49 protein-coding genes and 4 tRNA genes (2 of these 53 running past the window's edge) are annotated in these 57671 nt (G+C 65.2%); 38 read left to right on the top strand and 15 right to left on the bottom strand.

Translation table 11 applies throughout. The features are described from left to right. Positions 1-189, top strand: the final stretch of a protein-coding gene (locus ACOZ9V_RS10540) for a YibE/F family protein (protein WP_434589786.1). Its footprint begins 1125 nt before the window's first position; 189 of the gene's 1314 nt are visible here — the last part of the coding sequence; the start codon falls outside the window, past its left edge; the stop codon is at positions 187-189. A gap of 79 nt (positions 190-268) precedes the next feature. On the opposite strand, the gene ACOZ9V_RS10535 is transcribed toward ACOZ9V_RS10540, so the two are convergent. Both ACOZ9V_RS10535 and ACOZ9V_RS10530 read right to left on the bottom strand, forming a co-directional pair. Beyond that, positions 269-1660: an aspartate aminotransferase family protein gene (locus ACOZ9V_RS10535; protein ID WP_169252425.1), complete on the bottom strand. Its 1392-nt coding sequence runs from the start codon at positions 1658-1660 to the stop codon at positions 269-271. Beyond that, a complete protein-coding gene (locus ACOZ9V_RS10530) occupies positions 1657-2142 on the bottom strand; it encodes an Lrp/AsnC family transcriptional regulator (RefSeq protein ID WP_101547408.1) in 486 nt (161 codons plus the stop codon). Before ACOZ9V_RS10530 ends, ACOZ9V_RS10535 begins: the two co-directional genes overlap by 4 nt. Positions 2143-2283: 141 nt before the next feature. Between ACOZ9V_RS10530 and ACOZ9V_RS10525 the strand changes: the two genes are divergently transcribed. After that, the gene (locus tag ACOZ9V_RS10525; RefSeq protein ID WP_181270585.1) at positions 2284-2559 is read left to right on the top strand and encodes a hypothetical protein; all 276 of its coding nucleotides are present in this window, start codon (positions 2284-2286) and stop codon (positions 2557-2559) included. 32 nt (positions 2560-2591) lie between these two features. Next, positions 2592-3920, top strand: coding sequence for a M24 family metallopeptidase (locus ACOZ9V_RS10520; RefSeq protein ID WP_434589781.1), 1329 nt, complete (start codon positions 2592-2594; stop codon positions 3918-3920). An 81-nt stretch (positions 3921-4001) separates the two neighbouring features. Here the strand turns inward: ACOZ9V_RS10520 and ACOZ9V_RS10515 are convergent, their stop codons facing one another. After that, complete coding sequence (locus ACOZ9V_RS10515; protein ID WP_434589778.1) at positions 4002-5390, bottom strand: L-lactate permease; 1389 nt, start codon at positions 5388-5390, stop codon at positions 4002-4004. 61 nt (positions 5391-5451) lie between these two features. Between ACOZ9V_RS10515 and ACOZ9V_RS10510 the strand changes: the two genes are divergently transcribed. The 9 genes from ACOZ9V_RS10510 (at position 5452) to ACOZ9V_RS10470 (ending at position 16598) form a co-directional block, all read left to right on the top strand. Then, positions 5452-6000, top strand: coding sequence for a helix-turn-helix domain-containing protein (locus tag ACOZ9V_RS10510; protein ID WP_172169819.1), 549 nt, complete (start codon positions 5452-5454; stop codon positions 5998-6000). Positions 6001-6234: 234 nt separating this feature from the next. Beyond that, a complete protein-coding gene (locus ACOZ9V_RS10505; RefSeq protein WP_434589775.1) occupies positions 6235-7911 on the top strand; it encodes an ATP-binding cassette domain-containing protein in 1677 nt (558 codons plus the stop codon). 91 nt (positions 7912-8002) lie between these two features. Next, positions 8003-9190, top strand: coding sequence for a tRNA dihydrouridine synthase DusB (gene dusB, locus ACOZ9V_RS10500; protein WP_181270581.1), 1188 nt, complete (start codon positions 8003-8005; stop codon positions 9188-9190). 2 nt (positions 9191-9192) lie between these two features. Further along, a complete protein-coding gene (locus ACOZ9V_RS10495; protein ID WP_181270580.1) occupies positions 9193-10500 on the top strand; it encodes a deoxyguanosinetriphosphate triphosphohydrolase in 1308 nt (435 codons plus the stop codon). Between the two features lie 3 nt (positions 10501-10503). After that, positions 10504-12576 (top strand): DNA primase, encoded by a 2073-nt coding sequence (gene dnaG, locus ACOZ9V_RS10490; protein ID WP_181270579.1) that lies wholly within the window; start codon positions 10504-10506, stop codon positions 12574-12576. Positions 12577-12654: 78 nt separating this feature from the next. Further along, positions 12655-13299, top strand: a complete 645-nt coding sequence (locus tag ACOZ9V_RS10485) for a TetR/AcrR family transcriptional regulator (RefSeq protein WP_139467391.1) — start codon at positions 12655-12657, stop codon at positions 13297-13299. 11 nt (positions 13300-13310) lie between these two features. Further along, positions 13311-15107, top strand: a complete 1797-nt coding sequence (locus ACOZ9V_RS10480) for an MDR family MFS transporter (protein ID WP_181270578.1) — start codon at positions 13311-13313, stop codon at positions 15105-15107. After that, positions 15049-16014, top strand: coding sequence for a D-2-hydroxyacid dehydrogenase (locus ACOZ9V_RS10475; protein ID WP_434589768.1), 966 nt, complete (start codon positions 15049-15051; stop codon positions 16012-16014). The genes ACOZ9V_RS10480 and ACOZ9V_RS10475 overlap by 59 nt, the downstream gene beginning before the upstream one ends. Beyond that, entirely contained in the window at positions 16011-16598 is a 588-nt protein-coding gene (locus tag ACOZ9V_RS10470) for a hypothetical protein (RefSeq protein ID WP_181270576.1), read from the top strand. The genes ACOZ9V_RS10475 and ACOZ9V_RS10470 overlap by 4 nt, the downstream gene beginning before the upstream one ends. Before the next feature lie 259 nt (positions 16599-16857). Here the strand turns inward: ACOZ9V_RS10470 and ACOZ9V_RS10465 are convergent, their stop codons facing one another. Beyond that, positions 16858-18285, bottom strand: a complete 1428-nt coding sequence (locus ACOZ9V_RS10465) for a glyceraldehyde-3-phosphate dehydrogenase (RefSeq protein ID WP_139467387.1) — start codon at positions 18283-18285, stop codon at positions 16858-16860. 55 nt (positions 18286-18340) lie between these two features. Next, complete coding sequence (locus ACOZ9V_RS10460) at positions 18341-19378, bottom strand: YhjD/YihY/BrkB family envelope integrity protein (protein WP_139467386.1); 1038 nt, start codon at positions 19376-19378, stop codon at positions 18341-18343. Positions 19379-19666: 288 nt separating this feature from the next. Here ACOZ9V_RS10460 and ACOZ9V_RS10455 point away from each other — a divergent pair, with 288 nt between their 5' ends. After that, on the top strand, positions 19667-20302 hold the full coding sequence (locus tag ACOZ9V_RS10455; protein ID WP_434595387.1) for a DedA family protein: 636 nt from the start codon (positions 19667-19669) through the stop codon (positions 20300-20302). A 14-nt stretch (positions 20303-20316) separates the two neighbouring features. Here ACOZ9V_RS10455 and ACOZ9V_RS10450 read toward each other — a convergent pair whose 3' ends face one another. Continuing rightward, positions 20317-21360 carry a glutathione S-transferase family protein gene (locus ACOZ9V_RS10450; RefSeq protein ID WP_434589763.1) on the bottom strand — a complete coding sequence of 348 codons (1044 nt, stop codon included), beginning with the start codon at positions 21358-21360 and terminating at the stop codon, positions 20317-20319. A 240-nt stretch (positions 21361-21600) separates the two neighbouring features. Continuing rightward, positions 21601-23409 (bottom strand): AMP-dependent synthetase/ligase, encoded by a 1809-nt coding sequence (locus tag ACOZ9V_RS10445; RefSeq protein ID WP_139467384.1) that lies wholly within the window; start codon positions 23407-23409, stop codon positions 21601-21603. 189 nt (positions 23410-23598) lie between these two features. Here ACOZ9V_RS10445 and leuS point away from each other — a divergent pair, with 189 nt between their 5' ends. Beyond that, positions 23599-26514: a leucine--tRNA ligase gene (gene leuS, locus ACOZ9V_RS10440; RefSeq protein WP_139467383.1), complete on the top strand. Its 2916-nt coding sequence runs from the start codon at positions 23599-23601 to the stop codon at positions 26512-26514. Positions 26515-26613: 99 nt separating this feature from the next. Then, complete coding sequence (gene nadE / locus ACOZ9V_RS10435; protein WP_139467382.1) at positions 26614-27447, top strand: ammonia-dependent NAD(+) synthetase; 834 nt, start codon at positions 26614-26616, stop codon at positions 27445-27447. A gap of 86 nt (positions 27448-27533) precedes the next feature. Here nadE and ACOZ9V_RS10430 read toward each other — a convergent pair whose 3' ends face one another. Further along, positions 27534-28250 carry a hypothetical protein gene (locus ACOZ9V_RS10430; RefSeq protein ID WP_139467381.1) on the bottom strand — a complete coding sequence of 239 codons (717 nt, stop codon included), beginning with the start codon at positions 28248-28250 and terminating at the stop codon, positions 27534-27536. A 95-nt stretch (positions 28251-28345) separates the two neighbouring features. On the opposite strand from ACOZ9V_RS10430, the gene ACOZ9V_RS10425 reads away from it, so the two are divergent. The 5 genes from ACOZ9V_RS10425 (at position 28346) to holA (ending at position 34952) form a co-directional block, all read left to right on the top strand. Further along, a complete protein-coding gene (locus tag ACOZ9V_RS10425; protein ID WP_139467380.1) occupies positions 28346-29653 on the top strand; it encodes a UDP-glucose dehydrogenase family protein in 1308 nt (435 codons plus the stop codon). Next, positions 29650-30525, top strand: a complete 876-nt coding sequence (locus ACOZ9V_RS10420; RefSeq protein WP_139467379.1) for a DegV family protein — start codon at positions 29650-29652, stop codon at positions 30523-30525. The genes ACOZ9V_RS10425 and ACOZ9V_RS10420 overlap by 4 nt, the downstream gene beginning before the upstream one ends. A gap of 127 nt (positions 30526-30652) precedes the next feature. After that, positions 30653-31585 carry a helix-hairpin-helix domain-containing protein gene (locus ACOZ9V_RS10415; RefSeq protein ID WP_434589756.1) on the top strand — a complete coding sequence of 311 codons (933 nt, stop codon included), beginning with the start codon at positions 30653-30655 and terminating at the stop codon, positions 31583-31585. Beyond that, positions 31569-33896 (top strand): ComEC/Rec2 family competence protein, encoded by a 2328-nt coding sequence (locus ACOZ9V_RS10410; protein ID WP_434589753.1) that lies wholly within the window; start codon positions 31569-31571, stop codon positions 33894-33896. The genes ACOZ9V_RS10415 and ACOZ9V_RS10410 overlap by 17 nt, the downstream gene beginning before the upstream one ends. A gap of 72 nt (positions 33897-33968) precedes the next feature. Continuing rightward, positions 33969-34952 carry a DNA polymerase III subunit delta gene (gene holA, locus ACOZ9V_RS10405; protein ID WP_172169784.1) on the top strand — a complete coding sequence of 328 codons (984 nt, stop codon included), beginning with the start codon at positions 33969-33971 and terminating at the stop codon, positions 34950-34952. Between the two features lie 130 nt (positions 34953-35082). Here the strand turns inward: holA and rpsT are convergent, their stop codons facing one another. From rpsT to ACOZ9V_RS10390, 3 genes are all read right to left on the bottom strand, one after another. Next, complete coding sequence (gene rpsT, locus ACOZ9V_RS10400) at positions 35083-35343, bottom strand: 30S ribosomal protein S20 (protein WP_139467376.1); 261 nt, start codon at positions 35341-35343, stop codon at positions 35083-35085. A gap of 245 nt (positions 35344-35588) precedes the next feature. Beyond that, the gene (locus ACOZ9V_RS10395) at positions 35589-36203 is read right to left on the bottom strand and encodes a type II toxin-antitoxin system PemK/MazF family toxin (protein ID WP_181270567.1); all 615 of its coding nucleotides are present in this window, start codon (positions 36201-36203) and stop codon (positions 35589-35591) included. A gap of 146 nt (positions 36204-36349) precedes the next feature. Continuing rightward, positions 36350-37114 (bottom strand): endonuclease/exonuclease/phosphatase family protein, encoded by a 765-nt coding sequence (locus ACOZ9V_RS10390; protein ID WP_434589748.1) that lies wholly within the window; start codon positions 37112-37114, stop codon positions 36350-36352. 162 nt (positions 37115-37276) lie between these two features. Between ACOZ9V_RS10390 and lepA the strand changes: the two genes are divergently transcribed. Together lepA and hemW are read left to right on the top strand one after the other, a co-directional pair. Further along, complete coding sequence (lepA, locus tag ACOZ9V_RS10385; protein WP_101547210.1) at positions 37277-39145, top strand: translation elongation factor 4; 1869 nt, start codon at positions 37277-37279, stop codon at positions 39143-39145. Further along, complete coding sequence (gene hemW, locus ACOZ9V_RS10380) at positions 39146-40375, top strand: radical SAM family heme chaperone HemW (protein WP_434589744.1); 1230 nt, start codon at positions 39146-39148, stop codon at positions 40373-40375. A gap of 87 nt (positions 40376-40462) precedes the next feature. On the opposite strand, the gene ACOZ9V_RS10375 is transcribed toward hemW, so the two are convergent. The 3 genes from ACOZ9V_RS10375 to ACOZ9V_RS10365 all read right to left on the bottom strand — a co-directional run bounded on the left by ACOZ9V_RS10375 (position 40463) and on the right by ACOZ9V_RS10365 (position 43077). After that, a complete protein-coding gene (locus ACOZ9V_RS10375; protein ID WP_434589741.1) occupies positions 40463-41302 on the bottom strand; it encodes a DUF4870 domain-containing protein in 840 nt (279 codons plus the stop codon). A gap of 85 nt (positions 41303-41387) precedes the next feature. Then, the gene (locus ACOZ9V_RS10370; protein WP_181270563.1) at positions 41388-42062 is read right to left on the bottom strand and encodes a DUF4870 domain-containing protein; all 675 of its coding nucleotides are present in this window, start codon (positions 42060-42062) and stop codon (positions 41388-41390) included. A gap of 151 nt (positions 42063-42213) precedes the next feature. Further along, positions 42214-43077 carry a DUF3097 family protein gene (locus tag ACOZ9V_RS10365; RefSeq protein ID WP_139908139.1) on the bottom strand — a complete coding sequence of 288 codons (864 nt, stop codon included), beginning with the start codon at positions 43075-43077 and terminating at the stop codon, positions 42214-42216. A 160-nt stretch (positions 43078-43237) separates the two neighbouring features. Between ACOZ9V_RS10365 and hrcA the strand changes: the two genes are divergently transcribed. From hrcA to zapE, 8 genes are all read left to right on the top strand, one after another. Continuing rightward, positions 43238-44278, top strand: coding sequence for a heat-inducible transcriptional repressor HrcA (hrcA, locus tag ACOZ9V_RS10360; protein WP_434589736.1), 1041 nt, complete (start codon positions 43238-43240; stop codon positions 44276-44278). A 122-nt stretch (positions 44279-44400) separates the two neighbouring features. Continuing rightward, on the top strand, positions 44401-45516 hold the full coding sequence (gene dnaJ / locus ACOZ9V_RS10355) for a molecular chaperone DnaJ (RefSeq protein ID WP_181270561.1): 1116 nt from the start codon (positions 44401-44403) through the stop codon (positions 45514-45516). Beyond that, complete coding sequence (locus ACOZ9V_RS10350; RefSeq protein ID WP_434589733.1) at positions 45513-46274, top strand: 16S rRNA (uracil(1498)-N(3))-methyltransferase; 762 nt, start codon at positions 45513-45515, stop codon at positions 46272-46274. The genes dnaJ and ACOZ9V_RS10350 overlap by 4 nt, the downstream gene beginning before the upstream one ends. Before the next feature lie 100 nt (positions 46275-46374). Continuing rightward, positions 46375-47409, top strand: coding sequence for a PhoH family protein (locus tag ACOZ9V_RS10345; protein WP_434589730.1), 1035 nt, complete (start codon positions 46375-46377; stop codon positions 47407-47409). Beyond that, positions 47406-47894 (top strand): rRNA maturation RNase YbeY, encoded by a 489-nt coding sequence (gene ybeY / locus ACOZ9V_RS10340; RefSeq protein ID WP_172169763.1) that lies wholly within the window; start codon positions 47406-47408, stop codon positions 47892-47894. The genes ACOZ9V_RS10345 and ybeY overlap by 4 nt, the downstream gene beginning before the upstream one ends. An 8-nt stretch (positions 47895-47902) precedes the next feature. Beyond that, on the top strand, positions 47903-49210 hold the full coding sequence (locus ACOZ9V_RS10335; protein ID WP_248283853.1) for a hemolysin family protein: 1308 nt from the start codon (positions 47903-47905) through the stop codon (positions 49208-49210). 1 nt (position 49211) lies between these two features. Next, the gene (era, locus tag ACOZ9V_RS10330; RefSeq protein ID WP_139467362.1) at positions 49212-50150 is read left to right on the top strand and encodes a GTPase Era; all 939 of its coding nucleotides are present in this window, start codon (positions 49212-49214) and stop codon (positions 50148-50150) included. Positions 50151-50313: 163 nt separating this feature from the next. Further along, the gene (gene zapE / locus ACOZ9V_RS10325) at positions 50314-51321 is read left to right on the top strand and encodes a cell division protein ZapE (RefSeq protein WP_434589725.1); all 1008 of its coding nucleotides are present in this window, start codon (positions 50314-50316) and stop codon (positions 51319-51321) included. 62 nt (positions 51322-51383) lie between these two features. Here zapE and ACOZ9V_RS10320 read toward each other — a convergent pair whose 3' ends face one another. After that, on the bottom strand, positions 51384-51860 hold the full coding sequence (locus tag ACOZ9V_RS10320; RefSeq protein WP_434589722.1) for a TIGR02611 family protein: 477 nt from the start codon (positions 51858-51860) through the stop codon (positions 51384-51386). A 136-nt stretch (positions 51861-51996) separates the two neighbouring features. On the opposite strand from ACOZ9V_RS10320, the gene ACOZ9V_RS10315 reads away from it, so the two are divergent. The 8 genes from ACOZ9V_RS10315 to ACOZ9V_RS10280 form a co-directional block, all read left to right on the top strand. Next, positions 51997-52069, top strand: a tRNA-Gly gene (locus ACOZ9V_RS10315). Between the two features lie 26 nt (positions 52070-52095). Next, positions 52096-52166: transfer RNA gene (locus tag ACOZ9V_RS10310), tRNA-Cys, on the top strand. Between the two features lie 30 nt (positions 52167-52196). After that, a tRNA-Val gene (locus ACOZ9V_RS10305) sits at positions 52197-52268 on the top strand. A 37-nt stretch (positions 52269-52305) separates the two neighbouring features. Beyond that, positions 52306-52377: transfer RNA gene (locus tag ACOZ9V_RS10300), tRNA-Val, on the top strand. 255 nt (positions 52378-52632) lie between these two features. Then, positions 52633-53946, top strand: coding sequence for a DUF4352 domain-containing protein (locus ACOZ9V_RS10295; RefSeq protein WP_434589719.1), 1314 nt, complete (start codon positions 52633-52635; stop codon positions 53944-53946). A gap of 196 nt (positions 53947-54142) precedes the next feature. Further along, entirely contained in the window at positions 54143-56149 is a 2007-nt protein-coding gene (thrS, locus tag ACOZ9V_RS10290; RefSeq protein WP_434589717.1) for a threonine--tRNA ligase, read from the top strand. Further along, complete coding sequence (locus tag ACOZ9V_RS10285) at positions 56146-56751, top strand: HIT family protein (RefSeq protein WP_434589714.1); 606 nt, start codon at positions 56146-56148, stop codon at positions 56749-56751. The genes thrS and ACOZ9V_RS10285 overlap by 4 nt, the downstream gene beginning before the upstream one ends. After that, on the top strand, positions 56748-57671 hold the start of the coding sequence (locus ACOZ9V_RS10280) for an alpha/beta hydrolase family protein (RefSeq protein WP_434589711.1). Its footprint extends 1119 nt past the window's final position; only the first 924 of its 2043 coding nucleotides appear in the window; its start codon is at positions 56748-56750; the stop codon falls past the right edge of the window. The genes ACOZ9V_RS10285 and ACOZ9V_RS10280 overlap by 4 nt, the downstream gene beginning before the upstream one ends.

The following is a 57671-nucleotide window of genomic DNA, read 5'->3' as shown; positions in this document are numbered from 1 at the left end:
CTGACGACCGGACTCGGTGTCCTCGTGGTGAAATCGGGAGTGCGACCGCCGAGGCGGACCACCGGATCCGCTGCTGCGCCCGGCACGATCACGGCTGCGGACCCAGGCACGATCACGGCGGCGGACCCCGCCGAGGAGCGGCCGCCGATGACCCGTCGCGAGGCCCGTGAACGCGACCAGAACCGCTGAACTTAGCCCCGGAACTACCTGACGGCGGCCCAGCAACCTCGCGCGAGGTTGCTGGGCCGCCGTCAGGTAGCAATTGGGGTCAGAACATTGTCCAGGCTTCCTGCAGGACGCCGCGGATGATCTGCTCCATCTCGTCGAACTCGTTCTGACCGACGGTCAGCGGAGGCGAGAGTTGGATGACCGGGTCGCCGCGGTCGTCGGCGCGGCAGTACAGACCGCTGTCGTACATCTTCGCCGACACGAAGTTCTTGAGGATCCGCTCGGACTCCTCTTCGGTGAACGATTCCTTCGTGTCCTTGTCCTTGACGAGTTCGATTCCGTAGAAGAATCCCTCACCGCGGACGTCGCCGACGATCGGCAGGTCCTTGAGCTTCTCGAGCGTGAACTTGAACGCCGCAGCATTCTCGTGCACGTGGTCGTTGAGCTTCTCCTCTTCGAAGACGTCGAAGTTCGCCATCGCCGCGGCACAGGCGACGGGGTGACCGCCGAAGGTGTAGCCGTGGTAGAAGGTCTCGTCTCCGCCGGGGCCGAAGGGCTCGAAGAGCCGATCGGAGGCGATCATCGCACCCAGCGGTGCATAGCCGGAGGTGATGCCCTTGGCCGAGGTGATGATGTCGGGAACATAGCCGAAGTCGTTGCAGGCGAACATGTCGCCGATGCGGCCGTAGGCGCAGATCGTTTCGTCCGAGACCAGCAGCACATCGTACTCGTCGCAGATCTCGCGGACCCGCTCGAAGTATCCGGGAGGCGGCGGGAAGCAGCCGCCGGAGTTCTGCACGGGCTCGAGGAAGACGGCGGCCACGGAGTCGGCACCTTCGAACTCGATGGCCTCACCGATGCGATCGGCGGCCCAGCGGCCGAAGGCCTTCTCATCGTGGGCGAGGTGCTCAGGTGCCCGGTAGAAGTTCGTGTTCGGCACCTTGTGCGCACCGGGGACCAGCGGAGCGAACTGCTCCCGCAGACCCGGCAGCGAGGTCACCGACAGCGCACCGTGCGGCGTGCCGTGGTAGGCGGTCGCCCGCGAGATGATCTTGTGCTTGCCGGGTTTGCCGACGAGTTTGAAGTAGTTCTTCGCCAGCTTCATCGCCGACTCGACCGAGTCGCCGCCGCCGGATGTGAGGAAGACCCGGTTGAGATCGCCCGGCGCATAGCTGGCCAGACGTTCCGAGACCTCGATCGCCTGCGGGTGGGCGTACGACCACAGCGGCATGAACGGCAGCTTGAGCGTCTGGTCATACATCGCCTTCGCGATCTGCTCACGACCGTGCCCCACCTGAACGGTGAACAGGCCGGCGAGGCCGTCGAGGTACTTCTTGCCCTTGTCGTCGAAGATGTGGTGGCCCTCGCCGCGTACGATGACCGGCGCCTCACCACCGTTGAACAGTGCTTGGTGTGGTGACATGTGCATCCACACGTTGTTGCGGATGGCATCCTGATAAGGAGTGCCGGCCCTGGTGACATTGTCTGTCATCGCGTCCCCCAGTTGTATTTCTGCTTTTCGAGTGAGAGGTACATGAAGAGCTCCGTATCCACGACGGCATCGATCGAGCGGAGCTCCTCATTGACGAACTCGATCAGATGCCGATCCGATTCACACACGATCTCGACCAGGAGGTCGAACGAACCGGCGGTGACGACGAGGTAGTCGATCTCGTCGTAGTCGTGCAGCTTCTCGGCGACCGCGGAGATGTCCCCGCGGACCTTGAGCCCCACCATCGCCTGCCGCGCGAATCCCAGACTCAGCGGGTCGGTCACGGCGACGATCTCCATGACACCCGAATCGATGAGCCGCGACACCCGCTGGCGCACGGCGGCCTCGGACAGGCCGACGGACTTGCCGATGGCCGAATAGGATTTCCTTCCGTCGTGTTGCAGCTCGACGATGATCGCCTTAGATTTCTCGTCGAGATTCCCCAGTCGGGAACCGCTGCCGTTCGGCAGAAGCGGGTCCATTCTTCACCTCCGTGATGTGCGTCTCAGAACAATCTATCACCGAATCTGCTGAAATGCGCTGTTGTGTATGCGAATTCAGTCGAAACTGAAAATGTTTGGTTCTGGATTCGTCAATATCGCCGAGGTGGCCGACGGGTATCCATGCCGAGCACCGTTGCCGCGACGCCCGGATACGCCGCCGTCGTCCACCTGTACCCGCAGTTTGCCGACCGTGTGATACTGCAACTCGCCGACCACCCGAATCGGTCGTTCGCCGACCGCCCGAAATCGTCGTTCGCGGATCACTGGGGCGGCCGCTCGGCGGTCGCCCGGATCCCTGTTGTGAAGGACTGTGAACCGCCGTTGCGAAGGCCCGCCGATCCCCGCGGGTGCGCGGATCGGCAGACCGTCGACAACACGCGCATCGACAGTGATTGACAGTATGTGAGCGAGATCACCACACTGGGATTATGAATGAGGGTGAGCTGTTCTACGGCGGCGATGACAATCGCCCGGATGTGCACGGGATGCGTCCCGGAGCCGAGCAGGGGCAGGCCGGCAAAGAGGTCAAGGCGCGCCCGCAGCCGGTTCCCGGCGAAGTCGATACGATCGGCGCGAACGAACTGTCGTTCAGCGCCGAGGAGTACCTCGGGCGGATCGCCTCGGTGCGCAACCGCATGCTCGACCAGGGCCTGGCCGCGCTCGTCGTCACCGACCCGGCCAACATCTACTACCTCACCGGCTACAACGCGTGGTCCTTCTACACCCCGCAGCTGCTCTTCGTGCCGTCGTCGGGACCGATGACGCTGTTCATGCGCGATATGGACGCACGGGGAGCCTCGCATACCTCCTGGCTGCCGCCCGAGGACATCGTCGGCTATCCCGAACGCTATGTGCAGCGTCCGCATATCCACCCCTTCGACTGGGTCGCCTTCGCCCTGCGCCAGCGGTGGGAGGTCGCCCGTGCCTCGACTTCTCCGGTCGGGGTGGAGATGGATTCGCACTTCTTCTCCCCGCGAGCCTTCCGGGCCCTGGTCAACGGCGTGCCCGAATGGCGCCTCGTCGACTCTTTCGAACTCGTCAACTGGATCCGCGCGGTCAAGTCTCCGGCGGAGATCGCGCTCATGCGCAAGGCCGCAAAGGTGACCACCGCCGCCATGGACGCGGCACTGGGCACGATCGGCGTCGGCGTCGGCCAGAACGAAGTGGCGGCCGCGATCTCTGAAGCCCAGACCCGAGGAGGCGACGGAGTCTGGGGCGACTATCCCTCGATCGTCCCGCTCATGCCCACCGGAGAAAGCGCGGACACCCCGCATCTGAGCTGGACCGATCGGAAGTTCGAACGCGACGAATCGGTGAGCATTGAACTCGCCGGAGTCCACCGCCGCTACCATGTTCCGCTGGCCCGCACCGCGGTGACCGGGCGACCGAAGCAGGAGCTCGTCCGTCTCGAAGGCGTGGTCGCCGAGGCGCTGTCCGCGGTCCTCGACGTCGCCGCCCCCGAGGTGCCCACCGCGGAACTCGCCCGCACCTGGAATCGCGTGCTCGCCCTGTCGGGACTGGAGAAACCCAGTCGTCTGGGGTACTCGATCGGGATCGGCTACCCGCCCGACTGGGGCGAGCGGACGATCTCGATCCGCACCGAGGACGACCAGATCCTCGAGGCGGGAATGACCTTCCACCTCATCGGCGGAATGTGGATGAACGGCTACGGAATCGAGCTCTCGGAACCGGTGCTCATCACCGACACCGGCTGCGAACCGTTCACCCATTTCCCGCGTGAGATCATCCGCGTCTGAGGCGTTCCGCGGCCGCCCCTCGGGCACAGCCCGCCTCAGCAGTCTCCGTCCGCATCCCCGAGCCGAACTCGCCGGCGACGATCAGACGAAGAACTGGATCCACAGGCCGAGGGCAAGGGCGTTGATCCCCGCCACCGCGAGTGCTCGGCCCTGCACCCAGGAGATGTCCTTCGCCGAGACGGCCACCGATGAATCGGCGATCTGCACAGCCATCGCCACCCGTGGGGGAGCGGCGAGAGCGGCCAGCGATCCTGCCGCGTTTCCGGCCGCGACGACCGGCAGGGCCGAAACATGCGATGATGCGGCGGCCGCGGTCAGAGTGCCGGTGAACATCGAGTTCGCTCCAGTGTTCGACCCGGTGAGCACCGCTCCGATGGAATTCAGCCAGGGAGTCAGCAGAATGAGCCCGGCCGGCAGCAGGGAACCGATCGCCTCGCTCATCCCCGTCGTCGTCATGATCCAACCCATGAGCATGAATGCGGCGGTGCCGACGCCGATGGGAACCCAGGAACGCACGGCCGCAACCGTGACATCGCGTCTGCCGGCGACGGTGATGGCAGCGATGAGACAGGCGGCGGCCAGCCAGAACGGGGGAGAGGCGATGATCTGCGTGAAGGTCGACGGCAGCGCGGCATGAAGAGCTCGCGCCAACAGCAGGCCCACCGTGAGCACCCCGTAGGGAAGAACGGCCACGCCGAGGCGGCGCGTCAGCCCCGTGGCTCTCTTGCGGATCATGAACAGCGCACCGACGAGGAGGATGACGATCAGCGATCCGATGATTCCCGACGGGGCCATGCCGATGACGGAGCTGGAGGCGAGGATCCCCGCCCACAGGAGTGCGCCGGCGCCGATGATCCCCAGCGCCGAGGCGGCGGACGGGCGCATGATCGCGACCACCGCGATCGCGACGATGATGACCGGTATCGCATTGATCCATGCCGTGGCCAGACCGAGTTCGTTGACGTCCAGGCCCGCCAGCGCCGCTGCGACGGTGGTGCCCGGTCCCAGGGCGCCCCACGGGACGGCGATGAGGCCGAGGAGGCCGAGGATCGCGGACTGCCGCAGGGTGCAGCCGAGATGACGGAGGATCGGCACCCCGACGGTGACGCCGATGCCGAAGCCGGTGACCGATTCTGCGAAGGGCACGATGCCGAACACGACGAGCGCGACCCCGAGCGGGCGCCCCGGTGACAGCGACTCGACCCAGGACGAGATCTGCGACATCGACCCCGCGGACTCGAGCAGCCGGGCGAGCAGCATGCCGAAGAGCAGGATGAGCGCGACCTCGAGGATGAGCGGAAAGTAGTCGATCCCCGATTCCACCAACACCGAGGCGGGGGTGGGGAAGACGACGGCGACGAGACCGGCCGCGAGCACGGCGCCGGCGAGAGCGGCGACCCAGGAGCTCTGTTTGAGCAGGAGCAGGACGATGGCAATGAGGATCGGTGTGAGAGCCAGCACTGCCGCCATAGGGTGAAGTTTCCTTTGTGAGATGTGATTCTATGATCCAAGAATAGAATATGATGCTCCAATGGCGAAAGAAGAGGATCTCGGCGCACGTGTCTTCGGCGCCCGCATCAGAGCCCGGCGCAAGTACAACAACCTCACCCTCAACGAGCTCGCGGTGAGGGCGGGACTGTCCCGCGCCGCTCTGTCGAAGATCGAACGCGGCGAGCAGGACACATCGGTATCGAACGCCATGGGTCTCTCCCGCGCCCTCGGCGTCGACGTCGGCGAGCTGCTGGCCGCCCCGGAAGTCACGATCACCCGCAGTGAGGCGATCCCCACGACCTCGACCTTCGGCAAGGGGGTCTGGCGGCGGGATCTGCCATCGGCGATCGAGAACATGGATGTCGTGCACTACCGCCTCGACCCGCGCAGCGAGACCTCGGCCTTCGCCGCCCACCGCAGCGGATCGCGTGAGAGCTTCTTCGTCCTCAAGGGCAGCATCGAGGTCGTCACCATCGACCGCCGCACGACCCTGCACGCCGGTGACTGCGCCCAGGCTCCCGGTGACGTTCCGCACCAATTGGCCAACCCTCACGACGAGCCCGCCGAACTCATGCTCATCATCATCTGAACCTGCCTGACCCCTTATTGCTACCTGACGGCGGCCCAGCAACCTCGCGCGAGGTTGCTCAGCCGCCGTCAGGTAGCAATAAGGGGTGGTCTTGACCGGGCGAGCTGCCTCGGCGATCATTGTTATGTTCCATTTCCGTTCAAGGACGTCTCTGCTGTGAAGTGAATCCTCATACCGTGACTTGCGGGTGCCACGGGCCCGCAGCGCTTCTGCGTACACGAAATGAGGACCCTCATGCCTGCAGCAATCACTGTGTCCGAACTGGACTACCGCCTCGGCGACGATACCGAGATCTTCTCCCGACTCACCGCCACCATCCCGGCCGGCCTCGTCGGACTCGTCGGCGACAACGGAATCGGCAAATCCACCTTCGCCCGCATCCTCGCCGGTCGGCTGAGTGCCTCGTCAGGAACCGTCACAGGTGCCGATGGCGCCGTCTACATCGACCAGCTGCTGCCGCATTCGACGCAGCGGGTCGATGCCGCGCTGGACATCGCCCCCGTCCGACAAGCGCTGGGCCGCGCCCTGGCCGGAGAGGCGACGGGGGCCGACTTCGACCTCATCGGCGACGATTGGGATATCGAAGAGCGAGCCCTGGCGGCGCTGTCCGAACTCGGTCTGCAGCTGAGTGTCAGCGATCTCGATCGGAGTCTGAGCAGCTTCTCCGGTGGACAGGCCACACGCATCGGACTGGCCCGAGCGGCACTGGTCGGTGACACCTGGCTGATCCTCGACGAGCCGAGCAACAACCTCGACGAGGACGGACGGACTCTGCTGACGACGCTGCTCACCGACCGACGCGGACCGACCCTGGTCATCTCCCACGACCGCACGCTGCTGTCGCATATGACCTCGATCATCGAGATGACCGACCGGCTGCGGGTCTACGGAGGGAACTTCGACGACTACGAAGCCATGGTCGCCGCGGAGGAGGAGGCGAAGCAGCAGAAGGTCACGGATGCGAAGAAGTCCCACCAGGTCGAGAAGCGCCAACGGATCGAACTGGAGACGAAACTCGCTCGAGCCGACCGGAAGGCCAAGAAGGACAAAGAGAACAAACGTCGACCAAAGATCGTGATGAACGGGCTGACGAACTTCGCCGAGAAGTCCGCGGCCAAACGCCGCGGCGACAAAGCCGCCGACGAAGCGGCTGCCTGGGACGAGCTCACCAACGCCAAGGATGCGCTGCGCCGGTCCTCGAGCGTCCGCCTCGACCTGCCGGACACCCAGGTCCACGCGAGCAAACGGGTCCTCGAGATCTCCACGACCGCCTCGGCGAGGTCCGAACGTCCGCAGACGATCGTCGGTCCCGAGCGGATCCGGCTGACCGGACCGAACGGGGCGGGAAAGTCGACCCTGCTGGCAGCGATCCTGGCGGCTGCCAACGGCCAGGACGGACCGGGCGGGGACACGGGCGACACTGTCGAGGGACACGCGGGAGCCGAAACCGGTCCGCCGGTCGCTGAACTCTTCGGCGACCTCGCCATCACCGTCTCCGCACCGACGGCTCACCTCGACCAGCAGTACCGACTGCCGGGGGAGCTCACGGTGATGGAGGCAGTGCGCGCGGGCAACCCGCAGCTCGACCCGCACCGCGTCCACGAGGTGCTCGCGGCCATGGGACTGCGCGCCGGACGCACCGACCAGATCTGTCAGACCCTGTCCGGTGGGGAGCGCTTCCGTGTCGCCCTGGCCTCAGGCCTCCTCCAGGACCCGGCTCCGCAGCTGCTCATCCTCGACGAACCGGGCAACAATCTCGACCTGTCATCCCTCGAGGCGCTGGTGACCGCGCTCGAAGGATTCGGCGGGGCCATGGTGATCGTCACCCACGACGACCGGCTCGCCGCCGAACTCTCCGTCGACACCGAATGGGACGTGCGGGAATTTCTGCGCACCGAAGCCGTTGATTGAGTTGAGACGAATAGGACGAGCCGAGGCGGCGAAGCAGGCAGGAGAGGCAGACGAGAATGTGCGATTTTGACTTGACTGGGATAATGGTTGCGTGAGTGTCATCAGCCCTGCCCCAGAAGCCGCATCCCCGAAGCCCGAAACTGCCCTGCGCATCGGGCCCATCGAGCTGTCCTCGCCCGTCGTGCTCGCGCCCATGGCCGGAATCACGAACACCGCCTTCCGCCGTCTGTGCCGCGAATACGGCGCCGGCCTGTACGTGACCGAAATGGTCACCACCCGGGCCCTGGTCGAGCGCAATCCGAAGACGATGCGCATCATCCACCACGAGCCCTATGAGACCCCACGCTCCGTCCAGCTCTACGGAGTCGATCCGGTGACCATGGGTCAGGCCGTGCGGATGCTCGTCGAAGAGGACCGCGCCGATCACATCGACCTCAACTTCGGCTGCCCCGTCCCCAAGGTCACCCGCAAGGGCGGCGGCTCCGCGCTGCCGTGGAAGCAGGACCTGTTCAAATCCATCGTCACCACGGCCGTCACCGAGGCGGCCCGCCGGGACGTGCCCGTGACCGTGAAGATGCGCAAAGGCATCGATGCCGACCACACGACCTTCCTCGACGCCGCCGAGACCGCGCGCAACGCCGGCGTCGCCGCCGTCGCACTGCACGGCCGCACCGCGGCCGATCTCTACTCGGGGACCGCGGACTGGGACGCGATCGCCCGGCTCAAGGACCACCTCGGCGACACCGTTCCGGTGCTCGGCAACGGTGATATCTTCGCCGCCGAGGATGCCCTGGACATGATGGCCAAGACCGGCTGCGACGGCGTCGTCATCGGGCGTGGCTGTCAAGGCCGGCCGTGGCTGTTCGGCGACCTCGCGAACGCGCTGAACGGCAGCGACGAACGCCACCGTCCCGGACTCGCCGAGGTGGCTCGTGCCGTGTACAAACACGGCGAATACCTCGTCGATCACTTCGAGGACGAATTCCTCGGCGTCCGTGACCTGCGCAAACACATCGCCTGGTACTTCAAGGGCTACCCCGTCGGGGGAGAGCTGCGCAGCCAGCTGGCCATGGTCTCCTCTCTCGAAGAACTCGCCGGACTGCTCGACCAGCTCGACAAGACCGCGCCCTACCCGGGAGAAGCCGCCGAAGGGTCCCGCGGCCGCACCACCAGGCCGAAGAAGCCGCACCTGCCCGAGGGGTGGTTGGACTCCCGCATCTTCGATCCCAGCGGGAAGTCGCTGCTGTCGGAGGCCGAACTCGACATCTCAGGAGGATGAGAATGCCCTTCGACACTCACCCGCACACCTCGGTGGGGACGGGGACCGTGGCGGTCTACTCGCCGTGGGACGAGGAGCGGTGGGTGAGCGAACCGGCGAAGAATCCGCGGCGCTCGGCTTTCCAGCGCGACCGTGCCCGCGTCCTCCACTCCTCGGGTCTGCGACGCCTCGGCGCGAAGACCCAGGTCGTGTCCCCGGGTACGGACGATTTCGTCCGCACCCGTCTCACTCACTCCCTCGAGGTCGCCCAGGTCGGCCGCGAACTCGCCCGCTACCTCGGCTGCGATCCCGATATCGTCGACACCGCATGTCTGTCCCACGACCTCGGACACCCTCCTTTCGGCCACCATGGTGAGACGATCCTCGATGCCCTGTGCGCAGACATCGGCGGCTTCGAGGGCAATGCCCAGACCCTGCGTCTGGTCACCCGGATCGAACCGAAGGTCATCGCCGATGACGGCCGCCCGGCCGGCCTCAACCTCTCCCGCGCGAGCCTCGATGCACTGACGAAGTACCCATGGCCGCGAGCCGAAGCCACGGCCGGTCGCCGCGACTCCGGGGTGCGCAAATTCGGTGTCTACGATGACGACCGGGCTGTCTTCGACTTCTACCGCGACGGCATCGACAACGGCCAGAAATGCATCGAAGCCCAGGTCATGGACTTGGCCGACGACATCTCCTATTCCGTCCACGATGTCGAGGACGCCATCGTCGCAGGCCATCTGGACCTTGCCGACTTCGCCGCCGATGAGCGGCGGGCCGAGCTCTTCGACATCACCCGTCAGTGGTACCTGCCGGAGACCACCGATGCGGAGATGGACAAGGCACTCGGCCGACTGCAGGCCGCCGCCTACTGGCCCAAGGAGGCCTTCGACGGATCCCGACGTGCTCAGGCCGGCCTCAAACACATGACCAGTCAGCTCATCGGGCGCTTCGTCGGTGCCGCGGAATCCGCGACCCGTGAGGAATTCGGCTGGGAGCCCCTCGCCCGATACTCGGCCTCACTCGTCGTCCCCGAGGCGACCACCGTGGAGATCGCCGTGCTCAAAGGCATGGCCACGCTGACGGTGATGGTCGCCGAGGATCGACTGCGACTGCATGACATCCAGGCGGCGGTCATCAACGAACTCGCCGAATGGTACTCGCAGTCACCGGACAAGCTCGATCCGATGTTCCGGGCAGACCACGCCGAGGCCGCCGACGACTCCGCACGACTGCGCGTCATCGTCGACCAGATCGCCTCCCTGACCGACCATTCCGCCTGGGCCCTGTACCACCACCTCAACGCCGGAGCGGAGGATCGGCTCTAGACCATGGCCGGACTCATCAAACGCGAGGACATCGACGAACTGCGCAGCCGCACCCGCATCGACGAGGTGATCGGGGAATTCGTCACCCTCAAGACCGCGGGCATCGGATCCCTCAAAGGACTGTGCCCGTTCCACGACGAGAAGACTCCGTCGTTCACGGTGCGTCCGCAGGTCGGGATGTACCACTGCTTCGGCTGCGGTGAGTCCGGAGACGTGTTCACCTTCCTGCAGAAGGTCGAACAGCTCAGCTTCGTCGAAGCCGTCGAGACGCTGGCCGGCAAGGCCGGAATGCACCTGCGCTACGAGGACGGGAAGGGCCCGGACCGGGAACAGGCCAGCCGCAGGCAGCGGCTGCTGGAGATGCACGAGGTCGCGGGGCGCTTCTTCGCCCAGGCCCTCGAGTCCGAGGCCGGGCAGATCGGCCGGGAGTTCCTGTCCGGCCGCGGTTTTCCCGCCGAGTCGAGCCGGGAATTCGGCATCGGGTTCGCCCCGAAATCCTGGGATGCCCTGACGAGCCATCTGCGCAAGGCCGGCTTCACCGATGAGGAGATCCTCGCCGGCGGCCTGGCCAGCGAGGGCGGTCGGGGAATCTACGACCGATTCCGTGGTCGGGTGATCTGGCCGATCAAGGACATGACCGCCCGGACCATCGGCTTCGGCGCCCGCCGACTCTATGACGATGACAAGGGACCGAAGTACCTCAACACTCCCGAGACCGCTCTCTATCACAAGAATCAGGTTCTCTACGGACTCGACCTGGCGAAGAAGTCCATCGCGAAGACCAAACGCGTCGTCGTCGTCGAGGGCTACACCGACGTCATGGCCGCCCACCTCGCCGGAGTCGACCAGGCCGTGGCCACCTGCGGCACGGCCTTCGGCGCCGAACACGTGAAGATCATCCGCCGCCTCCTCGGCGACGACTCGACCGGACAGGTGATCTTCACCTTCGACGGCGACGCCGCCGGTCAGAAGGCTGCGCTCAAAGCCTTCGAATTCGAGAACCTGTTCACCGCCCAAACCTTCGTCGCCGTCGAACCCGATGGCCTCGATCCCTGTGACCTGCGCATGCAGAAGGGCGACGCGGCCCTGCGCGAACTCATCGACGGTTGCAAGCCGCTCTTCGAGTTCGTCATCACCACCGCGATCTCCCGCTTCGACCTCGACACCGTCGAAGGACGGATCTCCGCGGTCCGCGCCGCCGCCGAGGTGCTCACCGACATCCGCGACCGCAACAGCCTCTCCCACTACTACCGGTTCGTCGCCGGTCGCATCGGCGTCGATATCGACGAGGTGGAGGCCGCGGTCCGCACCGCCGCCCGCCAACCGAAGCAGAACCGCCAGCCCGCCGAGGCGCCCGCCCGCCAGTCGTCCTACCGCGACGGCCCACCGCCGGCACCGAGCGCACCCGCACCCTCGTCGCCGGCCACATCCGGACCCGGGCACGGGTCAGGTTCGGGACAGGGGACCGGTCCCGGAACCGAGCCGGGAATCGCCCCGTCCGGAGGCGCACGCGGGCCCGGTCCCGCCTCGGCGGGGGAGGTCTCCGATGAACGCAGCATCGAATACGTCTACGACGAACGCCCCGACGTCTCGAACCTCTCGGCCCCGATCAGCCCCGCCCGGCTGAAGACGGAGAAGGGGGCTCTCATGGTCGCCCTCCAACATCCGGAGGTGGTCAATGCGAAGCTCTTCGACTCGCTGTCCGCGAAGGCCTTCGAGCACCCCGGCTACCGGCGGATCCAGGACGCCATCAAACAGGCCGGGGGACTGGGTGCAGCCGGCACGGCTCAGTCGAAATGGGCCGAACGCGTGCTCGACGCCGCAGCTGAGGACCTCAAGCCCTATGTGGCCCAGCTGCTCGTGACCCCGCTGCCTGTCATCGAGGGAGACGGGATCGATCGGTTCGCCCGCGGGATCGTCGCTCGCCTCTTCGACTACGACCTCGAACGCATCGCCAAGGAACTCCACTCCCGCCTGCAGCGCCAGGACACCGCCGACGGAGCAGGTCAGGCAGCACTGCTCGGTCAGCTGCAGACCCTCGAGCAGCACCGGGCACGGCTGAAGATGCTCATGTGAAAGACTGCGCACAGTGAAATAGTGCACAATTGCAGATTTGCAGTTGGTGAAAGTTTGCATGTGGTGCAAAATGTACCTATGCCCGCTGAAGAATCCCTGCGCTCGAAAAAGGCGCGCCTGACTCGCAACGCCCTCCATGAAGCGGCGATCACTCGCGTGCTCGAAGACGGCTTGGCCTGCGCCACCGTGGCGACGATCGCCGCCGACGCAGGAGTGTCCACACGCACCTTCTTCAACTACTTCGAGACGAAGGAGGACGCGATCGTCGGCCTCGGAGCCGAGGTCGGCGTCGATGAGAGCCTCGCCTTCGACTATGTCCACAGCCCCGCCGGGCTCGACACGCTGGCCGAGGACACGGCGCGCTTCGTCCGCGAAGCGCTGCTCGTCGGCTCCGTCGATCCGAAACTTCCGGCGCGGCGACGCCGCCTCTTCGCGCTGTATCCGGAACTCGTGAGCAAGAGCTTCGACCGGGCAGAAGAACTCGAAGAGATCGTCACCGGTCACGTGCTCGACCGACTGCGACACCTCGGCCAGGAGTTCTCCTCAGAGGACTCCGCCTGGCGCAGCGCGCGCATGCTCACCCAACTCTGCCGGGTCCCGCTCAACCATGCGGGACAGGTGATCAAGGCCGATCCTGAGGCGGTCGAGGACAAAGGCGGCACCCAAGCGATCTTCGAAGACTCCCTGAACCTGTTCCGCAAGGTCCTGGACCGACTGCCATGACGAAAGCTGTGATGAGAAGCAACCACGAACCCGATGAGAAGACGATGACGGCAACCACCTCGAAGAACTCCGCCCCCGCGGGACCCGACGCACAGACAGAGCCGATGGCCACCTCGGCGATCATTCTGCTCTTCGTGGGTCTGATGATCGCGATGTTCATGTTCTCGCTCAACCAGACGGTGCTGGCGACCGCGCTGCCGACCATCGTCGGCGAGCTCGACGGCGTCGACCAGATGCTGTGGGTCTCCACCGCATTCATGCTCGCTTCGACGATCATGATGCCCGTCTACGGCAAGGTCGGCGACCTGTTCGGACGTAAGCCGCTGTTCATGTTCGCCATCTGCTGCTTCCTGCTCGGCTCGGTCTTCGCCCTCATCGCGAATGAGATGTCGACGCTGATCTTCGGTCGAGTGCTCCAGGGCATCGGCGGCGGCGGAATGATGATCCTCTCACAGTCGATCATCGCCTCCGTCGTCCCCGCCCGCGAACGCGGCAAATACATGGGCATCATGGGCTCCGCCTTCGCCGTGTCGTCCGTGGCCGGACCGCTGATCGGCGGCTGGCTGACCGAAGGACCCGGCTGGCGCTGGGCCTTCGCCATCAACTTCCCGTTGGGCATCATCGCCCTCATCGCCGCCGCCGTGTTCCTCAAAGTGCCCAAGCACACCAAGGGTGCCGGCCCTCGCCCGAAGATCGATGTCATCGGCATGGCGCTCATCTCGATCGTCACCTCCTGCATCGTGCTCACCTCCGCCTGGGGCGGACACGACTACGAATGGGGCTCCTGGCAGATCAACGGACTCATCGTCACCGGAATCATCGCCGCAGTCGCCTTCGTCTTCGTCGAGCTCAAGGTCAGCGAACCGGTCATCCCGATGCACCTGTTCACCAACCGCGACTTCCTGCTGTGCACCATCGCCGGCCTCTTCGTCGGCATCGGCATGTTCGGTGTGCTCTCCTATATGCCGACCTACCTGCAGATGGTCCACGGAATCGACGCCACCGTCGCCGGGCTGATGATGGTGCCGATGATGGGCACCATGCTCGTGTCCTCGACTCTCGTCGGGTTCATCGTCTCCCGCACCGGCAAGTACAAGAAGTACCCGCTGACCGGAATCCTCATCATGGCCGCCTCGCTCGTCCTGCTCTCCCAGCTGAAGGCCGAGAGCTCGGCTTGGGAGACCATCGGCTGCCTGGCGCTGCTCGGACTCGGTCTGGGCCTGAGCATGCAGACACTCGTCCTCGTCGTCCAGAACGCCTTCCCGGTGTCCATGGTCGGCACCGCGACCGCGTCGAACAACTACTTCCGCCAGGTCGGCGCCACACTCGGAATGGCCTTCATCGGATCCGTGTTCACCCAGCGGCTCATGGACAACATCAAGTCCGGAATCACGGAGATCGCGAAGGCGGCCCCACACGGCCAGATGCCCAAGATCTCCTCGACGGGGCTGACCCCGGAGATCGTGTCGAAGCTGCCGGAGCCGATGCACTCACTCATCATCACCTCCTACAACGACGCTCTCGTGCCCCTGTTCCTGTGGGTGGCTCCGCTGGCCGTCCTTGGTTTCGTCTTCCTCTGCTTCCTGCCGAACACTCCGCTGGCGCAGACCCTGAAGAACGAACCGGCGAAGCGCGAGAGCCTCGATGTCGAAGCCGAGCATGCGGGTGCCGTGACCGCGCCGGTTTCCACCCCGGCAGAGACTTCATCGGTTAGTGTGGCAGAAAGCCCACTGTCCAAGGAGCCGAGGAATGACGGTACTGACCATACTCAACTCACCCGTGACCGAGATCCCCGCACTGATCACTGATCTGGGGGAGCGGGACGGGATCGAACTGCGCATCGCCGAGGCGTCGACCCTGGCCCAGGCGCTGCCCGGCACCGATGTGCTGCTGATGTGGGATTTCTTCTCCACCGCACTCAAGGACGCCTATGGCAGCGCCGACAGACTCGAGTGGGTCCATGCCGCGGCAGCGGGCGTGGACTCGCTCCTCTTCGACGAGTTGGTCGATTCGCCGGTGACCGTGACCAACGCCCGGGGAATCTTCGACCGCCCGATCGCCGAATTCGTCCTCAGCTACATCCTCATGCACGCGAAGAGCTCGATCGGCTCGCTCGACGACCAAGCGGAGGGCAGGTGGAACCGCCGGTCGACCCGCGATATCGCCGGAACCAAGGCACTCATCGTCGGCACCGGAGCCATCGGTCGAGGCATCGCACGCCTGCTGAAGGCCGTAGACATCGACGTCACCGGAGCCGGATCGCGCGCCCGCAGCGGCGACGCCGACTTCGGTGAGGTCATCGACTCCGCCACTCTGCCCGAGCACGTGGCCGGATTCGACTGGGTCATCGACATCGCGCCGCTGACGGAGAAGACCGAGAGGCTCATCGGCGCCGAGGCGTTCGCCGCCATGGACGACACCGCCGTGTTCATCAATGTCGGACGCGGAGACACAGTCGACACCGACGCACTCGTGACCGCGCTGCGCGAGGGACAGATCGGCGGGGCCGGACTCGACGTCTTCGACGAAGAGCCGCTGCCCGCCGACCATCCTCTGTGGTCGCTGGACAATGTCATCATCACCCCGCATATGAGCGGTGATACCGACGGGTGGAGAATGCGACTGGCGGAGCAGTTCCACGTCCTGTTCGAACAGTATCTGGCCGGTGAGCAGTTCCCGCGCACCGTGGACAAGCAGCTCGGGTACGTGCGGTGAGCCAGGCCGACGACCCCGCGGCGGAGCGGGTGTTCCTGGCCAGGGTGATCGCCGAACTCATCGCCGTGCGCCGTGCCCGTCTGCTCAGCATGCTGGTGCTCGCCCTGGCCATGCTCGTCGCCGGACTCGGGGCCGCCCTCCAAGCCCAAGGAGATCACATCGATGCGGTGCTGCTGTTCTCGGCATTCAGCCTCATCATGATCGGCATCGTCTGCGCGCTGGGCGCGATCATCGCCTGGACGCGGATCAACCGGGACGTGCTCGACTCGATCGCTGCGTCGCGACCGGCTCGTGCCAAGGCGCCGCGGACGCGGAATGCGGGACTCGCCGTGGCGGTCGGCTTCGCCATCGTCGGGATCCTGTTCGGCATGATGCTGTGGGCTGAGACTCCGATCCTGGCCGGCGCCGTCGTCATCGCCTGCCTGCTGCTGGCCTGCCTGGGTCCCATCTGGGCGAATGAGCTGTCGAATGCCGACGACCGACTCGCCGTCATCCTCGACAGCGACGATGATCTGGCGGAGCGATTCGCCACCTTCACCCCGATCTGGCTGCATGAGGCCATGGAGTCCGACGCCGCGAAGTGAGCAGAACACCTCGTTGCCGGCAGAACCTCTCGTTCCTGCGGGCGCTTTTGTCATTCCCGAGAGGTTTCGGCGGGAGGTGTAGGGCGTGGCAGTACCGGTGAGAGATGGTGCGGCCCGAAGTACAGAGCTTGCGGCCAAGGGTGCGGGATGGAGACGGAGGTGAATGACGAAGGCGCCCGGAGTCGTGAGACTCCGGGCGCCTGTCCCAGCCGGTCACCGAGCGCTCATCCGAGCGTTTCGATGGGCCGCCTCGGCGATATCAGGGAAATGCCGGGACGTCGACGTCGGCCATCTTGGCCACGCAGCGTACGACCTGGCAGGAGTAGCCGAATTCGTTGTCGTACCAGACGTAGACGACGACGCGGTCCTCATCGACGATCGTGGCCAGACCGTCGACGACACCGGCCCGCTTGGAGCCGACGAGGTCGGTGGACACGAGCTCGGGAGAGGTGACGTAGTCGACCTGGTTGCGAAGCGGCGAATGCATCGACACTTCGCGGAGGAAGGTGTTGAGCTCGTCGACGGTGGTGGCGTTGTCCAGGTTGAGGTTGAGGATCGCCATGGACACGTTCGGGGTGGGTACGCGGATCGCATTGCCCGAGAGCTTCCCGGCCAGCTCCGGAAGAGCCTTGGCGACAGCCTTGGCGGCACCGGTCTCGGTGAGGACCATGTTGAGGCCGGCCGCACGTCCCCGGCGGGAGCCCTTGTGGAAGTTGTCGATGAGGTTCTGGTCGTTCGTGAACGAGTGGACCGTCTCGACGTGGCCGTTGCGGACGCCGAACTTGTCGTTGATGGCCTTGAGCACCGGGGTGATCGCGTTCGTCGTGCACGAAGCTGCCGAGACGATGGTGTCCGTGTCGAGGATCGCGTCGTCGTTGACTCCGAAGACGATGTTCTTCACATCGCCCTTGCCGGGAGCTGTGAGCAGGACCTTCGACGCACCGGGGCAGGCGAGGTGCTTGGACAGGCCCTCTTCGTCGCGCCACTTTCCGGTGTTGTCGACGATGATGGCGTCGTCGATTCCGTAGGCGGTGTAGTCGACCTCCGACGGGTCATTCGAGTAGATGACCTGGATGAGGGTGCCGTTGGCCTGGATGGTGCTGTTCTCCTCGTCGACGACGATGCTGCCGTCGAAGGCTCCGTGCACCGAATCGCGGCGCAGCAAGGAGGCGCGCTTGACGATGTCGTTCTCCCCATTGCGGCGCACGACGATCGCACGCAGACGCATACCGGTTCCGCCGGCGCGATCGATGAGGATGCGGGCGAGCAGACGACCGATGCGACCGAAGCCGTAGAGGACGACGTCGCGGACCTCGCCCTTGCCGGACTGCGACTGGACGACCTCGGCGAGCTCGGCGGCGAGGAAGGCGTCGACGTCCGCGTTCGGATCATCGAGCTTCTCGATGAGACGGCCCAGATCGATGCGAGCCGGAGCCAGGTTGAGCCCGGACAGCGCCTTGACGATGCGGTGGGTGATCTGGATGTCGAGCTCTTCGCCGAGGAAGTGGCGAGCATAGCGGTGCGCCTTGATCATGCCGGTCACCGACTTGTTCAGCAGCGACCGCCCGAACAGGGTCAGCAGCACGTCGTTCTCACGGTACAGGCGTCCGACTAGCGGAATGAGTTCTTCGGCGGCGGTCTGCTTCTTCGCCCAATCGTCCAGGCGAGCAGTCGTAGCGTCAGTCAAAGGTCGTGTCCCCTCGGTCAGTTATAACGGATGCGCCAACAGTCTACCGTCTCGCCTATTCGCGATCGGACCGGCGTTCCTCGAACCGTTTGAAGCCCAGCAGGGTCAGCGCCACGATTCCCGCACCGGTGATGAGCGCGCCGAGGCTCTGCGCCTGCACCTTCGGTTCGACGAACCGGTATTCCGGCTCCTCTTCGCGCGGCCGCGGTGGTTTCGCCGTGCCGATCCACGCGGCGATGAACAGGATGATGCGGGCGAAGACGTTGAGCGTGAGCATGATCGCGATGATCGACCCGAACACACCGGCGGCCTTGTTCCCGGAGAAGAGATTGACGAGCACCGTGGAGAAGTTGATGAGGATGAGGAACGCGGTCGCGCCGATGAGCGAACCGCGGTTCTTCGCCTGCTTGTCGACCGGCTTCTCCGGCAGCATCGTGAACAGGAACCAGAAGATCAGCCAGGCGGCGCCGAAGGTGAGGATGACCGGAACGATGAACAGCAGACTGCCGGCGAATCCGCCGAGCCCGAGGAAGTCGGCGATCATCGAGCGAAGACCGGTGCCGACGACGGTGAGCGCCACGGCCAGGAGGAGGCCGATGATGAGGCCGATGAGAGTGATCACGTTGTTGATGACCTTGCTGACGAAGGACTTCTCCGGCACGGCATCGTCGAAGTCGTCGTGCAGTTGGGCTCGCACCGCGGCACCGAGGTTGCCGATGAATCCCTGACCTGTGTAGAGGCCGGTGAGAATACCGATGATTCCCACTCCCTGCCAGTCGAGGAGGAAGCTCTCGAGCTGCTCGGTCAGCGAGGAGTTGCCGGCGGTGAAGGTCTCGATCTGCTTCGTGACCTCGGGAAGGAGCTCGGGGCGGGCGACGTCGAGGACGAATCCGATGCTCGCGAGGCTGACCATGGCGATGGGCATGACCGCGAGAACGAGGAAGTAGGTGATCGCGGCACCGAACTGATTGCCCAGACGCTGTCCGAAACGCTGGACTGCGCGCATGAGGTGGGCGGGTCCGGGTCGGTTGACGGCATTGTGGCCGACCTCAGCGACGGTGTTGCGCGAGGCCAGTACTTTGGCAGGTGCCACGTGTGTGCTCCTTCGATGCGTATCCGCAAGGTGCGTTCGTATTCCGGTCTGAGGTGTTCGTTTCCACACTAGCCGCTGTGAGCGTACTGTGAGCGGCAGGCCGCGCCCTTATCTAGACTTTTGACCATGCCGATCACTGATTCGTTCGCTCCGACTGCCGATTTCGCACCCGTTGCCACCGACAGCCTTGCCGGCCTGCCTGCCGGCGGAGTTCCTGCCGATGTCCTCGCCGCCGGCGGCAGCGCTGCTGACAATCTCAGCGGGTTCTCGGCCTGGACCGTGACGATCATGGAGACCTTGGGGCCGGTCGGTGTCGGGTTCATGGTCTTCCTCGACAACATCTTCCCGCCCATCCCCAGTGAGCTCGTCCTGCCTCTGGCCGGATTCACCTCCAGTCAAGGCCAGATGAACATTGTGGCCGCGATCGTCTTCGCCACGATCGGTTCGGTCGTCGGCGCGGTTCTGCTGTGGGCGCTGGGCAAGTGGATCGGCATCGAACGCATCGCCCGGATCGCGGTGAAGATGCCGTTGGTCGACGTCGACGACGTGCATAAGACCGTTGACTGGTTCGACAAGCACGGGGACAAGGCCGTGTTCTTCGGTCGGATGATCCCGATCTTCCGGTCGCTCATCTCCATCCCCGCCGGAATGCGGGACATGCGCCTGACCAAGTTCCTGCTGCTGACCACGGCCGGCAGCGCGATCTGGAACACGATCCTCATCGTCGCAGGCTTCACCCTCGGTGAGAACTGGTCGGTCGTCGAGACCTACGCCGGCTACTTCCAGAACGTCGTCATCGTCGCCGTCGTCGTCTTCGTCATCGTGTGGATCGTGTTCAAGATCCGCAAACAGCGACGGAAGAAGGCCGCCGGGCTCGACACGACCGAAGACGATCATATCGAGCCCGGAGAATTCGAGGTCTGAGGTGATTCCTCGGCTCAGCTCACCCAGGCCGCTGCCGTATGCGCTGGTGCGACCTCTTCGCCGGGCTTGACGGGTCCGGGAGCGGTTCCCTCGCCGAAGGGGGATCCGCCGAACTTCCGGTCGCGACCGTGATCGCTGAGCCAACCGGAGAGGTCGGGGCCCTTGGGCACGATCTGCGTCGGGTTCACATCCTGGTGGACGATGTAGTAGTGCTGTTTGATCTGCTCGAAGTCCACCGTGTCGCCGAAGCCCGGCGTCTGGTACAGGTCGCGGGCGTAGCCCCACAGGTTCTCGAACGCCGTGAGCGGCTGCCGGTTGCACTTGAAGTGACCGAAATAGACGGGATCGAAGCGCACGAGCGTCGTGAACAGTCGCACATCCGCCTCGGTGATGGTCTCACCCATGAGGAACCGTGACCGGCTGAGCCGATCCTCGACGATATCGAGCGCGTTGAATAGGCGGTCGAAGGCCGCCTCGTAGGCGTCCTGGGAGCCGGCGAAACCGCAGCGGTAGACCCCGTTGTTGATCTCCGTGTAGATATGGCGCATCACCTTCTCCATCTCCTCCCGCGATTCCTCGGGCCAGAGATTCGGGGCACACTCTCGGTGGTATTCGGTCCACTGGGTGGAGAAGTCCTCCGTGATCTGCGGGAAGTCGTTGGTGACGACGACGCCGGTGGGCACGTCGACGACGGCCGGCACGGTGATTCCGCGCGGATAGTCCGGGTAACGGGCGAAGAACGCCTGCTGCAGGCGTTCGATGCCGAGCACCGGATCCACCCCGCCCGGGTCGAGGTCGAAGGTCCACGACCGCGCATCGTGGGTGGGGCCGGGCATGCCGAGGGAGATGACGTCCTCGAGCCCGAGGAGGCGACGGACGATGATCGTCCGGTTCGCCCACGGGCAGGCACGGGCGGCGACGAGGCGGTAGCGGCCCGGTTCGACGGGCCACTGAGCGTTGGGATCGTTGAGGATGCGATCGTCGATGTAGTTCGTATCCCGGTTGAATTCCGCCCCTTCGGTCACGTAGCTGGGTGTGTGATCGGTGGTCTCGGACATGACGCTGCCTCCAATGAGATCGATGAGTTCGACTTCTGTCCTCAGCTTACGACGCTGAGGCAAGCCCACGCCGAGGCGGGACGACGTCACCATTGCCATGCCCTCCCGATTGGGAGGAGTCCGCCCACCGCCACCGAGGCGGGACGACGGCGGCCCGGGACGGACCGTTCGAGTCCGTGCCCGGGCCGTACCCCGCAGGCTGAGTTCAGCGACTATGTCCCAGGCGGCAGCGGCTGTGCGTCAGCCGGCGTAGAGCGCGTCGATCTCGGCGGCGAAGTCCTTATTGATGAGGTGACGCTTGACCGACTGCTTGGCAGAGAGGTAGCCGTTCTCCTCGCTGAGCTCGATCGGCAGGATTGTGAACTTCTTGACTCCTTCGGCCCGCGAGACGGTCCTGTTCATCTGTTCGACGGCCTTGGCCACTTCGGCCTGGACCGCATCGTCCTCGGCGGCTTCGCGCAGACTCATCTGCGGCAGATCGTGGTTCTTCAGCCAGCCCGGCAGCATCTCCGAATCGAGGAAGATCAGCGCCGAGACGAATTTGCGGTTCTCGCCGACGAGCACCGGCTGGCCGATGATCGGGTGGCGACGCAGCACGTCCTCGAGCGGAGCCGGGGCGACGTTCTTGCCGCTGGAGGTCACGATGATCTCCTTCTTGCGGCCGTTGATCGTGAGGTAGCCGTCGTCATCGAGCGAGCCGAGGTCACCGGTGCCGAACCAACCGTCGTGGAACTCCTTGGCCGTGGCCTCGGGGTTGTTCCAGTACTCGCGGAAGACCGGCACGCCCTTGGCCAGGATCTCACCGTCGGGAGCGATCGCCACCGAGACGCCCGGCAGCGGCACGCCGACGGTTCCGATCTTCGACTTCTCCGGAATATTGACGGTGATCGGTGCCGTGGTCTCAGTGAGTCCGTAGCCTTCGAGGACGATGATGCCCAGTCCGCGGAAGAAGTGGCCGAGATGAGAGCCGAGCGCACCGCCGCCGGAGACCGCATGAGTGACGTTGTCGCCCATGACCGCGCGCAGCTTCGAATAGACCAGCTTGTCGAACAGGGCGTGCTGGAGCTTCAGCCCGGTGGGCACCTTGCCGGTGTCGAGTGCCTTCGAATAGGCGACGGCGACCTGCTCGGCACGGCGGAAGATCTTCTCCTTGCCGCCTGCCTGAGCGGTCGCCAGCGCGGAATTGAAGACCTTCTCGAAGACCCGGGGCACACCGAGGATGAACGACGGACGGAAGCTGCCCATGGCATCGGTGAGCTTCGTCAGGTCCGACTGGTGCGCCAGCAGAGCACCGTTGCTGATGGCCAGGACCTCGATGAACCGGGCGAAGACGTGGGCCTGCGGCAGGAACAGCAGGCAGCGCATCTTCGTGTCGAGAACGCTGGGGATCTGGTGGCGCGCGGCCTGGGCGGTCTGCACGAAGTTCGCGTGGGTGAGCACACAGCCCTTGGGCTTTCCGGTGGTGCCGGAGGTGTAGATGATCGTCGCCACGGAATCGGAGCCGACCTGCGAACGGGCGGCTTCGAGCTCCTCATCGGTGACGGCCTTGCCGGCTTCGGTGAGATCGGCGAAAGCGCCTTCGTTCCAGACCCGCAGGGCTGGCTCTTCCCGTCCGGCAGCCTTGGCCGCCGCCCGCACCCGATCGGCATGGTCGCCAGTGGCGACGAGCCCACGAGTGACATCGGCGTCGGTGAGCATCCAACTGAGCTGGCTCTCCGAAGAGGTGTCGTAGAACGGCACGGAGATTCCGCCGGCGTACCAGATGGCATAGTCGCTGAGCGTCCACTCGTAGGAGGTGGGGCCGAAGATCGCGATCCGGTCACCGACTCCCACGCCCAAGGCGATGAGCCCCTTCGCGGCCGCCTTGACCTCTGCGAGGAATTCGGCCGCGGTCAGTTCGTTCCAACCGTCCCCGTCGGGCTTGGCGACCAGAGGGCGGCTGGGGTTCTCAGCGACTGTGCTGAGGAAGATATCGGTGGTCGACGAGGCGGTATCGACCTCGAAACCGACGACGGGTGTTGACGACTGCGGCATGGTCGTTGAGCTCATGAGTCTCCTTCGAGGACGTAAGTTACTGCTCGGTTATCTTACAGTTCGGCCGGGTCTCAGTGAAATCGATCACGTTTGCCGAGATAACCGGCGTCCGCTGACCTGTGAGCAGTCTAACCAAGTCGAATCAGGGGGCGTTCAGAGTACGATGGTCAGAACCCGCTCACGTCTGTTCTGCGAAGGAAGGTAATGACGACGAACCCTGAGGAGACCGGTTTCCGCTATGATGCGGCGCTGGCCGAAAAGATCGAGAAGTCTTGGCAGCGCACTTGGGAGGAATCGGGCACGTTCCACACCCCGAACCCCACCGGAGACCTCGGCGAGCTCGACTCCCAGGATGCTTCGTCGCCCTACGGTCCGCCGGCCGACCTCAGCGAGCGCGAGTCCCTGTACATCATGGACATGTTCCCGTACCCCTCCGGTGTGGGACTGCACGTCGGCCACCCGCTGGGCTACCTCGGCACCGACGTCTACGGCCGCTACCAGCGGATGCGCGGACACAACGTCATGCATGCCCTGTCCTACGACGCCTTCGGACTGCCCGCCGATCTCTACGCGGTGCAGACCGGTCAGCACCCGCGCATCACCACCGATGCCAATATCGCGAACATGACCGAGCAGCTGCGTCGCCTGGGGCTGGCCCACGATGTGCGCCGTCGCTTCGCCACGACCGACGACGAATTCGTCAAATGGACGCAGTGGATCTTCCTGCAGATCTTCAATTCCTGGTACGACACCGAGGCGACCACCCCCGATGGTGAGGCCAAAGGCGCGGCTCGACCGATCGACACGCTCATCGAGCAGTTCGCCTCCGGTGCCCGCCCTACACCCGACGGTCGCACCTGGTCGGAGCTGAGCTCGGCGGAGCGCGAGTACGTTCTGCAGGGCTACCGCCTCGCCTACGTCTCCGAATCCCCGGTCAACTGGTGCCCAGGGCTGGGCACCGTGCTGGCCAATGAAGAGGTCACCGCCGAGGGTCTGTCCGAGCGTGGAAACTACCCGGTATTCACCCGCCGTCTGCGCCAGTGGAACATGCGCATCACGGCGTACGCCGACCGCCTCATCGACGACCTCGACGTGCTGGACTGGCCGCATGCGATCCACGCCATGCAGGTCAATTGGATCGGCCGGTCGAAGGGCGCCCTGCTGCGCCTGCCCATCGCCGGTGACGATGCGTCCGACATCGAGGTCTACACCACCCGCCCGGACACCCTGTTCGGCGCCACGTACCTCGTCCTCAGCCCTGAACACCCGCAGGTCGCCGACCTGACCGCTGAGGTCTGGGATGAGTCCACCCCCGAGTCCTGGCGCGGGGGAGAGGCAACCCCCGCCGAGGCGATCGCCGCCTACCAGCGCGCCGCTGCGGCCAAGACCGACGCTGACCGGCAGCAGAGCCGGGAGAAGACCGGCATCTTCACCGGCTCCTATGCGCTCAACCCGGCCACCGGGGCCGAGGTTCCGATCTTCATCGCCGACTATGTGCTCATGGGATACGGCACCGGAGCGATCATGGCCGTGCCGGCCGAAGACGCCCGTGACTGGGACTTCGCAAAGGCGTTCGGACTGCCCTATATCCGCACTGTGCAGCCTCCGGCCGACCACGACGAGGACGCGCCGTTCACCGGCACCGGCGTGATGATCAACTCGGCCAACGCCGAGATCGACATCAACGGCCTCGAGATCGACGCGGCGAAGGCCCGGGTCACCGAATGGCTGGCCGGAAAAGGACTGGCCACCGAGTCCACCCAGTACCGTCTGCGCGACTGGCTGTTCTCGCGCCAGCGCTACTGGGGCGAACCGTTCCCGATCGTCTACGACGAGAACGGCACCCCGATTGCTCTGCCCGACGAGATGCTGCCCGTCCAGCTGCCCGAAGTCGACGATTTCGCACCGCGGACCTACGCGCCCGACGATGCCGACAGCCGTCCCGAACCGGCGCTGAGCAGGAACCAGGAATGGACGAGCATCGAACTCGACCTCGGCGACGGTCCGAAGACCTACCAGCGTGAGACGAACACGATGCCCAACTGGGCCGGATCCTCGTGGTACCAGCTGCGCTACGCGGACCCACACAACGACGAACGCCTCGTCGACCCCGCCAACGAGAAGTACTGGCTGGGACCGCGGGCCTCGAAACCGCGCGGCGGCGCCGACCTCTACGTCGGCGGACAGGAGCACGCTGTGCTCCACCTGCTCTATGCCCGCTTCTGGCACAAGATCCTCTTCGACCTCGGGCACATCTCCTCGTCCGAGCCGTTCCACCGTCTGGTCAACCAGGGATACATCCAGGCCTATGCCTACACCGATTCCCGCGGCGTCTACGTCCCCGCCGCCGAGGTGGAGGAGAGAACCGAATCGAACGGTGAGCTGACGTTCTGGTTGGGCGGCGAACAGGTCAATCGGGAGTACGGAAAGATCGGCAAATCGCTGAAGAACTCCGTCATGCCCGACGAGATGTACGACGCCTTCGGTGCCGACACCTTCCGCGTCTATGAGATGTCGATGGGCCCGCTGGAACAGGACCGTCCCTGGGACACCCGCGCCGTCGTCGGCGCACAGCGGTTCCTGCAGCGCGTGTGGCGACTCTTCGTCGACGAGACCACCGGCGAGTCCGTGGTCGCAGACGGTGAGGCCGACGCCGAATCGCTCAAGGTCCTCCACCAGGTCATCGACGGTGTGCGCGAGGACATGGACCATCTGCGGTTCAACACCGCGATCTCCAAGCTCATCGTGCTCACCAACCATGCCACCAAACAGGGCGGTGCGACCCGGGACGTCCTCGAACCGCTGACGATCATGCTCGCACCCTTCGCACCGCACCTGGCCGAAGAGCTGTGGTCACGTCTCGGACACGAGTCGACGGTCACCTATGCGGCCTTCCCCGAGGCGGACCCGAACCACCTCGTCGCCGAGACCGTGACCTGTGTGGTCCAGGTCAAGGGCAAGGTGCGCGCACGGCTCGAGGTGGCCCCGGACATCACCGCAGAAGAACTCGAGAAGCTGGCTCTCGAATCGCCGAACGCCGTCAAGGCCCTCGGCGGCGCCGGAGTGCGCAAGGTGATCGTGCGAGCCCCCAAGCTCGTCAACATCGTCCCCGACGCCTGAGACCCGGCCGATACTTCGCCGTAACACGGCATCTGGGAGACTGCATGAGTGCGGGCGCCGAACGGCGGCGCTTCGCCCCCGACTACGACTGGTGTGAGCATGACGAACGACAGAGTCCAAGACGAGATTCGGCACGCCCTCGGCGTGCGACCGCAGATCGATCCGGCGACGGAGATCGCCCGGCGTGTCGAGTTCCTCGTCGACTATGTGCTCACCACCGGAGTCAGAGGTCTCGTGCTCGGCATCAGCGGCGGGCAGGACTCCACACTGGCCGGCAGGCTCTGCCAGCTGGCGGTGGAGGACCTGCGCCGCCGTGGGGCCGATGCCGAATTCTGGGCCGTGCGCCTGCCTCACCATGTGCAGACCGATGAGGCCGATGCCCAGGACGCTCTGTCGTTCATCGCCGCCGATCACGAACTCGCGATCAACATCGGCGCCGCCACGGATGCGGCCGCCGAGGAGTACGAGAAGGCCACCGGAGAGCCGATAACCGATTTCGGCAAGGGCAACGTCAAGGCCCGGATGCGGATGATCGCGCAGTTCGAGCTGGCAGGGGAGAAGAAAGCGCTCGTCGTCGGCACGGACCACGCCGCCGAGGCGGTCACCGGGTTCTTCACGAAGTTCGGTGACGGCGCAGCCGACGTCATCCCCCTGGCAGGTCTGAACAAACGGCAGGGACGGGAACTGCTGCGCCACCTCGGCGCTCCCGAACATCTCATCGTCAAGGTCCCCACCGCGGATCTGCTCGATGACGAACCCGGGCAGACGGACGAATCGTCGCTGGGTCTGAGCTATGACCAGATCGATGACTTCCTCGAGGGGAAGGAGATCGAGCCCGCGGCCGCCTCGGCGCTCATCGAGAAGTACCGCCGCTCAGAGCACAAACGCCGCACCCCCGTGGCTCCGTTGGATTCGTGGTGGATCCGGCACTGAGCCGAGCACGTGAACACTGGCAGCAATTGAGGCCCTCACAATGTGAGGGCCTCAATTTTTTACCGAACGTCGTCTGTCGAACGTTGTCAGTCGTTGAACGGCGGGGTGCCTGAGACGAGTCCGAGTTCGAGTGCTGTCTGGTTGAACTCCCACCGGGAGGAGACGAAGTCGTCGCTGAGGCGTTCGCCCCGGCTCTGAGCCTCGGTGTAGCCGCGCCAGCCGTCCTTGCGGGCATCGCCGGGACGGATCTCACGGGTGCCGGCATCATCGGGGGAGACCTGGGTCTCCTCCTTCACCCAGATCGACAGGCCCTCGGCTGCCCGATAGAGGTTCATGAACGCGGTGTGCGAGCGGGGGTTGTCGAAGCTGGCCTTCTTGAACTCGGCACAGAAGGTGGTGAGCGGCTCGAGTTCGTCGACGGCGACGGTGGCGAAGGTCGCATCGAGGCGCAGGGACTGGACGAGGCCCGACGAATCCGGGATGAGCTCGAGGATGCGGCGGGCGCGACGCTCATCGGGAAGCAACTCGACCTTGTCGTCCACCGGGGTCAGTCCGAGAGTGTCCATCCGACCACGCTCGACGCTGAGCTGCTGGCGCAGTGCGTCGATCTGCTGTTGGGCACGTCGCCATTCGCCGTGGAACATCAGCAGCGCGGCGATCACGCCGAGACACAGCACGAGCCCGATGATCCAGGCGGCAGAGTGCAGCCCGGGGATGGCGAAGGCGATGATGCCGAGCACGGTGAGCACCGCAAACGTCACGGCGGCCGGTGAGTTGGTGAGGAAATCAAGGAAACGCTTCACAATTCCAAGCCTACTGTTTCAACCTCCACATATCGTGCAACCGGGTGGCATATAGTGTGGTCGAAAACGCATGCCAATACCCAGGAGAGCTCGGTTTGAAGATTTCAGTCATCGGTTGCGGATATCTGGGCGCGGTCCATGCGGCGGCCATGGCGTCTCTGGGCCATGAGGTCACGGGAGTCGATGTCGACACGGAGAAGGTCGAGGCCCTGACCTCCGGTCGTCCGCCCTTCTACGAACCGGGACTGAGTGAACTCCTCGTGAAGGCTCAGGAGCGCGGAAAACTCGAATTCACCACCGAGATCTCCCGCGCCGCCGACGCCACCGTGCACTTCGTATGTGTAGGCACTCCGCAGAAGCCCGGTGAGTTCGCCGCCGATGTCACCTATGTCGATGCGGCCGTGGAATCCCTGCACCCGCACCTGACTGCGACGTCGGTGGTTGTGGGAAAGTCGACCGTTCCCGTGGGCACCGCCGAGCGTCTGGCCGGAATCATCGCCGACACCGGCGCCGCCATGATGTGGAACCCGGAATTCCTGCGCGAGGGCCATGCCGTCGAGGACACCCTCCACCCGAATCGTCTCGTGTACGGAGTCGCCGACGGTGAGCCGGGGCAGGCCGCGGCCGCAACTCTCGACGAGGTCTACGCCTCGATCCTCGCCGAAGACACGCCCCGGATGATCACCGACTTCGCGACCGCCGAGCTGGTCAAGACCGCGGCGAACTCGTTCCTCGCCACCAAGATCTCATTCATCAACGCCATGGCCGAACTCTGCGAAGCATCGGGAGCCGATGTCACCCAGCTCGCCGATGCGATCGGCATGGATGACCGGATCGGCCGCAAGTTCCTCAACGCCGGGCTCGGATTCGGCGGCGGATGCCTGCCCAAGGACATCCGCGCCTTCATGGCCAGGGCCGGGGAGCTCGGCGCCGATCAGGCGGTGGCGTTCCTCAAGGAGATCGACTCGATCAACATGCGCCGTCGTGTGCGGATGGTCGACATCGCCCGCGACGCCCTGGGCGGGTCGTTCATCGGCAAGAAGATCACCATCCTCGGCGCCGCGTTCAAGCCCGACAGCGATGACGTCCGTGACTCTCCGGCCCTGGCCGTGGCCAGGCTCATCGCCACCCAGGGCGGGCTGGTCACCGTCACCGATCCGCAGGCGATCGGGAATGCGCAGAAGTCGTTCCCCGAACTCGACTACGTCGCCGACACCGCCGAGGCGATCACCGGGGCGCAAGCCGTGCTGCTGCTGACGGAATGGCGCGAATACCGCGACCTCGACCCGGCGGCGACCGCCGAGCTCGTCAGTGGGAAAGTGCTCGTCGACGGCCGCAATGTGCTCACTCCCGAACTGTGGCGGGCAGCGGGCTGGACCTACCGAGCCCTGGGCCGTCCATGAGAATCGGGCTGGTCACCGACTCCACGGCGCAGCTCTCCGCGGACGAACGCGAAGCGCTCAGCGAGGCCACCGGCGGTCTCTTCGCCGTGGTGCCGCTGACCGTGCTCATCGGCGGAGTCGCCTTCGCCGACGGTGAGGTCGATGCCGGGCATCTGTGCGCGAAGATGACCGACGGAGTCGAGGTCACCACGTCCATGGCCACCCCGGCCCAGTTCTCCGACGCCTATGCACGGTTGCACGAGGACGGCGCGGAAGCCATCATCGTCGTGACCATGTCCGCGGAGCTCTCGGGCACCCGCGATTCCGCGGTCAAGGCCGCCGAAGCCGAGGACATCCTCGTCGATGTCGTCGACTCGAGGACCACCTCGGCGGGACTGGCCGGGGCACTGTCTGTAGCCGTGGCCGGGATCCGGCAGGGACTCGACGTCGAATCGATCGCCGGAACCATCGCCGACTGGTGCGCGGCCGAGACCCGTTCCGTGTTCGCCCCCGGCAGCCTCGAACACCTGCGCCGAGGCGGCCGGATCGGCGCCGCGTCCTCCTTGCTCGGCCGGGCCCTGCAGATCGTCCCCGTGCTCGGTCTCAGCGCTGGAGTCGTCGTTCCGCTGGCCCGGGTGCGCACTCGCACCAAAGCCCTGGAGAAGATCGTCGCCTTGGCCGCGCAGGCCGCTGCGGAGGTGGCCGATCCCGAGGACACCGTGCACGTCGAGGTCCAGAACGCCGAAGGGGAGATGGACACAGCGGATGCCGAGCTGTTGAGCTCACGGCTGCGCGAGCTCGGATTCGACTCGTCGTTCAGGACGCTGTCGACGATCATCACCGCGCATGTCGGCCCCGGTACGGTCGGTGTGACCGTGCAGACCACACCCTGACTCACACATTCCTGCCTGGGGATGCTCGGGTGACTTGATCACCTCTGCCCTGTGGACGCAGATGCTCTGTCCACAGGCGACGCTTCTGCCCTGGCCGCTGCGTACCGGCGCTTCCTAACCTCGGACCATGGCTGTGTCTCCGGATGATCGTTTCGCCGGCCTCCTGGGCGCCAGTGCCGAGCGCGGCGGTTGGGTGCCGGGCGACGTCTATACCGCCGACACCGCCGGTGAGGAAGAACCCGTCGAGCCCCGTCGCGTGCGTCTGCCCGTGCTGGCAGCTCTCGGCATCGCCACGGTCGGAATCCTCGTTCTCGCCTTCTTCCTCTTCCGTCCCGCTGCACAGCATTCGCCCGTGGGCGGCGGTGACGATCCCGGCCAAGGCGCAGGAGCCGGTCAGTCGCCTGCCGCGACCGGCGAGGGAGGTGAAACAGGAGAAGCCGGTGAGGGATCGGCGGGATCAGCCGCAGGACAGGAAGGAGCCGCCTCGGCGAAGTCGGCGAATGCGAACGGCGAGGTGACCGTCCATATCACCGGGGCGGTCAACGACCCCTCCGTGGTCACGCTGAAGGCAGGTGCGCGGGTCCAAGACGCCGTCGAAGCCGCTGGAGGACTGAGCGCCGGAGCCGACGGTGAAGCGGTGAATCTGGCGCGCGTGCTCGCCGACGGTGAGCAGATCCACATCCCGACAGAAGGCGAAGAACCGGCAGCCGGAGTCGATGGTGCCGATGCGAACGGGACCGGGGCGAACGGGACCGGTCAGGACGGAACCGGTTCGTCTGGAAGTGGGGGAGGGGGCGCGGGAGGAGGCGGTTCGCCGGGATCCGCGGATTCATCTGCAGCCGCGAGCGGCGGGGCACCCGGTCAGGCGGGGAAGGTCGACCTCAACACCGCCGATGCCACCACCTTGGAGACGCTGCCCGGGGTCGGACCCGTCACAGCCGAGGCGATCATCAGCCACCGCACCCAGCAGCCGTTCGCGAGCGTCGATGATCTGCTGCTCGTCAAAGGCATCGGGCCGAAGACCTTCGAAAGCCTCAAAGACCTTGTCACCGTCGGCTGACCCGGGCCCCGCAGCCGCGCACACACAGCTGCGAACGAGGCGATCCTGGCAGCAGGCGTGGGAGCGCAGACTGATTGCCCTGCGACATGTGTGCGCGGCTGCGGTTGCCTGGGTGCGGGAGCGGGCGGCGCTGTGGCCGGGCTCCGTCCGCCTCCTCTGCTGTGCAGCCGGCCTCTGGGCCAGCGCACTCCTGTCACCGGAGCCATGGGTGCTCTTCGGCGTTCCCGTGCTCGGACTCCTCGGGATCGTGATCCTGCGACGGCACCACCACCTCGGTGTCGGTGCTCTCGTCTTCACCTGTCTGCTGACGATCCAGATCACCGCCCTGGCCGCCGCCCACGGACCGGATGATGAGGCCGAGACCACGGGGCTCGTCGTCGGCCACAGCGAACCCGGAGCGTCCGGCTGGACGCGACTGACGCTGCTCACCACCACCGGATTCACTCACGTGCTCAGTCCCGAAATCGCTGCCGACGGAACGACCGTGCGGATGCGCACTCAGCGCCTCGACGATATCCGCTCGACCGATACGGAACCACAGGTGCTCGAAGCACCGAACCGACTGTGGCAGTGGCGTGAGCGGCTGCGCACCGAACTCCGCGTCGATTCTCTCGCCGCCGGCAACGACGGAGGACGGCTGCTGCCCGGACTCGTCGTCGGTGACACCTCGCCCCAGGACGACCGGATGATCGACGATATGCGGGTCGTCTCCCTCACCCACGTCTCGGCCGTGTCGGGCAGCAACGTCACGATCGTCAGCCTCGGTGCCGGACTGCTCGCCGGAGCCTGCCGAGCCGGTCCACGGCTGCGCGTGAGCATCGGAGTGCTCACCTGCCTCGGCTACGTCTTCATCGTCGGATTCGAACCCAGCGCCATCCGGGCCGCCGGAATGGCGATTGCGGCGGCACTCGTGTTTCTGCGCGGCGGTGGGATCTCCCCGGTCGCGGTCATGTGCTCGACCGCGAGCCTGCTGCTCGCCTTCGTGCCGGTGTTGGCCACCTCGGTGGGGTTCGTCCTGTCCGTGGTCTCCACCGCCGCGATCATGTTCGTCGTCCCGATCCTGCTGCGCCGTCTCGCCGTGCACCTGCTGCTGCTGCCCACGGTGCTCGTGACCGCGCTCATCGTGCCCTTCGTCGCCCAGCTCGCGTGCACCCCGGTGCTCGTGGCGATCGACCCGCGCATCGGACTGTGGTCGGTGGCTGCCAACGCCGCGGCCGCACCGGCGGTCATGCCGGCGACGGTGGCGGGCTTCCTCAGCCTCGTGGCCACCGGCATCGCGACGACAGGGCTGCCCGGAGCCGACTTCGCCTCTGCCCTGCTGGCGTGGATCGGGTCCTTCCCGGCCTGGTGGATCGTCCTCGTCGCCCGAGTCTGCGCCGCACTGCCGGGAGCGGCACTGGACTGGCCGGTGCCGCCGCTCGGAACGCTGCTGGCGCTCGGGCTGCTCGGCCTCGCCGTGACCGGTACGTGGATGCTGGTACGTCGTCGCCTCTGGGGCCTGCCCGTCCTCGTCCTGTGCTGCCTGCTCACAGCCGCCGTCATCGTCACGGTGAAGACGAAGCCGCCTGCAGCGGACTGGCTGGTGCTCGTCTGCGATGTCGGTCAGGGTTCGGCTGCCATCATCAACCTCGGTCATGGTCGGGGTCTCGTCGTCGACACGGGGCGTGAGCCGAAACCCATCGACACCTGCCTCGACGAATCCGGGATCGAGGAATTCGATCTGCTCATCTCCCATTTCGACGCCGACCATTTCGCCGGCTATGCGGGCACGACGTGGGGGCGCACGGTCGATCGGCTGTTCGTCTCCGCGAACGTCGCGACCTCGCCCGAAGTCAGGCGCGTGATCGCTGACACCGATGCCGAGCTGGTTCCCACTCACCGCGGCCGGACGCTGAGCTTCGAGGCAGCGAGCCTGGAGGTGCTGTGGCCGCCCCTGCGCTCGGTACCTGCGGCAGAGGACGAGGAGCTGCGCAACGAAGACTCCCTGGTGGTGCGGGTCGAACAGGAGGGTCTGAGCACTCTGCTGCCCGGCGACGTCGGAGCCGAGGAGCAGTATGTGCTCGCCCAGCAGGTGCGGCCGGTGGATGTGCTCGTCGCACCGCACCATGGTTCCTCCGATCTGGCTCCCGAGTTCTTCGCGGCCGCGGCTCCCGGCCTCGGCGTCGTCTCGGTGGGGGAGAACAGCTACGGGCATCCGAGTGAGAAGTCACTGCGCTCCTTCGGCCCCGTGCCCGTGCTGCGAACCGATCACTGCGGTTCGGTTGCGCTCTACGCCCAGAGTCGATTCAGCACCGGCCACAGCTGTCCCTAGGACAAGGGGTGAGAAGGCGGGTGTCGGTCCGACTTGCCGGTCATGTCTGGCAGCCGCGATAGGCTGGGGTCCATGGCAGTGAAGAAGACCCTGATCCCGTGGAGCTCGGCGAAACCGGCACCTGTCGTCATGATCTCCGGTGGCGAATCGGTGCTTGTGCGCATGGCCAAGGACCGCATCGTATCGGCCGCACGGAAACAGGATCCCGAAGAGATCGAATTCGACGCAGCGGGATACCAGGCCGGCGAGTTGGCGATGGCGGCTTCACCGTCTCTGTTCTCGTCCTCGAAGCTCATCGTCGTCGATGCCGTCGAGAAGTGCTCGGAGGACTTCCTGGGTGACGCTTTGGCCTATTTGGACGCTCCGAACGATGACGCCGTCGTGGTGCTGCTGCACGCCGGCGGCAACCGGGGAGCGAAGCTCATCAAGAAACTCGACTCCGCCGGCTTCCCGCGAATCGACGCGGCGGTGCTGAAGAACGAAAGCGATCGGGCGAAGTTCGCGCAGACTCGGTTCAAGACCGCGAAGCGGCGCATCGACGAGGCTGGGATGGCCGCGCTCATGTCGGCGCTGGGCTCTGATCTCGCCGAACTCAATGCCGGAGTCGACCAGCTCATCGAAGACACCGAAGGCACGATCACCGCCGAGGTCGTCGACCAGTACTACGGCGGACGGGTCGAAGCCACCGGCTTCAAAGTCGCCGATGCGGCAGTCGCCGGAGACGCGAAGAACGCGCTCAGCCTGCTCAGGCATGCCCTGTCGACCGGGTCCGATCCGGTCCCGCTGGTAGCGGCAGTTGCGATGAAGCTGCGCGGTATGGCGAAGGTGCAGGGGTTCTCCGGCACCAGCGGCGAGCTGGCCTCCGAGCTGAAGATGGCTCCGTGGCAGGTCGACCGGGCCCGCCGGGAGGTGAGGCGGTGGAACGAGGTGGCGCTCGGCCAGTCGCTCATCGCCGCAGCCGAGGCCGATGCGGCAGTCAAGGGCGGTGGACGTGACCCCGTCTACGCCGTCGAATGGTTCGTCTCAGAAGTCGCCCGCCTAGCCCGCCTCCGCTAATTACTACCTGACGGCGGCCCAACAACCTCGCGCGAGGTTGCTGGGCCGCCGTCAGGTAGCAATAGGGGAAGAGAACGGGGTCCGAACCGTGTGGTTCGGACCCCGTGAAGCTATAGCCTCAGTCGTGCGCTCAGAGAGCGTTGATCTGCGTGGCCAGGCGCGACTTGCGGTTCGCAGCGTTGTTCTTGTGCAGAACACCCTTCGAAACAGCCTTGTCGAGCTTGCGGGCAGCCACAGCATAAGCCTGCTGTGCCTCTTCCTTGTTGCCGGCAGCAATGTTCTCGCGAACGACGCGGACGTACGACCGAACCTCGGACCGGACAGCCTTGTTGCGCTGACGAGCCTTCTCGTTGGTCTTGATCCGCTTGATCTGGGACTTGATATTAGCCAATTTCAACACTCTTTCGTGTTAGTGGTACATGGTCGTGAGGGCGCATCGAACCGACATGATCATCTCCGCGGGGAAACACATCGACGACATCGAATCCGACGGCGTCTTCACCCGACCTCGGCGAGACACACGCCTTGATGAAGACACAATTACCTATGATACAGGCTCTCGTCCCGGGCTGGAAATCCCTGCGCGCCCAGCAGCGCAGGGAAGATGCAGGCTTCGCTCGGTCGGTCTGCCGGGACTCAGCCGGAGATGTGCCCGGCCACCCGGTCGAAGACGTCGCGGGGCATGATCGCGCCTTCCCTGCGGATCGAATCGGGATCGAGCCGGATGATGCGATCGAGGCGGAGCTCCGAGGGCCGACCCTGCGAATCCCAATCCCCGGTGCCGATGTTCATCCACTTCGCGTGCCGGTCCTGCCGGACCTCGCCGACGCCGCCGGGGATGTGATCCTTGCTGGTGAGCATGAGCGCGAGCACCCATCGGCCGTCACGTCCGACGACGAGGGACGGTCGATCCTTGCCTTGCGAGTGGTCCTCCTCGAAGGGGACCCACCCCCAGACGACTTCGCCCGGATCGGCGTCGCCGTCGAGGTCGGGGGAGTAGCTGACCGTGATCGTGCCCGTGTAATCGCCGGGATATGCACCGGATCCGCCCTGGCCGTCCGAGTCGGAACGATCGGCAGAACCCGCCGAGGCGGCACCTCCACCGCCGGACCGTGCCGGATTCGGCCGGCGGGCCTCCGTTGGCTGCGATGCGCCTCCGGAGTTCTTCTTCGACTGCGATTGGCGCAGGTAGCGCAGCCCTTCGCGGACACCGATTCTCGCGGCTCGATTGACCAGTGATCTCCAATTCATATGTCCAGCCTAAACGAGCAGGCTGGCACAGGCTGCAAAGAACTGTGTGCCGACCCAGTCAAGCGAACGAGCCGACCCAGACGGGCAAACGAACCGTAATGATCGGGCGAACGAGCCGATCCGGACGGGCGAACGAGCCGTCACGGTCACGAGAATTCGAGGACCGCCTCGACGGGGAAATGGTCGGAAGGGTAATTCCCGTCGACCTCGAACGTGTCGATGCGCGTGGACAGTGTGCGCAGGCCCGGTGTTGTGAGGATCCAGTCGATGCGCGGCTCGCCTGCCTTCGGACCCTTGTAGCGGTGGAAGGTGCCGATGTCCTCACCGGGAACCTCGGCCGCGGTGTCGGTGAGGCCGAGCTCAGTACAGAAGAAGTCGTAGACCGGGGAGCCGGTGGCGACGTTGAAGTCGCCGGTGACCACGCAGGGATGGGCCGCCTCGGCGATGGTCTCAGCCATGATCCGACCGGACTCGAGACGGGCGCGCTCGGACTTGTGATCGAGGTGGGTGTTGAGCACACGCAGACGCCGGTCGGATTCGAAGTCGCGGACATCGACCGTCGTCAGGGTGCGCGCATGCGAGACTCCCCACGATTCCGAGGCCACGGTGTCGGGCTGTTCGGACAGCCAGCTGATGTCCACGGCTTCCACATCGAAGCGCTTCGAATCGAGGATCACGGCTGTGAACTCGCCGGAGTTGCCGCCGGAGTGGCCCTCTCCGAGCCAGATGTACTCCTCGGGCAGCAGGCTGATGAGCGTCTCGAGCTGGTCGAGTTCGCCCTCCTGGGTGCCGATGAGGTGCGGACGTGCACGCCGGATGAGATCGGCGGCGATGGGCAGCCGCTCGGCCACCGGATGACCGTCCATCGCGGGATAGCGGAGGTTGAAGCTCATGACCCGGAATTCGCTCATGAGACCATCTTCCCCGATCGGCACCGTTCGGCGGGGGCGAATCGCGAAAGATCCGGACGATCACGACGTGCACGCCCGTGGATTCCAGGTCCGCGCGCAAGTCATGAAACAATGGGGGATCCGGTCTGTCTGGGGACCTGGTCTGTCAAAGAAAGGGCGTTCATGTCACCTCAGGTGAATAAGGAAGCTGCAAAGCGGATCTCACCGTCTGCCACCTCACCCGAGCTGATTCGCAATTTCTGCATCATCGCTCATATCGACCATGGCAAATCGACCCTGGCCGACCGCATGCTCCAGATGACCGGCGTCGTCGAGAACCGCGATATGCGTGCCCAGTACCTCGACCGGATGGACATCGAACGCGAACGCGGAATCACCATCAAATCCCAGGCTGTCCGCATGCCGTGGGAGCACGAGGACACCCCGTACGCGCTCAACATGATCGACACTCCCGGGCACGTCGACTTCAGCTACGAGGTCTCGCGGTCCCTGGCCGCCTGCGAGGGCGCCCTGCTGCTCGTCGACTCCGCTCAAGGCATCGAAGCCCAGACGTTGGCCAACCTGTACCTGGCCATGGAGAACGATCTGACGATCATCCCCGTGCTCAACAAGATCGACCTGCCGGCTGCACAGCCGGAGAAGTACGCGGAAGAGCTCGCCAACCTCATCGGCTGCGAACCCGAGGACTGCCTGCTCGTGTCCGGCAAGACGGGCGAAGGCGTCGAGGAGGTCCTCGACCGCATCATCACCGATATCCCAGCGCCCGTCGGCGATGCCGATGCCCCGGCCCGCGCGATGATCTTCGACTCCGTCTACGACACCTACCGCGGTGTGGTCACATATGTCCGCGTCATCGACGGCTCTCTGTCCCCACGCGAGAAGATCGAGATGATGTCGACCGGAACCACCCATGAGCTGCTGGAGATCGGCGCTTCCATGCCTGAGCCCAAGGCGACGAAGGGACTGGGAGTCGGCGAGGTCGGCTACCTCATCACCGGTGTCAAGGATGTGCGCCTGTCGAAGGTCGGTGACACCGTCACCGCCGCTGCGGGTCCCGCGACAGAGGCCCTCGGCGGCTATCGCGAACCCAAGCCGATGGTGTTCTCCGGACTCTTCCCGATCGATGGGTCCGACTACCCGGTGCTGCGCGACGCGCTGGACAAACTCAAACTCAACGACGCCTCTCTCGCCTACGAACCCGAGACCTCGACGGCGCTGGGCTTCGGCTTCCGCTGCGGATTCCTCGGTCTCCTCCACCTCGAAGTCCTGCGCGACCGCCTGGAACGGGAGTTCGATCTCGACCTCATCTCCACCGCCCCGTCCGTGATCTACGACGTGACCATGGAAGACGGTTCGGAGACCGTGGTGACGAACCCGAGCGAGTACCCGACGGGCAAGATCAAGGAAGTCCGGGAGCCGATGGTGCAGGCCACGATCCTCACCCCCAGCGACTACATCGGCGCGGTCATGGAACTGTGCCAGGATCGCCGCGGCAAACTCCAGGGCATGGACTATCTGTCCTCGGACCGTGTGGAGATCCGCTATCGCCTGCCGCTGGCGGAGATCGTCTTCGACTTCTTCGACCAGCTGAAGTCCCGGACGAAGGGCTACGCCTCCCTCGACTACTCCGACGACGGTCAGGACGCTTCCGACCTCGTCAAGGTCGACATCCTGCTGCACGGCGACCAGGTCGATGCGTTCTCCGCGATCGTCCACCGCGACAACGCCTACTCCTACGGTGTGGCGATGGCCGGGAAGCTGCGCAAGCTCATCCCGCGTCAGCAGTTCGAGGTGCCCATCCAGGCGGCCATCGGCTCACGCATCATCGCCCGCGAAACGATCCGCGCCATCCGCAAGGACGTCCTTTCGAAGTGCTACGGCGGCGACATCAGCCGTAAGCGCAAACTGCTCGAGAAGCAGAAAGAAGGCAAGAAGCGGATGAAGATGGTCGGCACCGTCGAGGTTCCGCAGGAAGCGTTCATCGCGGCCCTGTCCTCCGATGAGCCGGAGACGAAGGACAGCAAGAAGTAAGTGCCCGCACAACCGACCGGTGAGGTCCCTCCGCGCGACGGTTCGCTGCCGACATCGGTGGGGATCGGGGCCGCCGAGCGGGGGCTGAGCCTCTACATCCACGTCCCGTACTGCCGGGTCCGCTGCGGCTACTGCGACTTCAACACCTACACCGCCGACGACCTCGGCCCGGGCGCGTCCCGCGAGGACTACCGCAGCAATCTCGCCCGTGAGCTCGATCTGTCCGTGTCCACCCTCGCCGAGGCGGGGGCCGGCGACCGTGAGGTCTCGACGATCTTCTTCGGCGGGGGCACCCCGACCTTGCTCGCAGCGGATGTGCTCGCCGGGGTGATGGACGATGTCCGTGCCCGCTTCCGCCTGGCCGGGAATGTCGAAGTCACCACCGAAGCCAACCCCGACACCTTGGACCCCGCCTACATCGCGACCCTGGCCGGAGCCGGTTTCAACCGCATCTCCATGGGCATGCAGTCGGCCGTGCCGCACGTGCTCGCGACCTTGGACCGCACCCACGATCCGGAGAAGATCCCCGAGGTGGCCCGCTGGGTCAAGGACGCCGACCTCGAGCTCAGCCTCGACCTCATCTACGGCACCCCGGGGGAGTCGATCGACGATTGGCGTCGCTCTCTCGACGTGGCCCTGTCCAACGAGGTCGATCACATCTCGGCATATTCCCTCATCGTCGAACCGGGAACGAAGATGGGCGCGATGGTTCGCCGTGGCGAACTACCGATGCCTGATGAGGATGACCTGGCCGACAAGTACGAGATCGCCGACGCAGCGATCTCCGCTGCTGGTCTGCACTGGTACGAAGTGAGCAATTGGTCGACCGGTCTCGAGACCCGCTGTGAGCACAATATGGCCTATTGGCGCAATGCCGACTGGTGGGGATTCGGGCCCGGGGCCCACTCACACGTCGGAGGTGTGCGGTTCTGGAATGCCAAACACCCCCGTGCCTGGGCCGATCGGCTGTTGGCGGGGGAGTCCCCGGCGATCGGTCGTGAGGTCCTCGACGTTCAGACTCGGGAGATCGAACGGATCATGCTGGCGGCCAGGATCGACCGCGAGCTGCGTCTCGATTCTCTGGCCCCGGGCAGCGAACAGGCGATCAGGACTTTCGTCAGGCAGGGACTGCTCGACGCCGATGGTGCCGCGACCGGCTGGTTCCAGCCGACTCTGCAGGGACGACTCATGGCCGACTATATGGTGCGCATCCTCACCGAATACGTGTGAATGAGTCTCGCCCCGCCATTCGGGAACGAGTGGCGGGGCGAGCTGTTCAGCGAATCTGCCGGGGTGAGGCTCTCACTGGACGTCAGATCACTTGATCCAGTTCGGCGTCATCGGAATGCGGTAGCCTTCACCGCGGTTGGCTGCCATGCCGGCGATGATCTCGATGACGATCATGTAGATCGAGAGCACCGGCAGGAGCAGGAGGATGAGGAAGCCGATGCCGACGATCGTGAGGATTCCGCCGATCAGCCCGATGCCGAACGCCGCGATGACGCCGATGATCAGCAGATTCAGCGACTGTGCGCCATGATGGCGGAGGAACGGCGACTTGTCCTTGTTGATGATGAAGAGGATGAGCGTGACGATCCAGCCGACACCGACGACATAGGTGGCGGCGTGAGCGAGGTGCGACCACAGTGCGGTCGTCCGTTCACTCTGATCTGCATTCCAGAATCCGAGCGAATTCGGGCCGTAGGCCGCATCCGGCAGTTCGGCCCCCATGGGCACTCCTGCGGCAGCCGACTGCGCCGACGATGCTCCCTGGAATCCGTAACCGGGCTGAGGGTGTCCCTGCGGAGCGCTGTAGGGCTGCTGAGAACCGTACGGCTGCTGGGCGCCGCCTGCCTGCTGCGAACCGTAGCCCGGTTGGGAACCATACTGCTGCTGAGGGTTCTGCTGCTGAGATCCGGAGGCCGGATTCTGCGGCTGGGAGCCGTACCCGGGTTGGGGTTGCGAGCCATAGCCCGGCTGCGATCCCTGCTGAGGGGTCTGCGGCTGGGAGCCGTACTGGGCCGGACCGCTCTGCTGCGGCTGCGAACCCTGCTGTGGCTGCTGGGTGTACGGCTGCTGCGAGCCCGACTGCGGGGAATAGTTCGGAGGCATCGGCTGTGACTGTCCGTTGTTCGGCTGCTGCGGGTTGTCCGACATGAGAGTCCCTTCAGAGTGTGCGATCACTCCACACTAACCCAGAGAGTCCGGGCAGCCCCAGAGAATCCGGGGTGAGCGGGAATGGTCACTTCACGAAATTGATGGTGAGCGGGAACTTATACCCCTCACCCTTGTTCGCTGCGACGGCCGCGATGATGTAGAAGACGCAGTAGACGAGCGGAACGATGAGCGCCGCATACATGACGATGATGCCGATCCCGAAGGTCACCAGTGCCAGGATGAAACCGACGAAGCCGAAGACGAAGAGCGCACCGAAGGTGACGATCGTGTTCGTGATCATCGCGTTGAGACCCTGACGTGAGTGCTCGCGGACGAACGGCGATCCGTCCTTCTTCACAAGGAACATGATGAGCGGCATGAAGCCGAAGATGAGCGAGCCGAGGTGGGTCCACAATGCCGTGGTCCGGTCGGGTTCGTGGGCCATCCAGAACCGCTCGGAGCCGGGTCCGTAGGCCTGCTCAGGCAGGGAGCGGGAGTCGAACATCGCCGGGTTGTGCATCTGCGGCATACCGTATCCCGGCTGTGCGCCGTATCCCGGCTGGCGCCCGTAGTTCGGCTGAGCGCCGTACGCCTGCTGCGAACCATACCCCGACTGCCCACCGTAGCCCGGCTGACCGCTGTGCGTCTGCGGCTGCGAATACTGCTGGCCCTGCGGCGCGTAGGGCTGCTGCGAACCGGAGGCCTGGGAGTAGTTCGGCGGCATCGGTCGGCTGCCCGGCTGCTCGGGGTGGTACGACATGGGGATCCTTTCGAAGAGTGCTTGCCATTCACCCTAGCCGAGCCAGGTGTCCCGAGGATGTCGGGAAAGCCTCACTCCTGTGACAGATTCGGCACACGCCGACAGCTCCGCGTGACCATGACGCTCCACCGCGCCGCACCACCGACGACTCTCACCCGACGGTGACGAAGTCGATGAGCTCCTCGACGCGACCCGACAGCGTCGGTTCGACGTCGGCGATGGTGCTCACCTTCCCGAGGATGCGCACCCACCCGCGGGCAACATCCCGATGGTCGGCGTGCGGCCATCCGATGCGACGCAGTATTCCCGTCTTCCAATCCTCACCGCGGGGGACGACCGGCCATTCGCGGATGCCGACGACATGGGGTTTCACCGCCTGCCAGATATCGACGTACGGGTGACCGATGATGTGGACGACATCGCGGTAGCGCGGATCGGCACGGACCGCCTCGGCGATCTTCGATTCCTTCGTCCCACTCACCAGATGGTCGGCGAGGACACCGACTCGATGGTCCCGATCCGGACCGAAGGCCTCGAGCTTGTCGGCGACATCATCGAGACCGCCCAGGGGTTCGACGACGACGCCTTCGATGCGCAGATCATCGCCCCAGATCTTCTCGACGAGTTCGGCGTCGTGCTTGCCCTCGACCCAGATCCGCGACCCACGAGCCACCCGAGCCTTCGCTCCGACCACGGCGCGAGACCCCGAGGCCGTCCGTCCGGGCTGCTGCGCCTTCTTCTTCGGCAGCTGCACATCGACGGGCTGGCCCTCGAGGAGGAAGCCCGGCCCCAGGGGAAAGGCACGTACCTTGCCGACGCGATCTTCGAGCTTGACGACGACACCGGCCGTGGTCTTCTCAGCGCCGACGACAGCGCCGACATAGCCGCTCATCGCATCCTCGAGAACCATGCCCAGGCCGAGCTCGACCTGACGGGACTTCTTCGGGCGGTGCGACGACGGGGAGGAACCGGAGAGCACATCGGGACCATATCGATCAAAAGCATTCACGGGCACCCACCATAATCAAGGACGGTCCCGCAGGCGTGCAGACCCGCAGGCCACCCCTGAAATGAATTCCGGGAACGAGAGGCGTAGAATTGGCACTCAGACTCACAGAGTGCCAAGCGCAGGCACTGGACCGCGATGGATCGGCGAGACGGAGAGGAGATCCGCGATGAACGACAGCAGACGTGCACAGGTGCTGCGCGCCATCATCGAGGACTTCGTCGCCACCAACGAACCCGTGGGATCGAAGGCGATCGTCCAGCGCCACACCCTCGGCGTCTCTCCCGCCACGATCCGCAACGATATGGCCGCGCTCGAACAAGAGGGCTATATCGCCCAGCCCCACACCTCTGCCGGACGGATCCCCACCGACCTCGGCTACCGGATGTTCGTCGACCGGATCGACGAGTTCAAACCGCTGACCACCGCCGAGCGGCGCGCGATCTTCCAGCTCATCGACGGCGACGTCGATCTCGACGAGATGCTCGACCGCACCGTCCGCGTCCTCTCCGGCCTCACCCGACAGGTCGCGCTCATCCAATACCCGACGGTGTCGCGGGCGCGCATCAAGCACATCGAGATCGTCGGTCTCGGGCCCGGCCGGATCCTCGTCGTCCTCATCACCGATGCCGGCCAGGTCGAGCAGAAGACCGTGATCACCCCGAGCCCGCTCGACGAAGACGCCGTCCGCGGACTGCGCGATCAGATCAACGCCGAATTCGCCGGACGCACACTCGCGCAGGTCTTCGGATCGGCCCCCGCCGCCGAGGCGACCGCCACCGAATCGAGTGAGCCGACCGCTCGTGACGACTCCGGGCTCAAACAGGTCAGAGCCGCCGTCGTCGACCTCGTGGCCGCGACGCGTGAAGAGCGCATCATCATGGCCGGCACCGCGAACCTCGCCCGCTCCGGAAGCGAATTCGGAGAGAAGATGGCCCCGATCCTCGAAGCCTTCGAAGAACAGGTCGTCCTGCTCAGGCTGCTCACCTCGATGGCAGAAGACCCCGAGGAGATCAGCGTGCGCATCGGGCGTGAGAATACTCACGAATCATTCAGCTCGACTTCCGTCGTCGCCGCCGAATATGGTCATGACGCGGGTTCCTCGGCCAGACTGGCAGTGCTCGGCCCGACCCGAATGGACTATCCGACGACGATCTCGGCAGTCCGTGCCGTCGCCAAATACGTGTCCTCGATCCTCGATCGAGGGTAGGTCCCTTGACATCGACCAGGGGCACCCGCAGGCGGGCAGCGCATCACCGGTGAGCACCGCGCAAGGACGCAGCCACCACCACGAACAGAGAAGACCACTACGTCAGGGAGAGAGAAGTTTCTGTGGCCGATCACTATGAAACACTCGGAGTGTCCAAAGATGCTTCCGCGGCTGAGATCAAGTCGTCGTACCGGAAGCTGGCACGCAAGTACCACCCGGACGTCAATCCCGGTCACGAGGACGAATTCAAGGCCATCTCACTGGCCTACGATGTGCTCTCCGACCCGGAGAAGCGCCGCAACTACGATATGGGCGGCGGCGAGAACGGTCAGGGCTTCCCGGCCGGCGGCGGATTCGGCGGATTCGGCGACATCTTCGAGACCTTCTTCGGCGGCGGCGGCGGTCAGGCCGGGGGTCCGATCCCGCGCACCCAGCGCGGCAAGGATGCCCTCGTCGGAGTCAATATCGACCTGAAGACCGCGGCCTTCGGCGGCACCGTCGACCTCGATGTCACCACTGCAGTCGTCTGCGACACCTGTTCGGGCGCCGGCACGCAGGAAGGCACGAAGATCGAGACCTGCTCGCTGTGCCACGGAGCCGGCAGCGTCCAGCGCATGACCCGGACCCTGCTGGGTCAGATGGTCACGAACCAGACCTGCAACTCCTGCCACGGCTTCGGCACCGTCATCCCGAACCCCTGCCTCAACTGCCAGGGCGACGGACGAGTGCGCAAACAGCGGACCATGAAGATCCGGATCCCCGCCGGGGTCTCCGACGGCACCCGCATCCAGCTGAGCAGCCAGGGTGAAGTCGGCCCCGGAGGCGGACCCGCCGGTGACCTCTTCGTCGAGGTCATGGTCACCCGCCACGAGGTCTTCCAGCGCGACGGCGACAACCTCCGGGCCGCCGTCTCCGTGCCGATGACCGCAGCGACCCTGGGTGCGACCATCCCGTTCGAGACCTTCGACGGCACTCAGGACCTCACCATCGCCGCCGGCACCCAGTCCGGCACCATCGTCAAACTTCCCGGGCTCGGAGCCGCCCGCCTGCGTTCGGAGACCCGCGGCGACATGCTCATCACCGTCGACGTCCTCACCCCGGACAAACTCGACGACGAACAGCGTGAACTGCTCGAGAAACTCGCCGAACTGCGCGGCGAAGAGACACCGCGTGCCCAGATCTCGACCGAGAACCGCGGAATGTTCTCCCGCATGCGTGAGAGGTTCGCCGGTCGGTGAGTCTTCCCGTCTTCCGCTCCGCCACCGCCGCCGAGGCGGTCGTCGGGTCCGCCCTCACCTTCGGTGAGGACGTGGCCGGGCACGCGGTGCGGGTGCGTCGGATCGGTCCCGGCGAGGAAATCGACATCGTCGACGGGGAAGGCACACGTGCGCGCGGAACCGTCACGGCCGCCTCGGCGAATGAGCTGACGATCGATGTCACCGAGGTGACGGTCGAGGAGCGCACGGGCCCGCGCCTCGTCCTCGTCCAAGCCCTGGCCAAGGGCGACCGGGACCTGCAGGCCATCGAAACAGCCACGGAGATCGGCGTCGACGACGTCATTCCCTGGGCCGCTGAACGCTCGATCGCCGACTGGCCGGCCAAGAAGCGGGAGAAGATGGCCGCGAAATGGGATAACCTCCTCGGAGCGGCCTCCCTGCAGGCCAGACGAGCACGATTTCCCATCCTCCACGACCTCGTCCGCGGAGCCGCCCTGGCCAAGACCCTCGACGACGCCGATGCGGTCTTCGTCCTCCACGAGGCCGCTCAGCGCAGGCTCTCCGAAGCGCTGGACGACCTGATCGCGAACGACTTGGCACAGCCGCCGGAGCGCATCGTCTTCGTCGTCGGCCCCGAGGGCGGCATCAGCGACGGCGAACTCGCCGCCCTGACCGGCCGCGGAGCAACCCCGGTGCTGCTGGGACCGACGATCCTGCGCTCCTCATCGGCGGGACCCGCCGGCCTCGTCCTGGCCCAGAATTCATTGGGCCGTTGGTGAGGCATCGGACTAGGATGGAAGCACACTCAGGCGCTGCCGGTGACGGTGCGCTCACTTGCAAAGGAACATTCTGGACATCACCCCACCGAACCCGAACTCCATGAACCCCACCGACTCGGACACCGGCGCAACCGGCGACGGTGCCGCAGCCGATGACGCCGTGACGGACACACAAGGTGCCGATCATGACACCGTGCGACTGGTCATCCCCGACTCCATCGACCTCGTCGCGTTCTTCGGTCCCGGAGAATCGAACCTGCGTGCCCTGGAGAAGACCTTCGCCGACCTCGACATCCACGTCCGGGCCAACCAGGTCCAGGTCACCGGCGACCCGAAACGCGTCGAAGCCTTCGTCAGCGTCATCGGGGAACTCAAGAAACTCCACGCGGCCGGCCATCGCATCAACGAAGAGACGATCGAGAGGGTCACGACGTTCTCCTCCGAGGGAGCGGCCGCCTCGGCGGTGCTGGGCACGAACATCCTCTCCACCAGGGGAAAGTCGATCCGTCCGAAGACGATGGGCCAGCACGACTACGTCAGGGCCATCCGCAACCACACGATCACCTTCGGCATCGGTCCGGCCGGAACCGGCAAGACGTACCTGGCGATGGCCATGGCCGTCAACGCCCTCCAGCACAAAGAGGTCTCACGGATCATCCTCACCCGGCCGGCCGTCGAAGCCGGGGAGTCCCTGGGCTACCTGCCGGGCACGCTCAACGACAAGATCGACCCGTATGTGCGTCCGCTCTATGACGCCCTGCACGACATGGTCGATCCCGAATCGATCCCGCTGCTCATCGAGACCGGAACGATCGAGGTTGCGCCCCTGGCCTATATGCGCGGGCGCACCCTCAACGACGCGTTCATCATCCTCGACGAAGCACAGAACACGACGGCCGAGCAGATGAAGATGTTCCTCACCCGCCTCGGCTTCGGGTCACGCATGGTCGTCACCGGTGACATCTCCCAGATCGACCTGCCGGGCAAGACCCGCAGCGGACTCAAGGTCGTCCGCGACATCCTCGACGGAATCGAGGACCTGCAGTTCTGCGAACTGGGCAGCAAGGACGTCGTCCGGCATTCGCTGGTGACGAAGATCGTCGAAGCCTACGACCTGTGGGGGAATGCCGAATGAACACCGAGATCCTCAACGAGACCGACGCCGAGGTGGACCTCGACGAAGTCGTGGCCCTGACCGAATATCTCGGTGAAGCCCTGCACATGCACCCCGGTGCGGAGCTGGCCGTGACCATGGTCGACTCAGCGGCCATGTCCGAACTCCACGTCACCTGGATGGACCTCGAAGGACCGACCGACGTGATGTCCTTTCCCATGGATCAGCTCCACCAGGGCGAGCCGGAGAAGCCGACCGAAGGTCAGATGGGCGACATCATCATCTGCCCCGAGGTCGCCGAGGCTCAGGCTCGGGCGGCCGGTCATTCGACGATGGACGAGGTCCTTCTGCTGACCGTCCACGGATTCCTGCACCTGCTCGGCTACGACCACGGTGAGCCCGAAGCGCGGGAAGAGATGTTCGCTCTCCAGCGGCATCTGCTGCTGACCTTCTTCGCGGCTCGCTATGACGGTCGCACCGACATTCCCACCCCCACCGAGGTCTGATCGTGTTCATGTTCTTCCTCGGGGCGGCACTGTGCCTCATCATCGCGGCCACCCTCTCCGCCGTGGATGCCGCGCTGCTCAACGTCTCCCACCATGCGGTCGAAGAGGCGAAGGAGGACGGCAAGCGCTCAGCGGTGCGTGTCGAGAGGATCCTCGCGGACCTGCCGACGAACATCAACGTCATCATCTTCGTCCGCAACTTCCTCGAAGCACTCGCCACGGTGTTCATCGCCCTGGCCTACGATTCCTACTACTCCGTGGGACCGCTCATGGTCTTCCTCACGGTGATCACCGCCTCGGTGGCGGTCTTCATCATCGCCGGAGTCTCCCCACGTACGATCGGCAAGCGCCGGTCGCTGGCCGTCAGCCTCAACCTCAGCTGGGTCGTGCGCATCGTCCTCGTCGCGCTCAAACCGCTCACCCGCATCCTCGTCGTGCTCGGCAATCTGCTCACACCGGACCAGGTGTACAAGGACGGTCCGTTCGTGACCTCCGAACAGCTGCGCGATCTCGTCGAGCGGGCGAGCGAATCCGACATCATCGAAGACGGCGAACGCGAGATGATCCAGTCGGTGTTCAACCTCTCCGACACCTCGGCGAACGAGGTGATGGTGCCGCGCACCGACCTCATCACCGTCGATGCGGACGTGAGCCTGCAGAAGGCGATGAACCTGTTCTTCCGCTCCGGCTTCTCCCGCATCCCCGTCTGCGGGGAGGACCTCGACGACGTCCGCGGAGTCGCCTACCTCAAGGACGTCGCCCGCCGCCTCCACCTCCACCCCGAGGAGGCCGACCGTCCCGTGGGCAACCTGGCCCGCACCGTCCTGTTCGTCCCGGAGACGAAGCCGGCCGATGACCTGCTGCGGCAGATGCAGCTGGACTCGACGCATCTGGCGATCCTCATCGACGAATACGGCGGCACCGCAGGGCTGGTGACCATCGAGGACATCGTCGAAGAGATCGTCGGCGAGATCGAAGACGAATACGACAACGGCGATGACGAACTCGTCGCCGCCGAAGACGGATCGTTCATCATCAGCACCCGCATGTCGATCTCCGACTTCGCCGAATACTTCGATGTGCGCATCGACGAAGACGATGTCAACAGCGTCGGCGGACTTCTCTCGAAGCTCATCGACCGCGTGCCCATCGACGGCTCGCATGCGTCGATCGAGGGCCTCGAGATCGAAGCCATGGAGGGCCAGGGCCGACGCCACCGAATCACGCACGTGCGGGTCACCCGCACCCACGAGAACAGCAGACACGCACAGCGCACCGCCGCAGCCGAAGGTTCGGGGACGAAGGAAGAGGACTGAGATGGAATTTCGCACGGACTACCCCGATGACTATCGAGCCGGTTTCGCCTGCTTCGTGGGTCGCCCCAATACGGGCAAATCAACCCTGACGAACGCCCTGGTGGGGGAGAAGGTCGCGATCACCTCGGCCAAACCTCAGACGACCCGGCATACGATCCGCGGAATCGTCCACAAGGACGACCACCAGCTCATCCTCATCGACACCCCCGGACTGCACAAGCCGCGCACTCTGCTCGGTTCCCGACTCAACGATCTGGTGGCATCCACGCTGGGCGAGGTCGATGTCATCGGCTTCTGCCTGCCCGCCGATGAGCCGATCGGTCCCGGCGACCGCTATATCGCCTCCCAGCTGGCGCTGCTGGACGGACGGACCCCGATCGTCGCGCTCGTGACGAAGGTCGACCGGGTGCCCAAGGACAAGATCGCCGAGGCGCTGCTGGCCGTCGGCGAGCTCGCCGACTTCGCCGATGTCGTCCCGGTCTCCGCAGTCGAGGACTTCCAGGTCGACACCGTCGATTCGGTGCTCGCGGCGCATCTGCCGAAATCTCCTCCGCTCTACCCCGACGGCGACCTCACGGACGAGCCGGAAGAGAAGATGATCGCCGAGCTCGTGCGCGAAGCGGCCCTCGAGGGAGTGCGTGACGAACTGCCCCATTCCCTGGCTGTGCAGGTCGAGGAGATGTACCCGCGGGAAGGGCGCCGCGAGGACAATCCGCTGTGGAACGTCCACGTCAACCTCTATGTCGAACGTCCCAGCCAGAAGGCCATCATCATCGGCAAGGGCGGCAGCCGGCTGAAGACCATCGGGTCGGAATCCCGGCAGGGCATCGAGCGGCTCCTCGGCACGAAGGTCTACCTCGACCTGCACGTCAAGGTGGCCAAGGACTGGCAGCGCGATCCCAAACAGCTCGGCCGCCTCGGCTTCGACTTCAACAACTGATCTGCCGGGTCGGTCGCCGCTGGTGATGCGAACAGCGCGTCGGCGGAGGACTGAGGTCGGGAGACGGACGGCGGAAGCGCCGCGGATGCGTTGCCTGTGACGGGCACCACCCTGCTGGGCCCGAGTTGAACCGGGCACTCGAGCCTGCCTTAGACTAGGCCGAGTGAATGCCGAGCAGACTCTGGTCGCACTGAGCGACCGATCCCCACAGGTTGCCCCCGAAGAGCTCATCGCAGGTCTCGTGCCGCCGCCTCAGTTCGAGGACGTGTCCTTCGACAGCTACCGCACCGACCCCGCGGAGCCCTCGCAGGAAGAGGCACGGAACAAGCTGCGGGAATTCACCCAGCGCTCGACCGACAAGGGATTCTTCGGCAAGCTGTTCTCGAAGGGAAGATCCGGTGCCAAGGGCGTCTACCTCGACGGCGGCTACGGTGTCGGCAAGACTCACCTGTTGGCTTCGGCCTGGCATGCCAACGAGAAGCCGGCGACCTTCGGCACCTTCGTCGAATACACGAACCTCGTCGGGGCCCTGGGCTTCGCCCGGGCTCGCGACGACCTGTCGAAGATGAAGCTCGTCTGCGTCGACGAATTCGAACTCGACGATCCCGGCGACACCGTGCTCATGTCCCGGCTGATGCGTGAACTCACCGACGCCGGAGTGAAGATCATTGCGACATCGAACACTCTGCCCGGGTCTCTGGGGGAGGGGCGCTTCGCCGCTCAGGACTTCCTGCGTGAGATTCAGGCGCTGGCCGATCAGTTCGAGGTCTATCGCATCGACGGCAAGGACTATCGTGCCCGTGAGCTGACCGCTCCAGCCGACCCGTTGCCGGAATCCGAACTCGATTCGGCCGCGAGCCAGCTTGACGGAGTTGTGGCTCGCGATGACTTCTCCGCGCTGCTCAGCCACCTGTCCACCGTTCACCCTTCACGTTACGGGCGGATGGTCGACGGAATCGACGCGGCTGTGTGGGAGAACGTGCGCACGATCGACAACGAGAGCGTGGCTCTGCGCTTCGTGGCGCTCGTCGACCGGCTCTACGACCGCAATGTGCACATCATCAACACCGGTGCCGCTCTCGACAAGGTCTTCACTGAAGAATCGCTGGCCGGCGGGTACAAGAAGAAGTACATGCGCTGCCTCTCGCGACTGACCGCTCTGTCGTCCTGAGCCGAGAGGCCATCGACGCCCGTCGCACCTCTGACGAAGGTGGGGCGGGCGTCGGTCGTCTCTCAGCGCAGGCCGATCACATCGAAGAGACGCAGGTCCGGGACCCAATCGGGCAGGCCGGTGAGTTTCAGGGTGAGCCACACGATGACAGCCACGAAGGCGGCCGTCACGGCCCCGGTGGTCCACCGCACCCACAGCCGCTGAGCCATGATCCAGCGCGTCCAGCGTTCGACGTTCACGCGCACGAAGTGCAGAAGCCGCCGAGCCCAGTGGAACTCGCTGGAGATGATGAACAGGCCGATGATGACGATGAGCCAACCGGGGCCGGGCAGTGGAACGAGAGCGAGTCCGATGAGCACGACGAGTGTGCCGAGGCCGCCGACGATGGTGCGATAGAGGCGTGCAGTGTGCGGGTTGGCCAACACTGTGCGCCGCCAGCGGAGGAACCCCAGACGCAGTTTCCGCCACGGTCGGGGACCTTGTCGGTGGTGGCGTGACAACCAGCCTTTCGGGCGGGTCTGCGGGCTCTCTGCATTCACCCAACCACTATAAGATGGTGACCCTGAAAGCTTGATCGATACGTGTGACCACGATCACCCGATTCTGATTTTGCGTAAGTCGCCACCTGCGTATAGAGTTATATCTCGTTGCCAGGGAAACCGGGCAGCGAGAAATGCGGATGTGGCTCAGTTGGTAGAGCATCACCTTGCCAAGGTGAGGGTCGCGGGTTCGAGTCCCGTCATCCGCTCGGAGGCGTCATGGCACTGCCTTGGCGGTGGCGTGGCCGAGAGGCGAGGCAGCGGCCTGCAAAGCCGTATACACGGGTTCGAATCCCGTCGCCACCTCGGATGACCGGCAGGAATGTCGGTTGACCAGCGCGATTGGCGCAGCGGTAGCGCGCTTCCTTCACACGGAAGAGGTCACTGGTTCGATCCCAGTATCGCGCACAGGGCCCCTCGGGTTCCGGTGCAACAAATGAATAGAGCGCGATTGGCGCAGCGGTAGCGCGCTTCCCTGACACGGAAGAGGTCACTGGTTCGATCCCAGTATCGCGCACAGAAGAAGCCCCGAGTGATCCACTCGGGGCTTCGTGCATTCACGCTTGAGCTTCTTTCGCAATAGCTCACTTTTGGGCGAAGAGCCCATGTTTGAAACTGGGCTGTTCACTCTAAGCTGGGCTGAACCCGCGAAACTGGATTGTGTACGTTTAGTTCACCGTGTTCCAGGACTGAAACGCGGTCAGCATGCGGTATCAAAGGGGTTTGCTAGTACGCTAGGTGTTGTACTAAACGACGATGACTCGGAGCACCTATGTCTACTCCTCAGAACCCGTACGGTTCGGGTGACGGTTCGCCCAACAACCCCAACGGGCAGAACCCGAACAACCAGCCGCCGAATGCCCCCAACTACGGCAACGATCAGAACGCCGGTCAGCAGCCCGGTCAGTACGGTTCGGGGCAGCCCGGTCAGCAGTACGGAGCATCGGGCGACCAGCCCAATGGTTCGCAGCCGAACTACGGTCAGGGCGGCAACGACGGCTCGCAGCAGTACGGACAGCAGGCTCCCCAGTACGGCTCCCAGCCGAACTACGGTGCGTCGAACGATCAGAATCAGTATGGCCAGAACCAGTACGGCCAGGACCCGAACAATCAGAACCAGTACGGTCAGGGCCAGCCTGACCAGAATCAGTACGGGGACAACCAGTACGGACAGAACCCCTACGACACCAACGCGCAGGGATACGACGCCAACCAGTACGGCCAGCAGCCGGCCTACGCCGGTGCCGACGGATCCTCCGATCAGTTCATCCCGGCGAACCCCAACTCCGGCTACGGCCAGTACCCATCCGGGTCGGGCGGCAACACCTCGAAGAACATCTGGGGCATCCTCGCCCTCATCGGCGGCATCGTCGGCGTCCTCGGCGCGTTCGTCTTCGGCGGCGGCGCTCTCTTCGGCATCGCAGCGGTGATCTTCGGCTTCGTCGGACTCTCCGCGGTCAAGAAGGGCCTGGCCAGCAACAAGGGCCTCAACATCACCGGCATCATCCTCGGCATTGTGTCGGTCGTCATCTCGATCGCCGTCGTCATCTTCACCATCCTCGGCATCGGCATGCTCGGCAAGGCCATCGACGAAGCCGCCAGCTCATCCGCCCCCGCCGACCCGAGCCAGGGTGCGGGCCAGGACCCGAGCCAGGGCTCCGGCAGCTCCGACGGCGGAGCCGGCGCACCTGCTCAGGCCGGCGAGGTCGAGATCGGCACCGACGTCACTGCCCAGATCAGTGTCCGCGAGGGCACCGCATCGTCGTCCGCCTCCGGAGCCGAATCGACCAACGGTGAGATCGCCATCGTGACGATGACCGTGAAGAACAACTCGAGCTCCGATGTCGAGATGACTCTCACGAACCTGACTGCCAACAACGGCGGCAGCACGGAATATGACGACGTCTTCGACGGCGGAAACTACAAGGGCTCTCTGGCCTTCACCGATCCGGTTCCTGCCGGCGGCGAAACGACCTATGAATTCGCCTACGCCGTCCCCAAGGCCGAAATCGATGGCATGCACCTCAAGCTCGAACTCATCGACGACCTCGGCAAGGGCACTGACTTCGAGTTCTACAAGCAGTGACACCCTGTTCCCCGAGGTGACCAGGCCCTTTCGGCCCTGACGCCTCGGGTGCAGGCTTCGGCAGACTCAGTGTGGGTGGCAGTCATTCGACTGCCACCCAACTGATTTGTCACAAGCGAATTGGTACTAGAATCTGAGGATGACCAGCCCACCGCAAGGGCCGGTCGAACAAACACATGACGAACGGAGAAGATCAGTGGCAGACAGCATCGACTGCGCGGGCGAAAGCATTCCCTGGAAAGAGGGTCTGACCGGAACGGAGATCTTCTCCACCGACCGCACAGTCGTCGCCATGTGGCTGAACGGCGAACCCGCCGACCTCAGCCGCGAGCTGCAGTCAGGAGACCGGATCGCTCCGATCACCATCGACTCCGACGCCGGACTCGACATCCTGCGCCACTCCACCGGTCACGTCACCGCTCAGGCCGTCCAGGAGCTCTTCCCCGGAACCAAGCTCGGCATCGGGCCCTACATCACCGACGGCTACTACTTCGATTTCGACGCTGCCGAACCCTTCACCCCTGAGGACCTCAAGGCGATTCAGAAGAAGGCCGCCCAGATCGTCAAGTCCGGTCAGACCTTCAACCGCGTCGTCGTCTCCGAAGAAGAAGCCCGCGAGCGGATGGCCGACGAACCGTACAAGCTCGAACTCATCAACGACAAGGGCAAGGGCGGCGACGAGGAGGCCTCTGTCGAGGTCGGCGCCGGTGAACTCACCGTCTACGAGAACGTCGACCGCAAGGGCGAGGTCGTCTGGCAGGACCTCTGCCGCGGCCCCCACCTGCCCAACACCAAGCTCATCGGCAACGGTTTCGCCATCACCCGATCCTCGGCGGCCTATTGGCGCGGCGACCAGGCGAATGCGAGCCTGCAGCGCGTCTACGGAACCGCCTGGGCGTCGAAGGACGACCTCAAGGCCTACCAAGACCGCATCGCCGAAGCCGAGCGTCGCGACCATCGCAAGCTCGGTGCCGAGATGGACCTGTTCTCGTTCCCCGAAGAGCTCGGCTCCGGCCTGCCCGTCTTCCACCCCAAGGGCGGGGTCATCAAACGCGAGATGGAGGACTACGTCCGCGCCCGTCATATCGACGAGGGCTTCGAATACGTCGGGACCCCGCACATCTCGAAAGAGACGCTGTACTACACCTCCGGACACCTGCCCTACTACGGGGAGAACATGTTCCCGGCGATGTCCGTCGACGAGGTCCGCGACGAGTCCGGCGAAGTCGTCAAGGAGGGCACTCCCTACCGGCTCAAGGCCATGAACTGCCCCATGCACAACCTGATCTACCGCTCCAGAGGCCGCTCCTATCGCGACCTGCCGCTGCGGCTGTTCGAGTTCGGCACCGTCTACCGTGACGAGGCCTCCGGAGTCATCCATGGCCTCACGCGCGTCCGCGCCCTGACCCAGGATGACTCCCACTCCTATGTGGCACAGGAAGACGCGGGCAAGGAGATCCGCCACCTGCTGAACTTCGTGCTCAGCCTGCTGCGCGACTTCGGCCTCGACGACTTCTACCTCGAACTGTCCACCCGCGACGAGGACGGAAAGAAGGCCGACAAGTTCATCGGCTCCGACGAACAGTGGGCCGAAGCCACCAGCGTGCTCGAGGAGGTCGCTCAGGAGACCGGGCTCGAACTCGTCCCCGACCCGGGCGGCGCCGCCTTCTACGGCCCGAAGATCTCCGTCCAGGCCCGCGACGCCATCGGCCGCACCTGGCAGATGTCGACCGTCCAGCTCGACTTCAACCAGCCCGAGCGCTTCGGACTCGAATACGTCGCCGCCGACGGCTCCCGCAGACAGCCGGTGATGATCCATTCGGCGAAGTTCGGTTCCATCGAACGCTTCCTCGGCGTGCTCACCGAGCACTATGCCGGTGCCTTCCCCGTGTGGCTGGCGCCCGTGCAGGTGACCTGCATCCCCGTGGCCGATGAGTTCAACGACTACCTCGCCGAGGTGGCCGACCAGCTGCGCAGGTCCGGGGTCCGCGTCGAGATCGACGACAGCGACGACCGATTCCCGAAGAAAATCCGCAACGCCTCGAAGTCGAAGGTGCCCTTCACCCTCATCGCCGGCGGAGAGGACCGCGACGCCGGTGCCGTGTCCTTCCGCTTCCGCAACGGCGAACAGGAGAACGGCGTCCCCGTCGCCGAGGCGGTGCGACGGATCCTCGACGCGATAGAGACCAAGGCCCAGGTATGAGCGGAGGCGACGACAGCCGAACCGCAGCAGAGAACTCGGACGGCCGCCTCGGCGAAGGGATTCCCTACCCCGAGGCTGCCGTCGGGTTCCCCGGGGAACCCGACGGATTCCAGCGTCTGTGGACCCCGCACCGGATGGTCTACATCGACGGACAGGACAAACCGAAGGACGACCGCGCCGAGGAGTGCCCGTTCTGCACTGCGCCGTCGAAGACCGACGAGGACGGACTCATCGTCGCCCGCGGCCAGCACGTGTACGCGGTGCTCAACCTCTACCCGTACAACCCGGGCCACCTGCTGATCTGCCCCTATCGTCACGTGGCCGACTACACGGATCTGACCCAAGAGGAGACCGTCGAACTCGCCGAGTTCACGCAGAAGGCGATGCGCGTCATCCGGGCGCTATCCGGTCCTCATGGATTCAACCTGGGCATGAACCAAGGACCCGTGGCCGGCGCAGGCATCGCCGCCCACCTGCACCAGCACGTCGTCCCACGCTGGGGCGGAGACGCGAACTTCCTGCCCGTGATCGCCCAGACCAAAGCCCTGCCGCAAGTGCACGCCGATGTGCAGGCACGGCTCAAAAAGGAATGGAACAGATGAATCCTGAAGACCTCGGCACTCTTGCCGAGTACTCCTCACCCGTGCTGCGCGGCGACGACGCCGTCATCACGATCCGACGACCCGATCTCGAGACCAACAGCTACCTCTCCCAGCTGTTCTCCTTGAGCGACGACAGCTCCAGACGGCTGACCCACTCATGGTCGGACTCGAACCCACAGTGCGGCCCGAACTGGTCCGGGTACCTGAGCGCGGAGAAGAAAGTCGCCCCGCAGCTCTTCGTCGGCGACAGCCTGGAAACGGCACACCAGATCACGGACAACCACCTGGGCGTGTCCGAATTCGCCCTCGACGACACCCGTTCCAGGGCTCTCTACGTCGCCCGCGTCGCCGAACCCGGACGCTACGGGCTCGACGATGCCATTCCGGCGGCCGAAGAAGCTCCACGCCGGATCACCACGGCCTCCTACCTGGCCAACGGCCTCGGCTATACGAACGACCGTCCGGCCCGCGCCTTCCTCGTCGACCTCGCCGAACCCGGTCTCGGTACCGTGGGCCTGCGTGGGGCGTCCGAAGTTCCGCTGTCGACTCTGCTGACGACCCCGGACAGCGACGTCCACGATCCGCAATTCTCCCCGGACGGCACGCGAGTGTCCGTGGTCTCCGCGCTTCACCCCGACCGGGGGCAGCCCGATCTGCGCTCGACGGTCTGGCTGCTCGGGGGAGAGGCGCCGACGCCACTCGAGCTGCCGTCCATGGACGTCGGTCTGCACCGGTGGCTCGACGAAGACACCGTTGTGCTGATCGGCAACGCCCTGACCCGTGACGAACTCGACTTCGTCGGCCAGATGCCCGGGCTCTTCATCCACACCGTATCGGCCGGCTCCACGAGGCGACTGACCGACCCGGAGACCGTCGCGCTGGCACCGATCCCGCCGCAGATCCAGGGGGGAGCGGTCATC

The sequence above is a fragment of the Brevibacterium sp. 1718 genome (assembly GCF_051131255.1).
Classification (GTDB): domain Bacteria; phylum Actinomycetota; class Actinomycetes; order Actinomycetales; family Brevibacteriaceae; genus Brevibacterium; species Brevibacterium sediminis.
The sequence above is the reverse complement of the archived record's forward strand: the minus strand, read 5'-3'. Positions and strand labels throughout refer to the sequence as shown.

Excerpts from the sequence above, each read along its gene's own strand:
- ACOZ9V_RS10535 (WP_169252425.1), bottom strand. The coding sequence starts at position 1,660 with ATGACAGACAATGTCACCAGGGCCGGCACTCCTTATCAGGATGCCATC.
- ACOZ9V_RS10530 (WP_101547408.1), bottom strand. The coding sequence starts at position 2,142 with ATGGACCCGCTTCTGCCGAACGGCAGCGGTTCCCGACTGGGGAATCTC.
- ACOZ9V_RS10525 (WP_181270585.1), top strand. The coding sequence starts at position 2,284 with ATGCCGAGCACCGTTGCCGCGACGCCCGGATACGCCGCCGTCGTCCAC.
- ACOZ9V_RS10520 (WP_434589781.1), top strand. The coding sequence starts at position 2,592 with ATGAATGAGGGTGAGCTGTTCTACGGCGGCGATGACAATCGCCCGGAT.
- ACOZ9V_RS10515 (WP_434589778.1), bottom strand. The coding sequence starts at position 5,390 with ATGGCGGCAGTGCTGGCTCTCACACCGATCCTCATTGCCATCGTCCTG.
- ACOZ9V_RS10510 (WP_172169819.1), top strand. The coding sequence starts at position 5,452 with ATGGCGAAAGAAGAGGATCTCGGCGCACGTGTCTTCGGCGCCCGCATC.
- ACOZ9V_RS10505 (WP_434589775.1), top strand. The coding sequence starts at position 6,235 with ATGCCTGCAGCAATCACTGTGTCCGAACTGGACTACCGCCTCGGCGAC.
- ACOZ9V_RS10495 (WP_181270580.1), top strand. The coding sequence starts at position 9,193 with ATGCCCTTCGACACTCACCCGCACACCTCGGTGGGGACGGGGACCGTG.
- dnaG (WP_181270579.1), top strand. The coding sequence starts at position 10,504 with ATGGCCGGACTCATCAAACGCGAGGACATCGACGAACTGCGCAGCCGC.
- ACOZ9V_RS10485 (WP_139467391.1), top strand. The coding sequence starts at position 12,655 with ATGCCCGCTGAAGAATCCCTGCGCTCGAAAAAGGCGCGCCTGACTCGC.
- ACOZ9V_RS10480 (WP_181270578.1), top strand. The coding sequence starts at position 13,311 with ATGAGAAGCAACCACGAACCCGATGAGAAGACGATGACGGCAACCACC.
- ACOZ9V_RS10475 (WP_434589768.1), top strand. The coding sequence starts at position 15,049 with ATGACGGTACTGACCATACTCAACTCACCCGTGACCGAGATCCCCGCA.
- ACOZ9V_RS10455 (WP_434595387.1), top strand. The coding sequence starts at position 19,667 with ATGGAGACCTTGGGGCCGGTCGGTGTCGGGTTCATGGTCTTCCTCGAC.
- ACOZ9V_RS10450 (WP_434589763.1), bottom strand. The coding sequence starts at position 21,360 with ATGTCCGAGACCACCGATCACACACCCAGCTACGTGACCGAAGGGGCG.
- ACOZ9V_RS10445 (WP_139467384.1), bottom strand. The coding sequence starts at position 23,409 with ATGAGCTCAACGACCATGCCGCAGTCGTCAACACCCGTCGTCGGTTTC.
- leuS (WP_139467383.1), top strand. The coding sequence starts at position 23,599 with ATGACGACGAACCCTGAGGAGACCGGTTTCCGCTATGATGCGGCGCTG.
- nadE (WP_139467382.1), top strand. The coding sequence starts at position 26,614 with ATGACGAACGACAGAGTCCAAGACGAGATTCGGCACGCCCTCGGCGTG.
- ACOZ9V_RS10420 (WP_139467379.1), top strand. The coding sequence starts at position 29,650 with ATGAGAATCGGGCTGGTCACCGACTCCACGGCGCAGCTCTCCGCGGAC.
- ACOZ9V_RS10415 (WP_434589756.1), top strand. The coding sequence starts at position 30,653 with ATGGCTGTGTCTCCGGATGATCGTTTCGCCGGCCTCCTGGGCGCCAGT.
- holA (WP_172169784.1), top strand. The coding sequence starts at position 33,969 with ATGGCAGTGAAGAAGACCCTGATCCCGTGGAGCTCGGCGAAACCGGCA.
- ACOZ9V_RS10395 (WP_181270567.1), bottom strand. The coding sequence starts at position 36,203 with ATGAATTGGAGATCACTGGTCAATCGAGCCGCGAGAATCGGTGTCCGC.
- ACOZ9V_RS10390 (WP_434589748.1), bottom strand. The coding sequence starts at position 37,114 with ATGAGCGAATTCCGGGTCATGAGCTTCAACCTCCGCTATCCCGCGATG.
- lepA (WP_101547210.1), top strand. The coding sequence starts at position 37,277 with ATGTCACCTCAGGTGAATAAGGAAGCTGCAAAGCGGATCTCACCGTCT.
- ACOZ9V_RS10375 (WP_434589741.1), bottom strand. The coding sequence starts at position 41,302 with ATGTCGGACAACCCGCAGCAGCCGAACAACGGACAGTCACAGCCGATG.
- ACOZ9V_RS10370 (WP_181270563.1), bottom strand. The coding sequence starts at position 42,062 with ATGTCGTACCACCCCGAGCAGCCGGGCAGCCGACCGATGCCGCCGAAC.
- hrcA (WP_434589736.1), top strand. The coding sequence starts at position 43,238 with ATGAACGACAGCAGACGTGCACAGGTGCTGCGCGCCATCATCGAGGAC.
- ACOZ9V_RS10345 (WP_434589730.1), top strand. The coding sequence starts at position 46,375 with ATGAACCCCACCGACTCGGACACCGGCGCAACCGGCGACGGTGCCGCA.
- ybeY (WP_172169763.1), top strand. The coding sequence starts at position 47,406 with ATGAACACCGAGATCCTCAACGAGACCGACGCCGAGGTGGACCTCGAC.
- ACOZ9V_RS10335 (WP_248283853.1), top strand. The coding sequence starts at position 47,903 with ATGTTCTTCCTCGGGGCGGCACTGTGCCTCATCATCGCGGCCACCCTC.
- era (WP_139467362.1), top strand. The coding sequence starts at position 49,212 with ATGGAATTTCGCACGGACTACCCCGATGACTATCGAGCCGGTTTCGCC.
- ACOZ9V_RS10295 (WP_434589719.1), top strand. The coding sequence starts at position 52,633 with ATGTCTACTCCTCAGAACCCGTACGGTTCGGGTGACGGTTCGCCCAAC.
- ACOZ9V_RS10285 (WP_434589714.1), top strand. The coding sequence starts at position 56,146 with ATGAGCGGAGGCGACGACAGCCGAACCGCAGCAGAGAACTCGGACGGC.